This window comes from Helicobacter sp. 23-1044, from assembly GCF_053654695.1.
Genome location: NZ_JBSIUQ010000006.1, coordinates 1 through 56,569, shown reverse-complemented (window position 1 = coordinate 56,569; position 56,569 = coordinate 1). Strand labels below are relative to the sequence as shown.

The window sequence follows — 56,569 nt, the reverse complement described above, 5'->3', positions numbered from 1 at the left end:
AAATTTTTCAAAAAATATCCATCGATGCCATCTGCGATGCCTTTGGCAAGGGCGTTTTGATACTCTTTGCTTTGCAATCTCTTTAAATCATTTGCATTTGTCATATAGCCCACTTCAATTAAAATCGAAGGCATTAGCGCACCTGCAAGCACCCAAAATGGTCCCTCTCGCACACCGCCATCAAGCGTGGTTTTGTAGAGTTTTCGCGCATTTATTAGCATACCGCTTTGCACATCGATTGCAAGTTTGTTTGACGCAAGCAAGCGTTGCGAATTTATGGAGTTTAGAAAGGACATTTTGGAGAATTTATTCATAATCTCAATATCATCCTTGTTCTCTAACTCGGCGACTTTTCTAGCGCGCTCACTTCGCGCGGTGGAGAGAAAATAAGTCTCAATGCCGTTTGCGGATTTGTAGTTTTTCGCCTTTTTATCAAGCGCGTTTGCGTGAATGCTGATGAAAACATCGGCGTTTTTGTCGTTTGCCATTTTTGTGCGGTCTGTCAAACTTAAATATTTATCCCCGCTTCGCGTTACAAAGACTTTGTAGCCCCTTGCTTTTAAAATCTCGGCGGTTTTTTTGCTGATATTTAGGACGATTGCCTTTTCGCATACTTTGCCGACTTTTGCCCCGCAGTCCTTGCCTCCGTGCCCTGCGTCCAAAACTACGATTTTATTTTTGGCGATTTCTTTGGGGAGCGTTTTTGGCTTTGAATCTTTTTGGTTTTTTGAATCTTTTTGCTTTGGCGCAGAATCCTTTGAATCGGCGGATTTTGGCGCAGAATCTTTTTTAGATTCTGTGTTTTTGGGCGGATTTTTCGCAGAATCTAAATCTTTTTTCGCAGAATTTTTTGAGTTTGTTTTCGCAGAATCTCCGCCTTTTTTTGCGTCCAAACTCGCAAATAAATCGCTAATTGCGCTAGATTCTGCGTTTTTGCCAAAACTTAAAATTAGCATTTTTTTATCAATCTTAAAATCCAAATCATCGATATTGTCGGTAGAAATCACGATTCGCGCGAAAACTTTTGAATTTTGGGCGATTGTGATTTGCGCTTTTTCTAATTCGATATTTTTGCGCGGGATTGTAAGCTCGGCGCGGACGCTGTAAAAAATGCCATCTTTGTGCGTGTGGCGCGTGAAATTTTGCTTTGTGATATTGCTATCAAATTTGATTTGCACTTCATTTTCGCTCCAATTTATCGACAAAATTTTTAACGGCGCGGAAAATAACGCGCCACACGCAAAAATAAAAATTAGCAAAAATCGCAAAATAAATCCTAATTTGCGCTAGATTCTGCGTTTTTATGTGAAATCGCAGAATCACATAAAATCGGCGTAGATTCTGCGAAATTATGCAAATTCACAGATTCTGCGTTTTTCTCATTAGATTCAGCGACTAATTCGCCAATTAGTTCTTTTGTGCTTACAATCTTATCGATACGCCATCCGTTTGCACCTGTGAAATAAAGCCCCGTCTCTTTGTTGCCGTTACTTGCATCGCCTAATCTATCGGCAATGCAATAGCCCACTTTTCGCGCTTCCTCGCCGCGATTGCAAGGGCTTACGCAGTTGCTAACACAGGCGATTTTGGGCGCAGTGCCGTTTTTTATCGCTTTTAAAATGCCTACATTGATAGCCCGTGCGGGATAGCCCACAGGCGATTTGATTAGCTCAATGTCGCCTTCTTTTACATTTGGCATAATCTCGCTATACGCCTTTGCATCGCATTCTTTGACGCCTAAAAAGCGCGTTGCCATTTGCACTCCACTTGCGCCAAGCGCGATAAATCTATCAATATCATCGCGATTCCAAATGCCACCTGCGGCAATTACAGGGATTTCGCCCTGTGCCTTTGCCTCTGCGATGACTTTGGGGACGATATTTTCTAATTTAAATTCATCTTTAAAGCAATCTTCGTATTTGAATCCTTGATGTCCCCCGCTTAATGGTCCCTCTACGATTACGGCATCGGGGATTTTGTTGTATCGCTCTCTCCATCGTTTGCAAATGATTTTTAATGCCTTTGCCGATGAAACGATAGGGATTAGCGCGACATCGGGGAAATTTTTGGTAAATTCGGGCATATTTGTAGGCAATCCCGCGCCTGTGATGATGATATTTGCCCCCGCCTCGCAAGCGTCCTTTACCACGCGTCCATATTCGTTTATCGCGTATAAAATATTTGCTGCCAAAGGCGAATCGCCACAGATTTTTCTAGCGTTTTTAAAGATTTCATTTAGCGCGTTTTTTGAGTAAAAATTGATTGCTTCAAAGGGTTTGCTACGAATGATTTTCTCTGCAAACTGCATTTTTTTGTAATATCCCGTGCCAACGCAACTAATCGTCCCTAACGCGCCGTTTTTGGAGACATTTCCAGCTAGTTCGTCCCAGCTTATGCCAACGCCCATTCCGCCCTGAATTATGGGGTATTTTATCTTGTATTTGCCGATTTTTAGTGGTTTTAATTTCATTGTTTGATTCGCCTTAATTTACCTTAAATTTTCAACTGACTTGGACTTTCAAAAATTTCCTTTTGCCAATTTGAATGACATATATACCAGAATTTAGCTTAAAATTCTCATCATTTATTTTTTCGCCATTGATTCGCACCGCACCAGCGCGGATTTCACGCCTTGCTTCGCTAGTGGATTTTACCATTTCATTTTCACACAAAATCTTGCAAATCCACGATTGTGATTCTACACAAACTTCTTTTATGTCGCTAGGGACGGCGTTTTGGGTAAAGATTTGGGCGAAATTTTGCTTTGCTTCTTGCGCTGCTTTTGCGCTGTGGTAGCGCGTGATGATTTCTATGGCTAAATTTTCTTTGGCGGTTTTTGGGTGAAATGCACCTTTATCGACACTTTGCTTCAAAGATTCAAGCTCTTTTAGCGAAATGGTGCTAATTAGCTCATAATACCGCCACATAAGCGAATCGCTAATACTCATAATCTTACCAAACATTTCATTTGGAGACTCCGTAATGCCAATGTAATTGCCAAGCGATTTGCTCATTTTATTCACGCCATCTAACCCCTCCAAAAGTGGCATTGTGATGATACTTTGCTCTTTATTTAGCCCATAAGCGCGTTGCATAGTGCGCCCCACAAGCAAATTAAACTTTTGGTCATTGCCACCAAATTCAATGTCGCTATTTAGCGCAACCGAATCATAGCCTTGCAGAAGCGGATACATAAACTCCATAATGGTGATTTGGTTATTTGTCGCATATCGCTTTGCAAAATCATCTCTCTCTAACATTCGCGCCACATTGAAATGCGAAGTAAGCTTCAAAATCCCCTCGCTACCTAGCTTTTCTAACCATTTGGAGTTGAAACAAACCTCCGTGTGCGCCGAATCTAAAATCTTAAAAACCTGCTCTTTGTAAGTTTGCGCATTTTTTAGCACTTCATCGCGGGAGAGTGGCGGACGCGTTTTGTTTTTGCCACTTGGGTCGCCTACCATTCCCGTAAAATCGCCGATTAGAAATTTTATGTCCGCGCCATATTTTTGAAACAACGCCATTTTTTGAAGCACCACAGAATGCCCCAAATGCAAGTCTGGCGCGGTTGGGTCAAATCCCGCTTTTACGATGAATCGCACACCTTTTTCAAAAAATCGCTTTACCAAAAATTTGATATAATCAATGCCGATGATTTCGCCTGTGCCACGAGTGATTTCGCTCATCGCTTCGGTGAGTTTTGATTGGAGATTCATAATGTGTCCTTTGTGGTAGATTTAGATAAATTTGCACTAGATTTGTCATTCTGAGATTTGCGTAGCGAATCGTGGCAATCTACGCCAAATTCGTCATTCTGAGCGAAGTTGCGTGAGCTACGAAGCGAAGAATCCAAATCACACGAATCTAAATTATACGAATCGCAATTTTGCAAAGTTGAATCCGCATTAGATTCGCCATTTTGCCCCTTTGATTCACTTGAATCTTTTCGCAAAAGGGCTGCACCCCCCGCCCCGCTCCCCCTACGCGCCAAAAGCTGCCGCTTTTCGCTTTTAGGGGGAGAGCCTCGCTTTTCCACTTCTAGCAAAAAATCGGCGGTTGCACTACTGCAACCTTGCTCCCGATTTTTTGCACCACGAAGCGGGCGAGATTTGGGTGCTTCGCACGGATTATTTTTATCATTTTTGCTATCGCAAAAATTTGTGGATTGCCACGATTCTGCGTAAAACGCAGAATCTCGCAATGACGAATTTTTTAGATTCGCGATAAATTTGCAGTTGATTCGCGTTAGCGCAATCACAATCGAAGTAATGGCGGTAGTGCTTTCGCAGTTTTTGGTGAATCGACACAAGGATAGCGGACTTTGCGTCCGTGCCTTGTGGCGATTCACCAAATCTGCGAAATGATTACCCCAGAACAAATTGCCCTGCGAATCGCATTTATTTCTGTATATACGCATCTTTCAACCCCACAAATTCTATAATTTTATATTTTTTGTTTAGCATTTCGCGTAGTGGTTTTATGTCATTTAGTGGCGTCTCAAAGAGAATTTCGCAAGTTGTCATAAATTGACTTTTATATCCATTGTATGAGATTCCTATGACATTGCAGTCAAATTTCACAATCCCTGCCAAAAACTCCGCCAAAACGCCCTTTTTGTCCTCTAATGCGACAATGACTTTATAACCCGTGCTGTTATTTTCCTTCCAATCGACAAAAACCATTCGCGCACCATTGCTTACCTCCAAAAATGCGCGTTCGCAAAGTTTGTGGTGGATAAAGACTTTAGAGCCATTTTTAATCGCCAAAATCCCATCGCCGTGCTTTGGATGGCAGCAGTAATCAAAAAGCGTTTCGCTAATGGTGTGATTTGAGTAAATGATGAGATTGTCAAACTCTTGCCCTTTGAGTTTGAGCCTATCAAGGCGGATTTTGGAGAGAAAATTGACATTGTTTTTTAGGCTATTTTTTAGGCGGTTTTTAATGTCAATCAAAAAGTCCAAATCCCTTATGGCTTTTGCGATTGTCGGCATTAGATTATGCTCACGGACGAACGATTCGACTACATTCATATTGTGGTCAAAAAATATCGTTGAGATGATATTGATTGCGGATTTTTGCTCGATTTCTTTTAGCTTTTGTGCGCATTGCGCTTTGAGCGCGGACTTTGCGCGAGAAGTTTTCACTGCATCAATCCAAGTGCATTTTGGCTCTAAATGCGCATTTGTAATGATTCGCACGATGTCGCCACTTTTTAGTGTGGTAAGAAGTGATGATTTTTGATTGTTGATATATGCCTCTTTTGCGTAGCTCCCTAACTCCGTATGCACCGCGTAGGCAAAATCTAACGCCACAGCACCCACAGGGAGCGTGTAAGTGTCCCCAGCGGGAGAAAAAACGACTATATCCTCTCTATACAAGTCATTTTTTGCCATTTCGTAAAATTCTTCAATATTATTGTCTTGATATTGCAGGTTGCTTAGCCAATCAGTTGAAGGCGTAATGCCAGAATTTTTGTATTTCCAATGAGCAGCCACGCCAAACTCCGCGCTATTGTGCATTTTTATGGTGCGAATCTGTATTTCAAAAATCGAGCTTTCATCAAAGACGCTTGTGTGAATCGTTTGATAGCCGTTTTCTTTTGGGAGTGCGATATAGTCTTTGAATCGCGATACGATGGGCTTTAAGCGCAAATGAATTATGCCTAAAGCCTTGTAGCAGTCCAAATCATCTTGCACGATTATGCGAATCGCAAGTAAATCCAATATTTCATCGATGCTCACGCCTTTTTTTTGCATTTTTAGGAAAATAGAGTAGGGGCGTTTGATTCGGCTCTCAATTCTAAATTGTGATTCTAAGAATCCGCCCTGCATAAGCAGATTTGACACTTTTGCGATGAAATTATTTAGCTTTAAGATTAAACTTTGTCGCTTTTGGCTTAAATAGTCATTGATTTTATTATAATCATCGGGGAAAATGTAATAAAAACTTTTGTCTTCTAACTCATTTTTAATCGATGAAATGCCAAGTCTATGGGCGATGGGCGCATAAACGACAAGCGTTTCTTCTGCGATTCGCCGCTGTTTGTGCGGTGGGAGGACATCTAGCGTTAGCATATTGTGCATTCTATCGCTGATTTTTATTACAAGAGCGCGAATGTCTTTGATTGAAGCAAGTAGCATTTTACGAAAGGATAGCGCGGCTTGGATTAGCTTTTCGTTTGATTGGCTTGATGGGAACTCTTCTTTTCTAATGTCGATAATTTTGGTAAGCGAATCTACCAGCCCCGCAACATCTTCGCCAAATTCGCTCTCAATCCAATCAATATCATAATCCGTATCCTCCACGACATCGTGGAGCAAAGCAGCGCAAATCATCGACTCTTCGCCACCATAATACGCCACAATGCACGCCACCAAAATGGGGTGAATCGCATAAGGAATCCCGCTTTTTCGCAACTGCCCAGCGTGTGCGGCAATGCAAGAATTTAGCGCGTTTCGCACCTTTGGCGTCATCGAATAAAAAAGGATATTTTCTAATCGCTCAGTCGCCTTGTCAATGGTGGTAATGTCGCCAAATGATGAAAAGATATTCAAAACGCTGTCCTTTTAAAAATTATATTAGATTCTGCGATTCACACGAAAAACGCAGAATCTACCCCAAAAATCGCAGAATCTACTTCGATTCGTCATTGCGAGGCACTAAGTGCCGAAGCAATCTATTAGATTCTGCGAATCGCAGAATCTAACCCACCCCCTTAATCCCCCTCCGCAAGGGATGGGGAAAATGCAAATCCCCACTTGCAAGGGAGGGGGAAAATTTTGTCATACTGAGCGATAGCGAAGTATCTCTTTTGTTTTTTTTGAGATTCTTCGCTACGCTAACGCTTCGCTCAGAATGACAATTTAAAATAGATTCTGCGATTCGCAGAATCTCAATCGAAGTAATGGCGGTGTGGCTTCTTGCGTTAGTCGCGCTTGTCAAGCGAAATAGGACTTGGGCGTCCATTGAGTGCAGATAAGTGCGACTAACGCAAGAATTGCATACCCCAGAACAAATTGCCACCCAAAAACCTAGTTGCGGTCGTCAATTCTGTCAATGCTAATCTTCCCCTCCGCAATCTCTCTTAACGCAATATCTGAAAGTTTATGCTTCGTAACTTCCATTTCCACAAGCGGTTCTGCGCCATCGCTTAGCTCTTTCACGCGACTAAATACAAAGCACGATAGCTTGTATCTGTCATTATCCAATCTCTGCAACGCTTTTTCTAAAATATCCTCAATTCTATCCATTTTTAATCCTTTCGATTTAATTTTTTACAATGCTATAAATGCCCTTTTGATGCTCAATGATATTCAAAAGATTGCCCGGCTTAAACATATTGCAAACGATTATGGGCAGATTATTGTCCTTTGCTAACGCGATTGCCGTATCGTCCATCACCTTAATATCATCGCGCAACGCCCTATCATAGGATAGCGTCTCCAAAAGATTCGCGTCATCGAATTTATTTGGGTCTTTGTCGTAGATTCCATCGACTTTTGTCGCCTTTACAATCGCATCTGCGCTGATTTCAACCGCACGCAAAGTCGCTGCTGTATCGGTGGTAAAAAATGGATTTCCCGTCCCAGCCGCAAAAATCACCACGCGCCCCTTTTGGATATGCCGAATCGCACGGCGATATATGTAAGTCTCGCAAATCTCTTGAATCTCAATGGCACTTTGCACTCTCACATCGACACCAAAATGCTCCAATGCTTCCTGCATAGCCACCGCATTTATCACGGTGGCAAGCATTCCCATATAATCGCCACTTGTGCGCCGAATGATACCGCCCTCACTCGCGCTCACGCCACGAATGATATTTCCACCGCCGATAACTATGCAAACCTCGACATTATTATCCACCAAAAGTTTGATTTCTTTGGCAATGTAGCGCAAAATCTCAATGTCGATTCCAAAGCCATTTTTACCAGCCAAAGCCTCGCCTGAAAATTTCACCAAAATGCGATTTTTCCTAATGTTGCGGGTTTCGTTGTCTTGAATCTCTTGCATTTGTAGCCTTTCTTTAAATAAAATTTGCGATTCTAATGCAAAAATGCTTAAAAAAATATTATATTTTTAAACGAATCGCGAATCGATTTTTAAAATCATTGCAAAATCATTGCAAAACTTTTAAAATAAAACGGCATTTTTCAAACTCTTATATTGAATCACTAATGAAAAGTTATTGCGCTTGAATCATAAATATTTAGTCTATCACTATAAACTTTTGAAAAATTTGCGTTTTTATATTGACTTTGCTAAAAAAAACTACTACAATTTTGGCACTTAAATTTTAAGAGTGCTAAATTTTAAAATTTAAGTGTAAGAATCTAATCATATAAGATTCTTGCGAAACTCTTAATTTTTTAAAACATTTCGTAATAAGGAGCGAACAATGAAATTCAAACCACTTGATAAGAGAGTTGTTTTAGAGCGAGTAGAGGAAGAAAACAAAACCTCTTCGGGCATTATTATCCCTGATAATGCAAAGGAAAAGCCACTTGTAGGCGTAGTCAAAGCGATTAGTAAAAAAATCGAAAAAGACTGCGAATTTAAAGTGGGCGATAGCGTTGTATTTGACAAATACAAAGGCACTGAGATTAAGATTGAAGGCAAAGAATATATCGTGCTTGATGCCGAAGATTTGCTTGGAATCTTGGGTTAAAATATTTTAAGGAGTAAAAAATGGCAAGTAAAGAAATCACATTCTCAGATAACGCGAGAAATAAACTATTTGACGGAATCAAACAGCTAAATAACGCAGTAAAAGTAACGATGGGACCGCGCGGACGCAATGTGCTTATCCAAAAAAGCTACGGCGCACCTGCGATTACAAAAGATGGCGTTAGCGTAGCAAAGGAAGTCGAGCTAAAATGCCCTATCGAAAATATGGGCGCACAGCTTGTAAAAGAAGTAGCCAGCAAAACCGCAGACGCCGCAGGGGACGGGACTACAACAGCAACCGTTCTTGCGTATAGCATTTTCAAAGAGGGCTTACGCAATATCACAGCAGGCGCGAATCCCATAGAAGTCAAACGCGGTATGGATAAAGCCGTAAGCGCGGTTATCGATGAGCTTAAAAAATTAAGCAAACCTGTCAAAGGCAAAAAAGAAATCGCGCAGGTTGCCACAATTTCGGCAAATTCTGATGAAAATATCGGCAACCTAATCGCAGAGGCGATGGATAAAGTCGGCAAAGATGGCGTAATCACCGTTGAGGAAGCAAAAGGCATCGATGATGAGTTAAATGTAGTTGAGGGAATGCAGTTTGATAGAGGGTATCTAAGCCCGTATTTTGTTACAAATGGCGACAAAATGACGATTGAGTTGGAGAGCCCATACATTCTTTTGACAGACAAAAAAATCACCACAATGAAGGATATTTTGCCCCTTTTGGAATCCACTATGAAAAGCGGCAAACCTTTGCTAATCATCGCAGAGGACATTGAAGGCGAGGCACTCACAACGCTTGTAGTAAATAAACTGCGAGGCGTTTTAAATGTCGCAGCGGTAAAAGCACCGGGCTTTGGCGATAGACGCAAGGAAATGCTAAAAGACATCGCAATCCTTACAGGCGGACAAGTTATTAGCGAAGAGCTAGGCAGGGCGCTGGAAAGCACACAAATCGCGGATTTGGGACAATGCGGACGAATCTCAATCGACAAAGACAACACAACCATTGTCGATGGCAAAGGCAAAAAAGATGAGGTAAAATCGCGAATCGCCCAAATCAAAGCCCAAATCGAAACCACAACAAGCGACTATGACAAAGAAAAACTCCAAGAGCGACTAGCAAAATTAAGCGGTGGCGTGGCAGTTATCAAAGTCGGCGCAGCAAGTGAAGTGGAGATGAAAGAGAAAAAAGATAGAGTTGATGACGCGCTCTCAGCGACAAAAGCAGCCGTTGAGGAAGGCGTAGTAGCAGGTGGTGGTGTAGCTTTGATTCGTGCAGCGCAAAGCGTTAAATTAAAACTTGTAGGCGACGAAGCAATCGGCTATGACATTATTAAACGCTCAATTAAAGCACCTTTGGCACAAATCGCTGAAAATGCTGGATTTGATGCGGGAGTAGTTATAAATAAGATTGAGGAAAAATCGGACAATAATTATGGTTTTGACGCAAGCACAGGCGAATATGTTTATATGAATCAAGCTGGTATTATTGACCCATTAAAAGTTACTCGAATCGCGTTGCAAAATGCAGTTAGCGTTTCAAGTCTGCTTTTAACCACTGAGGCTACGATAAACGAAGTCAAAGAAGACAAACCAGCCCCAGCAATGCCTGATATGGGCGGTATGGGAGGAATGGGCGGAATGATGTAACGCCCTACCCTTTTGCGCTGTGTGTGATTTTCGCAAATCGCACACAGAGTATTTATTGCCACAAAACGCAGAATCTTAGATTCTGCGAATTTATATTCATTTCACGCAAATCACAGAATCTAACACCAAAAAATACCAAATTCGCAGAATCTGGTGCGGTTTTTTATAGTTATGAGATTCTGCGATTCGCAGAATCTTTGCAATCCATACCAAATCTGTCATTACTAGATTCTGTGTTTTTATGCGATTCGCAGAATCTAGCGGATTGCCACAAAAATGCTACGCGTTTGCAGTGTTTGCAAGCAAGTCTCGCAATGATGAATTTTTTTGGGTTTTTACCCACCCCCTAAATCCCCCGCGCGCATTTGGGAGGGGGAGATAAAAGATTCAATATCCGCAAGGGAGGGAGAGAATTTTTGCGATTCTTCGCGAACGAAATTCGCACGAGAATGACAAGATTTTCGCCGAATCTAGCGCATTTTGCAAATCCACTCTACCGCTTCTTTCGTGCTTTCAAAAACAAACTCGCTGTATTGCTCTAACTCCGCTTTTTTGCCATATCCACACAGCACGCCAACGCCCACAATCCCGGCGCATTTGGCGGATTGCAAATCCAAAATCGTATCGCCAATCATAAAAGTTTCACTAGATTCTGCGCTAATGCCTAGCGACTTTAAGCGCGATAATGCCCTCTCTATCGGCTCTTTATGCGGTTTTGGGTGCGTCACATCATCACGCCCGACAATCGCGCTAAAATGCCCCGCCACGCCAAAATGCGTCAAAAGTTTTTTTGTCGAATCGCTACTTTTTGTAGTCACAATGCCAAGATTTGCAACCGCACTTGCCATTTCTATCGCACTCACCGCACCATCAATCATCTTTGTCTTTTCGTTGTGAATCCTCGCATAATGCGCCTTGTAATCCTCGCAACAGCGCAGAATCTGCCTAGATTCTGCGCCAAAAAATGCAAACATTTCGCTTAATTGATAGCCGATTTTTGATTCAACCTCTGTGCGCGATAAAAGTGGCATTTTATGCTTCTCAAACACCGCACAAAAACTCTCATAAATCGCCTCCGTGCTGTCAATCAGCGTCCCATCCATATCAAATAAAATTATCACTTCAACCTCCGAAATTCACTTTTTAGCACCACTATGCTAACCAAAAATGCGCAAAATAGCGCGATTGGATAGCTCGCCCAAATGCCCCGCACACCGAAAAAATGCGCCATTATCGGTAGCAAAATCGCCATAAAGATGAGATTGTGGCAAAGAGAGATGATGAGCGAGCCTTTTATGCGCTGTGTCGCCTGTAAAAACGCCGATGAGATGATATTAAATCCCAAAAATAAATATCCCAAAAAATATATTCGCACAGCGATGATTAGCTCATCTAAAAGCCCCATTTCGCTTTGTTTAAGAAAGATTTGCGCAATTTGTGGTGTGAAGCAAAACATTATAATATAAACCACCAAACCAAAGATTAGCGCGGTAATAGCGGCGATTTTAAAGGCGGAGATTGCGCGAAAACGCTCCCTTGCGCCAAAGTTATAACTTACGATTGGCTGCATTCCGTGCGATAGAGCCAAAACGCACCCAAAAAATACAAATCCAATATAAAGCATTATACTTAAAATCGCAATGCCCTGCGTAGAATCTAGGGCTGATAGCAAAATATTCATAAATAAAATAATCGCCCCAAAGGCAAATTCAGACATCGAAGGTGCAATCCCGCTGATGATGGACTTTTTAAAAGCAGATGGACTTAAAATCAGCATAAAATGCAACTTGCCTTCTTTGCGTAAAAAGTGCTTTAAAATGATGATTAGCCCCACAAAATGCCCCAAAATTGTCGCAAACGCCGAGCCAAACATCCCCCAGCGCAAGATAAAAATAAAAATGTAATTTAAGATGATATTGCAAATCGCCCCAGCGGTGAATGAAATCATCGTAAGATTCGGCGCACCATCATTTCTAGCAAACGCGCAAAGCACGGACTGCGCCATAATAATCGCCCCGCCAAGCACGATGACATTTAGATATTCAAGCAAATATGGGCGCAAAATCTCATTTGCCCCAAGAATGGTGGCAAGATTTTCGCGAAAAATATAGAGCAAAATCCCCACACTTGCGCCAAAAAGTAGCGTTATGTAAATCACGGAGTTAAAGATAATATTTGCCTTGCGCTCTTTTTTCGCCCCTAGTGCGATGCTAACTAACGCCGCCCCGCCGATGCCAAAGAGCAACTCAATGCCTGTGAAAAATGTAAAAATCGGCACGGATAGCCCGATTGCCGCGAGTCCAAGCTCGCCAATGCCCCGCCCCACGAAAATCCCATCAACCACGACATAGGTTGAGAGCACGAGCATTGAGATTAGCGCGGGGAGCGAGTATGCAATGAATAGCTTTGGCATTGGCGCGGTGCGTAAGTCTAATTTGCGTGACATAAATTTCCTTTGAAAAAAAATTGTAATTTTACATAAAAGATTCTGCGTTTTTGCATTTATTTCGCAGAATCTCGTGCGAAAATCGCAGAATCTGTCTTTATTTTGTCATTCTCGTGCGAAAATCGCAGAATCTGTCTTTATTTTGTCATTCTCGTGCGAAAATCGCAGAATCTTGGATTGCTTCGTTGCACTCGCTTCGCTTCGCAAATCTCGCAATGACGGATTTTTTTGAGATTCTTATCTCGTTGCACTTCGCGTGAGAATGACAATTTAAGATTAGATTCTGCGATTCGCAGAATCTTGGATTGCTTCGTTGTGTTCGCTACGCTCACACTGCCTCGCAATGACGAATCATTTGCCACTACAAACAATTCTAGTATTTTGCGGTGGAAGTTTTGTATTTTTAAAATTTTTTGGGTGTGAGACTAGACTAGCGGTCTGCGAACGCCCAAAAAATTTTAAAAGTGCGAAAGATGCACCCAAAGACGAATTGCTCCCATAGATTCTGCGTTATTGTTTAATGGTTATATGATTATCATCTTCCTTATTTTCGGCAAAATTTATATTTTGCAATTTCAATCGCAAGTCAGATGGCGATGTCGCCTTTTCTAACGCCGCCTCTTCATCTACAACGCCGTTAATGATTAACTCAAATAAATGCTGGTCAAAAGTCTGCGTTTGGTAAATCCCCTTGCCCTCAGCTAACGCCTCCATAATCTCGCCATCGCGCCCCTCAGCGATGATTAGCTCAATGCGTGGCGTTTTGAAAAGCAACTCCGCTGCCGCTACTCGCCCGCCTTTTTTATTTTTCAAAAGTCGCTGTGAGATGATTGCATTTAGCGTGCTAGCAAGCATCGCGCGAATCCTCTGCTGGTCTGTGGCGGGGAAAACGGAGATGATACGATTTATCGTCTCTTTTGCATCAAGCGTGTGAAGCGTGGAGAATACCAAATGCCCCGTTTCTGCCGCGTGGAGTGCCATCTCAATCGTCTCAATATCCCTCATCTCGCCTACCAAAATGATATCGGGGTCCTCGCGCAAAGCGGCTTTTAGCGCGGCGGCAAATGAGTTTGTATCCATACCGACACTGCGCTGATTTAAAATGCTTTTTACATCCTTATGCACGAACTCGATGGGGTCTTCGATGGTTATGATATGCTTTGAATGCTTGTGATTTATCTCATTTATTATCGCTGCCAAAGTTGTGGATTTACCCGAGCCTGTGATACCTGTAACAAGCACTAACCCGCGCTCCATATCGGTGATTTTATGAATCGCCTCAGGCAATCCAAGTCCATCGATAGTATTTTGAATCGTAGGGATTGTCCTAAATGCGAAGCTCACGCCATCCATTTGAAAGAAAATATTTAGACGAAAGCGCGATGACGCGTCATAAATGTAAGTCATATCCATCTCTTTATTTTGCACGAACTCCGGATAGCGCGTCCGTGTGAGCTCTTTTGCCAAAGTGATGGCATCATCTTTGCTAAAAATTTCATTTGCAAACACAATAATATCGCCGTTAATCCGTGCGCGAATCTTCGAGCCTGCCTTCAAATGCAAGTCACTTCCGCCAAGTTCAAGCAGTTTTTTAAGATAAACGCGCACTTTTCGTGTCACGCGGAAGTCAAGCTGCTCGACATCCACCTTCAAACTATCGATATTTGGATTTATGAATTCATTTAACTTTTTCTCATTTTCGCTTGGGATATACTCGCTATTTACGCCCTGAACGCTACCTGCGAAGTCTTGCATAATGTCATTATTTTTCGCCATCAAATTTCTATTTGCCGCTTTTATGTGCTGTGCGATTTGCTCGGGGGTGAGATTTTGCAAGGCGGGATTTTGCCTTTGTGGCGTGCTTTGTGCGCTTTGGCGCAGAATCTGTGGATTTTGCGCGGGATTCTGCGGATTTGGCGAGATTGCTTGCGCTGGGTGCGGACTTTGCGGTGCTTGTCGTGTTAGATTTACATTCATTTGTTGCTCCATTTTGGACTCCCTTTTATTTAAAATGAAAAAATAATATCGTAATTTTACATTATTTTCGATATAGATTCTACGATTTTTTGCTATAATTGAATGAATTTTAAATAAATGGAGTGGATTATGAGACGAGCAGGATTTACGATGATTGAGATAATGTTTATCGTGGTGATAATTGGCGTTTTGGCGGCGGTGGCAATCCCAAGACTGATGGTTAGCAGGGAGGATGCGTGCTATGTGAAATTGCGCTCAAATCTATCGGAGGCGCAAAGCGAAATCACGCGCCAATACACGAAAAACTTTATGCAGGGCAAGGCGATGAGCGATGCGGACTTGAAAAAAATACTTGATGATACGCTAGTGGCAAATACAAGCGCGGGATGCGACTTTGCGGTGAAAAGCAAAAATGATGTGACGATGAATATCGGCAGCGGAAATAAGAAAAAGTCCCTAAAACTCACGCTAGGCACGGACACAGCGACAAAGTCACCCACAATCACTTGCGATACGGATGACAAAAGAACAGGCGAAATGTGTAAAAGACTGCTAGGGAAAAAGGGCAATACGAAATAGCAGTTTGGCGTGGAATCTGCGGATTTTGCGAGATTCTGCTATTTTGGCGCAGAATCTAGCGTGGGATTCTGCGAATTTGACATAAATAAATTTATAAGGAAGTAAAAATGAGCACTTTAATAATCGAAAATGTAAAAGATGAGTTTCTCCCCGCATTTAGGGCGATAAGCAAGGCGATGGACGCCAAATGCAAGGTGCAAAAACCAAAATTGACAAAATTTGAAAAAGAGATTTTAAAAGCAAGGGCGGAGGTGGAAAAAGAGCGTAAAGATGGGACTTTGCGGACTTTTGAGAGTGCTAGGGAGTTTAGAATGGCGGTTGAAAATGGCGAAATATAATATCAACTACGCAAAAAGTTTCATAAAAGATTATAAAAAATTGCAAACCAAAGAAAAAGACTTGACGGATGAAATAATTGACAAAATAGCAAATGGGGAATTTCTCGCACCAAAGCATAACGACCACGCGTTAAGTGGGAATTTGCAGAATCAAATGCGAAAATTTCGTCATTGCGAGAATTGCTTGCAAGCCCTGCATTGCGAAGCAATTCGTGGCAATCCACTTTTTAATCAAAAATTATAGATTGCCACGAAAATGCAACTTTTAACAAAGTCGCATTTTCTCGCAATGACGGAATTTGCGCATTGGATTCTGCAACAATCGCAGAATCTAGCGTGGATTCTGCGAATTTAATGTGAATTTTTGGGCGAGATTCTGCGAAATTATTAGATTCTGCAAAGCTTTCAAAAATCCCGCTATTTAAAAATCTCACTGCCGATTCGCACCATATTTGCGCCATTTGCGATTGCGATTTTGTAATCGCTACTCATTCCCATCGATAAAATCTCTGCGCCGTTTTTGCGAAGCGAATCAAAAATATTTTTTGCGTTTTTAAAGCAAAAATCTTGTATTTTTATGTCATTTGTATTTGTGGCGATTGTCATAATGCCTTTTAGGCGAATATTTTTGCAAATTTCTTGTATTTTTTGATATGAATCTACTGCGGATTGTATTGTGAATCCAGATTTGGTAGATTCGCGTGCAGTATTTATTTCCATTAGGCAATTTAGCGTTTGATTGTTTGATTCAAGCCGTTTTTGCAAACTTTGCGCTAATTTTAGCGAATCTAATGCCTGAAAAAGCGTGGGTTTTAAGCCTAAAAGTGTGTTTATTTTATTTTCTTGCAAAGTGCCAATAAAGTGCCACTCGATAGGGAGATTCGCGCTATTTTGCGCCTTTTGCTTTAAATCTTGGACTTTGTTTTCGCCAAATGCCCTTTGCCCCGCGTTATAAAGTGCGATTATTTGCTCCAAACTCGCATATTTGGATACGGCAATTAGCTTTATAATGTGATGTGCGGAGTATTTTAGTCGCTCCGCTTCGATATTTTCGATGATTTGCGCCAAATTTTCTTGTAAAATTTCTTGCATTTTTTACCTCCATATTTTAAAAAGGCGAAGTTTTTGTGGCGATTCGCGCTATGTCGTTGTAGATTCCAAGTGCCATTAGGCTTAAAAGTAACGCCCACCCAAAGATGATGAGCCGATATAGGACTTTTTCGCTTATGGGTTTGCGCGTAATCCACTCATATAGCGTGAAAATGATATGTCCACCATCTAACGCTGGGATAGGGAAAAGATTGAGTAGTCCCAAATTTATCGAAATTAGCGCAGTTATGCTAAAAAGCGCGACAAGTCCGCTGTCTGTGGCATTTGAGATAATCTGCACGATTGCAATGGGACCGCCCAGCTCACTTGTAGGGACAATGCCACTGATTAGCTTTTGGACGCTTAAAAGTATCATTTTTCCCGCATACAGCGTCTCTCCAAAGGCAAATGGGATAATTTCGCCTAATCCATAGCGGACGACTCCAACCTCACCTTTTGCGCGAATGCCGATAAAACTCTGCTTTACATTCTCACCAAAGATATTTTTAGAATCTTTTACTTGCGGGATTAGCGAAACTTCATATATTTCGCCATCGCGCAAAAAACTTATATTTATCGCCTCTTTTTTATCGCCCACATAATCCGCAATATCGCGCCAAATTTTTATCTCTTTGTTATCGATTCGCACGATTCTATCGCCCTCTTGCAATCCTGCGATTTTAGCAGGTGAATCCTCCATACTATCGCCCACAATAGGCAACAGCGCGTTAATCCCAGCAAGTCCAATGTAAATATATAGCAAAAACGCTAATAGCAGATTCGCCCCGCTACCCGCAAATAGAATGCAAATCTTTTGCCAATGTGGCTTTACGGTGTAACTATCGCTATCGGTGCTTCGTTTGAGCGGGTCTAAATCGTCCTGCCCCTTCATCTGCACATAGCCACCAAGCGGAATGGCAGAAATCGCATATTGCGTGCCATTTATACGCTTTGTAAGAATCTTTTTGCCAAAGCCAATGCTAAAAACTTCAACCTTTACGCCAAAGATTCGCGCCACCAAAAAATGTCCCAACTCGTGGAAAAATATAAGAAATGACAGCACCAAAATTGAGATAATTAGCCACATTTATTTGCCTTTAAAAATTATTTTTTGTGCGATTCGCGTGAATCTTGCGTGATTCGTGTTAGATTCATTGCGGTTCATACGCAAGATTCGCTCATTTCACGCACTTTTATAATACGCCTTTGTGTAATCATAGCCCGAATACAGCGTTACAACTACCGCAATCCATAGCAACGCTTCGCCCCCGGGGAACAAATCCGCTAATAAAAACGCCACAGCCGTGATTTGAAAGCCCGTTTTGTATTTGCCTAAATTATTTGCAGCGACATTTTTGCCCTCACTTGCGGCGATTACGCGCAGTCCCGTGATGAAAAATTCTCTGCTTAAAATAAGAAATACCGCCCACGGATTTGCGCGTTCTAATAGCAAAAGCCCGATAAACGCGCCTAAAATCAGCATTTTATCCGCCAATGGGTCAAAAACCTCGCCAAATTTGGATTTGACATTGTAGATTCGCGCTATGTAGCCGTCAAAAAAGTCCGTGATTGAAGCGATACAAAAAATCAAACACGCCGTGTAATTTACCCACGAAAAGTCCACGAAATCAGGCAACGGGCGGTAAATAATCACGCATAATAGCAAAAATGCTAGTAAGATTCGCAAGGTTGTTAGGATATTTGGCAAAATATGTAAAATAGAATTATTGCGCATTTTGGGCTACGAATCCTTACATAATCCTACTTAAATGTAGTCCCGCCATCAACTACAAAAGTCTGCCCTGTAACCCACGCGCTTTGAGATTCATCACAAAGAAAATACACCGCACCAGCCAAATCTTCGGGCGTCCCCATACGATTTAGAGGGGATTGCTCTTCGACTTTTGCTTTGACTTGCGCATAATCAGGGAATGCACGAAGCGCATCTGTGTCAATGGGTCCGCCACTTACGGCATTTACGCGAATCTTAAATTCGCCTAATTCTTGCGCGGCGTATTTTACCATTGTCTCAACGGCGTTTTTGGAGTTGCCGTGCCCTGCGTAGTTTGGCATATAGACTAAATTGCCTGTGGAGCTTAAAGATACGATTGCGCCACCGACTACTTCGCCTCTTTCTAAATTTTTTTGCATTCGTTTTGTAGCCTCTTGTGCGCCCACCACAAAGGCTAAAACGGTCGCCGTGTAGATATTATTTAATCCACGCGGACGCAATCGCATAAAGGGCGCAAATCCCCCAGCCACGCTTTTACCATAAATAATCGCATTTGATACGAAAAAATCCACGCGCGAAAAATCAGCATCAATCTTTGTAAAAAGCTCCGTGTATTGCTCAGGTTCTAACACATTTAGCGGATAAAATCGCGCTTTTATGCCAAAGCGGCTCTCAACATCGTTTGCGATTTTTTGCGCTTCCTCTTCGTTGCGATTGTAAGTAAAGGCGACATTTACGCCCTCTTGTGCGAATCGATACAAAATCGCCTTGCCGATTCCTCTCGTAGCTCCGCTAATTACAAGCACTTTGCCTTTCATATTGTTGCTCATTTTTTCACCTCGTATTGTTTGATTATAGTTTCTAAATATGCCAAATTTTTCGCACTCACCTTGCTTAATGGCAATCTAAACTCCAAAGATTCGATAAGCCCACAAAGCCACATTGCCGTTTTGATTGGGATAGGATTCGTCTCGCAAAATAGGGCTTTGTTGATTGCAAAAAGCTCGGCGTTGATTTTGCGCGACTTTTCAAAATCCCCATTTCGCGCACTATCCACAAGCTCCACGATTTTATCGGGCAGTAAATTGCCCGTTACGCTGATTGCACCAACGCCTCCACTTGCCAAAATTGGATAGTTTATCGCATCCTCGCCACTTAAAATCGCAAAGTCGGGCATTTTTGCATTTAGCGCGACAACGCGCTCAATATCGCCACTAGCTTCTTTTACGCCATAAATGTTTGGATTTGCGCTAAAAAGTCGCTGCATCGTAGCAATATCTATGCTTCCCCCTGTGCGACTTGGGATATTGTAAAGCAAAATGGGGATTTCCACAGCATTTGCGATTCCTAAAAAATGCTGATAAAGTCCCTCTTGCGTGGGTTTGTTGTAGTATGGCGACACGCACAAAATTGCGTCCGCTCCCGCGCGCTGTGCGAATTTCGCTAACTCAATCGCTTCTTTTGTAGAGTTGCTCCCCGCACCTGCTAGGATTTTCACGCCACTGCCTTTGCAAATGCTAACTGCTGCTTCAATGCACTCTTTATGCTCATCGTGGCTTAAAGTCGCAGATTCGCCTGTCGTCCCCATAGGCACGCAAGCGTCCATTTTGTAAGCGATTTGCCTTTTTATGATTTTTTCATAGCTTACAAAATCAACTTTGTCATTTTTAAATGGCGTGATTAGCGCACTCATCGCGCCCGTTACTTTTGTCATCATTTTTTCCTTAAAAATAATGTCGTTGAATTTTCTATCTTAAAGTAGCGATTCGCCACTGCTACCAAATCTTTTGCTGTGATTTTATCGAAATTTTCTTCATATTCTAAAAGTGGCTTGATATTGCCCCGCGCAAAGTAGCTACCATACAAAGACGCCACTGATGAGCTATTCTCTAACCCATAGATAAAATCTGCTTTGACATTGATTTTTGCTTTGTCAATGTCTTGCGCTGTAATTGCGCCTTTTTTGATGGATTCAAGCTGTTTTAGTAGCGAATCTTGCAAGGATTCAGCTTTCACACCCTCATTTCCTGCTGCCATAAAGATAAAAAGCCCATCATCTTTTAGCTCCATATTGTAGCAATACACGCTTTGGGCGATTTGCTCTTTGGTAATCATATTTTGCGCCAAAATCGCGCTTTTACCATTGCTTAAAATATAGCTCAATAAGGACAGCGCGATTTGGTCTTTATGCTCGAAATTTGGGATTTTAAAGGCAAGTGTGTAAAGTTCGACTTCTTGATTTTCACGCCTAATCTCTACAAATCGCTTGTCATCTTGCGGGGCTTCTTTTGCCCTAGTTTGCGGTAGAATTTCGCGTGTGTTTTTGATATTGCCAAAATGTTTTTTTGCGATTTTAAAAAGCGTATTTGATTCGATGTCCCCAGCTACCAATATTATCGCGTTTTTGGGCTGATAAAAATTCTTGTAAAATTCGCGTATATCTTTAATATCCCACGATTTTATGTCCTCCATAAAGCCAATGGGCGTCCAATGGTAGCTATGCGTGATAAATGCGGTATTAAAAAGCCGAAAATACAAATATCCCGTAGGGCTGTTGTCCGTGCGCCATAAACGCTCTTCTGCTACGACATTGCGCTCGGTTTGAAATTCGCTATTTTTGAGTGAGAGATTTTGCATTAGCTCGGCAAAAAGTGAGAGTGATTTGTCTAAATTGTCCTTGTGTGCCTTAATAAAATAGCGCGTGTAATCAAAACTCGTAGAAGCGTTGTTATTTCCGCCAAATCCTTTGACAATCTCATCAAACTCCCCAGCTTTGAGCTTTTTTGTGCTTTTGAAACTCAAATGCTCCAAAATATGCGCAATGCCACTTTTGCCCAGCACTTCGTTGCGTGAGCCGACTTTGTAAAAGATATTTATATCCACAACTTTGCTATTATTTTTCATAGGAATCGTCACAACTTGCAGTCCATTTGGCAAAGTCATCTCATCGTATTTGTAAAGCGAACTTTTCGCAGAATCTAATGTATTTTTGGCATTTTTCGCAGAATCTGTGGCATTTTTCACGCCATTCGCCGAATCTATTGCGTGATTCGCAGAATCTGCCCCCGCAGCATTTAAATAGCACATAACAAGCACTCCATAAAGTATTTTTTTCATCAAATATCCTTTTTGAAATCAAACCTGCGATTATAGCATAAAAATTTTATGAAAAATGCAGTTTTCACAAATCAATCCCTGTAACACATAATTTTTATTTTCTCATCATCGCCTTTTGCCAACGAAATGCGTTTTAGTTGATTGTTTTGCGAGGCGTTTATGAAATATCGCCGCATTGTGCCTTCAAAATCAACAAACCGCACGAAAAATCCCACACTCGCCTTTTCCTCGAACTGCACTTCAATCTCAAACATTTCCTCTTGCTTTGCGCGGATTTGGGCGAGTGCATTCGCCTCTTTTGCCTCTATGTCGCTAATTAGCGCAAAATAGTTGTTGTAAATCTCGTGGATTCTGCGATTTTTGAGTTTTAGGGCGTTTATTTGCTCCGCCCAAGCGGGGATTTGATGATTTTTGCCAAGCATTTGCTCTAATAATAAATCGCTATTATTTTTTAGCGAAATAATGCCATTTTTGTCCTGCATAATGAGATTTTTAAACTTTTTTATGGCGAATAATTTTTCATTTAAATTATCAAACTCCGCCTTTTTCGCGCCATAAGAGCAAGGATACAAAATAAATTCATTATTTTCCCCGCGAATATTTTTTGCAGTGAGCGACTTTTGGATAAAAAGCATATTATTTGATTGAATATGCGATATTTGCGCGAAATCAAAGTAGAGTTTTGAACCATTTAGATAATTTATTTGCAAATTATCGCATTTTATTTCGGCATTTTCACAATGGCGGATTTGCGCCTCTTTGGCACTTAATCGCCCCTTTAAGTGCAGAATCTGCGCCTTTTTTGCAAATAAATTGCTTTTTAAATGCACTTGCCCGTTTAGAAAAAGATTCTGCGATTTAATCTCCACTGCGCCGACATTGCCGATAATTTTCAAATCATCCACTTCTAAATTCACCCCGCTAGGAATGGCGTCTTTTAAAAGTGTGTCATTTTTTACGATGAGTGATTTTACGCACTGCTCTTTGATATTTTGGATATTTTTTGCGTTGATATTATCCACGATAATGCTTTTTGAAATCATCATAACGCCATTTACAATGGAAACATAACCGCTAGATTCTGCGGTGTAGATGATAAAGTCATCTTTTTGCGCAACTGCGATATTTTCTCCCGCGCTAATGCCGATTGGATAACTCATCGCAACGCCGTAGAGTTTCCCATAAATATTGCGCCACGGAAAGGCGTAATGCGGTTTTTGATATTTTAGCAGAATCTCGCCACTCTCAACTTTAAAAAATCCCCCGCTAAGAAGCGGACTTTCTAGCGATAAAATGGCGTCATTTTGACTTTTGGATAAAAGCAGACGCGTGGCGGGAGTGTTGATATTTGGCTCTTTTAACTTGCAAATATCAATCGTGTAAAACTCCGGATGAGTGTCGCTGCTGCGAAGTTTTAGCGCGATATTTGCGATTTTATCACTCAAATCGCCCCAACCCATATTGATGATAATCCCGCGATACGCGCAAATATTTAAAATCGTTTGATAAATAATCTCGCTTAAATTGCCATTTTGCGGAATTCTTTGCGTTGCGATATTTGCGGTGAGTGCGGTTGCGCTTTCATTACTCTGCACTTGGATTAAAATCGGGTAAAATGAAGTATTACGGCGGAAAATCTCAATCTCATAGTCCTGCGTGATGAAATTATTGCTATCGATATAATTTTTGATGGCGTCATTTGCGATATTTTCCCTCGCGCCATCCTTTAAAATGAAGGTTTTATATGAAATGAGATTGTAATCAAGGGTGAGCGGATTTACCTTATTTTCAAACGCAAATCGTTGCAGAATCTGCTTTATATCCTCACCACTGCGAATAATTTTGCCTTGCGTATTTTGCTCCACTCCAAAACCCTATTTTGAAAATAAAACTGCGATTATATTAAAACTTCGATTTAAAATAAATATTTGCGATGGAAAAAATGAAAATAATGTAGATTCTGCGAAATTTGGGAGATTTGGCGAAATTTATGATAAATTCTGCGAATCGCAGAATCTAGCGCAAAAAAAGTCAAAAAACGCAGAATCTAATGTGTTAAATTCCGTCATCGCGAGGCAAATCTTGATTCGCCGAAGCAATCCACGCATTTCGTCATTGCGAGATTTGACGAAGTCCATTCGTGGCAATCCATATTTTTTAATTTAGATTCTGCGATTTTATAAAATTTTCGTGCGAGTCGCAGAATCTAATGCGCGTTCAAACAATTGAAGTAATGGCGGTGGTGCTTTGGATTATTTTTGCGTGAAACAAGCGAGATAGGACTTGTGCGTCCATCGAGCGAAATTTTGTGCCAAAACAAAGCAAATGATTACCCAAGACACAAATTGCGAATCTACCACCCCACTCTCCACTCAAACCCTCCCCCATTACTCATAATTCTATCTCCAAAGTTTCCATAATAAGCAATACTAAACTCCATATCAAAATTTTTTGTATTTAGCACATAGCTACCACTTATATTTGCATAGCCTAACACTTTGTCATTATCTACTATCATATCTACGCTTCTATTATTACTCAAAAAGACTTTTGATTTAGACAAAGCATTATTTGTAATATTACCCTTTATGCCAAATTTTGTATTTAATCCCCAAAGTCCTATGTTTGTATTAAAGTATTTATTATAATCCAATGCTAAATCCAAATATAGCAGATTATAAAGTTGCTTATTATACTTCTCAAATACACTTAAATCTGCCATATTACTCATAATAAATTCATTTGCATACAATCCCTTATAATCCACTCCACCACTTAACCCCAAAATCCCATATTGATTGAAATCCCAATCCTTGCCGTAACTCACACTTGCGCCAAATCCAATAGTATTTGGTTTGATTTTATCTCTAATAGATATTGACTTAACTTCATTCATAAAATAATATCCATCGATTCGTGCTTTAATATACATTGCATAAATCAAATCTAATTTATAATTTAATCCTAAATTGAGATTCATAGAAGTTATGTTGAATATCGAATCATCTTTGTCATTCAAACTTGCATAGCTAAATACAAAGTGTGTGCCTAACGAATTGCTATTATTTAGCTTACCACTAAATGCTGTTACGAATCCATATTCTAACCCTGATAGATTATAACGCCCTGATTCAAAGAAATAATTGTGATTCACAAATGGGGTTAAAATGAAGTAATAATTTTGCGTTGCGCTTGGATTCACGCTTGGCTTAATCGTGCGTGTGCTTTTGGCACTTTGTGTGCTTTGTGAGTCGGCTATGAGTAGTGAATTGCTTTTGTAGAAGAATGATTCGTTTGATTTGAGAGTGGATGGTTGCTTCGTTTCACTCGCAAATCCTGTGGATTGCCACGATTCGGCTAAAGCCGAATCTCGCAATGACGGAGAAAATGACGAAACTTTTTTGATTCGCCGAATCACGCGTTTTCTTGTTGTGCGATTTGTGCCTTTATATTTATGTGGATAAATCAACGATTCGCTTATCGTAGAAAAATTATTCATCGTGCGAATGTTGCTTTTATACAAAGTGCCTATTGTGCTGTAACCTGCCTCTTTTGCGCTGGCAAGATTGACTATGAAATTATTTCCGCTTTGCGTTAGCGTGTAGAGCTCGCTTCTAGTGGTAAGGCGGGAGAAATCCAAACCAAGCGCGGTTATGCTACCGCCCGTCCTATCGGTAACAATTTTATCGATATTATATGTCGCTCCAAACTCAAAATCCGCATCAAAATCAAGCAAAATCTTTGATTTGCCATCTTTAAATCGGACATTTTGCGCTGTGGGCGTGTAGGCATTGTATTGTATTATCAAATGCGAATTTTTATTGTTTGTCTTGTCAGTATAGCCCCTAAAGTCATTAAATTCAGTTGCGTTTTCGTTGATTAAAATAGTGTAATTTTGAATGGTAAGATTCGCGTTTCGGCTTTCAAGGGCAAAATGCGCCGCATTGTTTCCAAGCGTATTTATATAGCTACCCTGATTTGTTTTGATAATGCCTAAATTATTTAGCGTGATATTTTGCGCGGAATAATAACTCCACACGCCACGCATTTCGCCATAATTTGTAATCGTGCCAAGCGCGTTAGCTGGACTTAAAATGATACCGCCTGAAATAGTGCCGTAGTTTGTGAGATTTGAAATGCCACCGCTATTTAAATTAAAAGTTTGGTTGTCGGCTGTGGTAATGGTGCTATGATTTATAAAATTTGTGATTTGCGATGAAATGACTATTGAACTTAAGCTAAATGGAGTGGAGTTTGTGATTTCACTTTGGGGCGTTTTGATATCGCAAGAGTTGTTAGGGCATAGCGTTTTTAGCTCAATCGCATTTAGATTCGCGCATAAAAGCACAAATCCTAAAATCCCCCCCCCCGTTAAGCATTTTTTATAAGCACTCATTTTTAAATCCTCCCATTTTTAATCCCTTTCGCAAAAATTACGCAAATTATAACTTATAAAAGCAAAACTTGCGATTTTTATGCTAAAATACGCCGAATTTTTTTCAAAACTTCGCACATTTTGCAAAATCGCAAACGGCAAAATCGGGGTGTTAGCTCAGTTGGGAGAGCGCAACGCTGGCAGCGTTGAGGTCAGGGGTTCAAACCCCCTACACTCCACCAAATCAAATCCCGCCGAGATTCTGCGCTAAAATCTCTACATTTTTACGCACATCGCCCCGCCAAATGGCACTTATCATCGCTATGTAATCTGCATTTTTGACTTGCGAGATATTGTCGCTAGTTATGCCACCGATGGCGCAGATTTGGGCGGTTTTTAGGTGCGTTTTTGTGCTTTGTAAAATCTCCGTCCCTACAATCGCAGAATCTGTCTTTATCTTGCTTTGAAAAATGCTCCCAAATGCCACATAATCCGCGCCCTTTGCTTCATAAGATAATGCGCGCTCCAAATTACCATAGCACGAAATGCCAATTTGCCCCTTAAACTTTTGGCGCAGAATCTTAAATGGCATTTTCTCATCATCACGCCCCAAATGAAGTCCGCAAGGCACTTCGCGCTTTTGCAATTCTAATGCAAGATTCACCCTGTCATTTATGATAAATGCGACTTTGTTTTGAATGCAAATTTCTGCTAAATTTAGGCACACTTCCAAAATGTCATCATCGCTTGAAATTTTATCACGCAACTGAAAGATTTGAATCCCGCCATAAATCGCCTCTTTTAGCATTGCTTCGATTTTGTCGTAGGGTGTGAGATTATAATCACTAATCGCATAAAGTTTCAATATCGTATTCCATTTTCTAGTAATTTTTCGCGGATAAAATTCATCTGTATATTTTTATCAAAGCACCACTTAGGCGCGATTAAACTATCATCGTGCACACCTGCGGAGACGCGCTGGATTACGACATTTTCGGGGATTAGTTTGAGTGATTGCACTATGAGATTTGTATATGATTCAAGTGAAATGGGCGTGTATTTTCCCGCTTTAAACATTTGCTCCAAAGGCGTCTCTTTCACAATATAAAGCGGATGAATCTTAATGCCATCAATCCCCCACGACAACACTTCTTTAAGCGATTGCATCATCATTTCTTCGCTCTCTTTTGGCAATCCAAAAATCAAATGAACGCAGACTTTTATCCCCAAAGCGCGTGTTTTTTGGATTAGCTCTTTTGCGCCGTGAGTGTCGTGAGCGCGATTTATAAGGCGCAAAGTTTGATTAAAAGTCGATTGAATCCCATATTCCACCCAAATATCCTTGCCGTTTTGCGCGTGGTGCGATAGAAATTCTAGCACAGAATCCTCTATGCAATCAACGCGTGTGCCGATTGATAGCCCAACGACATTTGGGAGATTCAAAGCCTCACTATAAAGTCGCTCCAAAGTTGCAAAAGGCGCGTAAGTGTTGCTAAAAGATTGAAAATAAATGATATATTTTGTGATTTTATATTTGTCTTTGTGATAATTTGCGTGTTTAAAAAATTGCGCTTTTAGCGTCTCAATCTGCGAATCTAAAAGCGGATTTTCCACCAAACTAAAATTCATAAAAATAGTATTTTTTGGCGAATCTTGTGTGATTTCTTTTAGTGTTTGTAAAGATGGCGAGAAACTTTCATTTTTGCAATAAATGCACCCGCCCTTTGCCTTTGTGCCGTCAATATTTGGGCAAGTGAAGCCCTGCAATGAAATGGGGATTTTCCGCACACGAGTGCCAAAACGCGCCCGAAAATACCGCCCAATGGTTAAAATCTGCTTCAAATAATGTATTCCTTATCAAAACAAGCCTTGCAATAGCCACTCCCATCGCTAACGCCTATGCTTTTATAAAGCCCATTTAGCGATAAAAAATGCAATGAATCCGCACCGATAAACGCGCAAACTTCATCTGCGCTTTTGTTTGCGGAGATGAGCTGTGAGCTATCTGGCGTATCCACGCCATAGTAGCAAGGTGCAATGGTTTCAGGCGAAGCGATGATTAGGTGAATCTTTTTTGCCCCTGCCTTGCGGAGAATGCTAATGATTTGTTTGCTTGTCGTCCCGCGCACAATGCTATCATCGATGATGATTATGTCCTTGCCCTCGATTAGCTTTTCGATGGGGTTTAGTTTTAGTTTGACTTTTAGTTCGCGCATTGATTGCGTAGGCTCGATGAATGTGCGCCCTATGTAGTGATTGCGGACGATGCCAAATTCAAATGGGATTTTGCTCTCTTGCGAATAGCCGATTGCCGAAATCACGCCCGAATCTGGCACAGGTATGACAAAATCCGCGCTTATTTTATGCTCTCTTGCAAGCTCTACGCCCATATTTTTGCGAATCTCATAGACGCTTTTGCCAAAGACAAAGCTATCAGGACGCGCAAAATAGACAAATTCAAAAATGCAGTGCTTTGGAGTGGGTGGGAAAACTTGGATTGATTCGATTGTAGTGGCAAATTCGTCTTGTGGATTGTTTTTTTTGGATTGCTTCGGCGAATCGGCGCATTTTGCATTCAAAACAACGGAAGGATTTTCGGTATGGCTTTCGTTGTTTTTGCTAAATTTTGGGCGTGAGACTAGACTAGCGGTCTGCGAACGCCCGAAATTTAGCAAATCGGCGGAATGCTTATCTAAAGACGAATTGCCACAAGACGAATCACTACTGCTAAAAATCACCATTTCACCGGGGTTAATGTCGCGGACAAATCTTGCCCCTATCAAATCAAAAGCACAAGTTTCACTTGCCACAATATACCCCTTTGTGCCGTCCTCATTTGTGATTTCTCCCAAACTCAAAGGGCGAAATCCATAAGGGTCGCGAATCGCAAAGAGTTTGCCCCTACTCAAAATAACAAACGAATACGCGCCTTTTATGTGTTGCAATGATTCGATGATTCTATCGCGCAGTCGCTCTTTTTTGCTGTGTGCGATTAGGTGGATTAGATTTTCGGTATCCAAATGGCTTTGAAAAATCGCGCCTTTTGCGGTTAAATCATCGCGGACTTCTTTTGCATTGACTAAATTGCCGTTGTGTGCTAGGGCGATTTCGCCAAGTGCGTATTTGGCAAAAATGGGCTGCACATCGCATTTGCTGTCCTCCCCTGCGGTTGAGTAGCGATTATGCCCGATACTCGCACTGCCTTTGAGTGCGTCTAATCCGCCTTTGAAAATGGAGGTAACTAATCCTTCGCCTTTAATGGTGGTGATTTTGTGCCCATCGGTGGTTGAGATTCCGCTACTCTCTTGTCCTCTGTGTTGCATTGCAAAAAGCGCGTAGTAGCACAAAACAGCACTTCGATTCGCATTAAAAACGCCAACTACTGCGCATTTTTCGTTAGGCGATTCGCGAAATTCAAAAGATTCGTGTGAATCCACAAAAGATTCGTGCGAATTTGCATTAGATTCGTTAGATTCGCAAGATTTGCGCGAATCGTGTGCCAAAAGCGATTCAAAGTTAGTTTTTTTCATTTTTGCCCTTTAATTCAATGCCAAAGCGTCCTTTATATCGTATAATCCGCGCTCTTGCTTTATTAGCCATTTGCCGACATTGATTGCGCCTTTGGCAAAAGTCATTCGGCTAGTTGCGTTGTGCGTTAGCTCCAAATATTCGCCATCCATATAAAAGCCGATTGTGTGCCGTCCTACAATATCGCCACCACGGAGGCTCATCACACCGATTTCATCGCTTTTGCGTTCACCGATTGCGCCGTCCCTACCACTTACACGGACTTTGTCAATGTTTAATCCCCGTGCTTTTGCGACATTTTGCGCCAACGATAGAGCCGTGCCAGATGGCGAATCTTTTTTGTGATGATGATGAATCTCAACGATTTCAATATCGCTCTCACGCAACGCCGTAGCCACGATTTGCGCGATATTATTTAGCACCACAATGCCACGCGACATATTTGAAGCGTATAAAATAGGCATTTTTTGCGAAGCGGCGTTTAGCAAATCCATTTGCATTGCATTTAGCCCTGTCGTGCCGATGACAATGGGCTTTGCGCAATTATCAATCGCGCAATCAAGCAGATTTTGCGTGGCTTCGGGGCTTGAAAAGTCGATAATCAAATCGCTTGATTCTAAAAAAACCTTTATATCATTTGTAACCAAAACGCCTTGCGGGATAGAGTATTGCAACTCATTTCGCACAAAAACGCACGATAATTTTGCCACCTCATCATCGCCCAAAGATTCGATTAAAAGTCTGCCGATTCGCCCACTTGCGCCAAAGATTCCTACTTTTATCATTTGTTGCTCCAATTTTAGTTAGATTCTGCGAAAAATGCGCTAGATTCTGCGAAAATTCTAATTTTTTGTCATTGCAAACGAGTGAAGCGAAGCAACCATCTATTTTTGATTTTTTGGATTGCCACGATTTGCTTCGCAAATCTCGCAATGACAAACATAATGAAACGATTCGCAAAATCTACTTATGCGACTCCAAATACTCAATCGCACTCAACGCCGCCACCGCGCCATCCCCTGCGGCAATTACGACTTGTTTTAGCGCATCTTGGCGAATATCACCAGCGGCAAAAAGTCCCGCCACCGAAGTTTTCATATTTAAATCCACTTTGATTTTGCCACTAGCATCTAACTCGCAAAGTGGCGCACCATCGCCACTAATAATGCCCGTATTCACATCATACCCGACAAATTCAAACACGCAACTCACTTCAATCTCTCGCACTTCGTTTGTGTCCGTATTTGTGATTTTAATGCCTGTGGCGTGCTTGCCATTGCCGATGATTTCATCAATCACAGCGGGGGTTATGATTTCGATTTTTGGATTGCTTTTTGCGTGCTCTTGCGTGCTTGGCGCGGCGCGAAACTCATTTCTTCGGTGAATCAAATGCACCTTTTCGCAGATTCGCGCCAAATACACCGCCTCTTCTAGCGCGGTATCGCCCCCGCCAAGCACGGCTACGGGCTTATTTTTGTGAAAAAATCCATCGCAAGTCGCACAAGTGCTTACCCCCCTGCCCCAATATTCGCCTTCGCCCTTTATCCCTGAACGGCGTGGGTTGCCCCCCGTGCATAAAATCACCGCTTTTGCTTCTTGCGTTGTGCCATCTGCCAACGCTATTTCAAAAATCTCGCCTTTTTTGGCGACTTTGCTAACTTCATTCATCTCGTGGCGTAGCCCAAAGCGAAAGCATTGCTCTAACCACGGCTCCATAAACTCAATCCCGCTTACGATATCTTTCACGCCCGGATAATTTTCAATCTCACTAGAATTTGTGATTTGCCCGCCGGGCATTCCGCGCTCAAAAAGCACGACATCTTTCAAACCGCCACGAGTCGCGTATAATCCCGCGCTTAACCCCGCAGGTCCGCCCCCGATAATCGCTAAATTTATCATTTCATAATCCTTTGTATTTTGCTATCTTGCGCGTATTTTGACGCACTACTTTTACTACCTTTACTACTTTTCTTAATCCTAAATGCCACAGGCACTTCATCAATGCCAAAAATCCTGCTAAATTTCAAAAGTGTATTCATCCCGCTACTGATTGGAGTAATGCCATCTGCGCTATTTTGCGAAGTATTTTGATGATAATCGATTGCCAAAATCGCTAAATTTTCGCCTAGATTCTGCGTTTTGGGTGCTAAATTTGTAAATTTATCGACTTTTGAGTTATACAAAAGCACGATATATTCATCATCGCTAGGGTGAAAAATGCCCTGCTTCTCGTAAAAAATCAACTCTCCAAAATCAACTACCTTAAACTTCGTAAAAGTGTATTGAAAATAAAAAAACGCCGCCGCCGCAAAGAGCGTGGCGACAAATGGCATCAGTGGCGAAAATCGCACTTTTACAAAATCGAGTTTAGTTTATCTTTTATCGCTTGCTCGCTTGTGGCACCCGTGATTTGATGCACAATCTCGCCATCTTTGATAAAAAACATCGTAGGTATGCTAACCACGCCAAACTTCGCCACCAAGTCCTTTTCATCATCGGCATTGACTTTGCAGATATTTGCGCGTCCTTCAAACTCATCGACTAGCTTTTCGATAATCGGATTTAGCATTCGACACGGACCGCACCAAGGCGCCCAAAAATCCACCAGCGACACACCGCTCTTTGTCACGCTATCGAAATTCGCGTTGTTTAACTCAATATACTTACCCATTTTTTCTCCTTAAATTTTAAAAATAAAAGCAAAATTCTAACATAAAGCAAAATTTTTACACTTAAATTTCACGCACTTATGTTTTCAAAAAATTCAATTTCGCCATTTTTAATGCTAATCACATCTACGCAAAATGCCACATCTAGCGCGTGATTCGCCAAATAAATGTGGATTGAATCGATGATTCGATTCAACTTTTTTGGCGTTACATTTTGTAAAGGATTGAAGTTTTTGCCAGATTTTACTTCGATGAAATGATAGACTGAATCTTTTGTAGCGACAATGTCAATCTCCCCGTAGCGCGTGAAATAATTACACGCAACAATCTCAAATCCGCTATTTTGCAAGAATTCTTTTGCGCTAGATTCTGCGAATGCCCCTTTTTTGCGACTCATCTGTGAAACCTTAAAAATTTTTTTGGCGCAATTATAAAGAATTTGATATAAAATCTCATATTTTTTTCAAACTTGTAAAATCTACACAAGCCATAAATTTTTTTTCATTTTTAATTGATTTTTAAGCTGGGGGGGGGGCAAAATGCGATTTGCTTTTTTTTGCAAAAAAGCAAATTTTATGAAAGGAGAAAATATGAAAAAGTTAGGTTTAATTGCTATCTTTGCGGTTTTATTTAGTGCGTGCTCGACAATTTCTGTCGTGGATACCACAAATATCCCCGTAAATGCGAACGAAGCAAAAATCGGCACTTCTGAATGCGTGTATATTTGCGGTTTTGAAACGCAAAAATGCTCCATCGATGACGCCGCAAAAGCCGCTGGTATCACTACGATTCAAGCAGTCGAAGTAAAAGATTTCAAAACTTTCTTTTATGATACAAAAACAATCATCGTGCGCGGTAAATAATCTCGCAAATGCGCTAGATTCGCTGAATCTAGCGCACGATTCACGCCAAAATCACACGCCTTTATTTATGCCACGAAATGCAGTGAAATCGTGCTTTTTCACGCACCAAATTCGCTATTTTCACAAGATTCACGCGATTTTTTTGCGCGATTAGTCGCAGTTTTCGCTCATCGCTCTTGCGAATCGAAAATAAAAATTCATATTCCTCGCCACTTACGGCATTTGCGCGATTCATACGTTCAAAAAATCTAAAACCCACGCGATTTAGCGCAGAAATGCGATTTAGTTCATTGAAAAGCCCATCTGAAATATCCATTCCCCCGCGCACAAAATCCAAAATGTCGCTTATAAATTTCGCGTGAAGCGTAGGCGCGTAAAACTTCGAGCCACGCGCGATTTTCCCGCCCCTATACAAATATCGCATATCTTTTATAGCGCGTCCAAGCGGATTTCCACGCGTTTGAGTGTGAAAAAGCAAATCGCCTACCCTAAATCCACTCCGCAAAATAGGCTTTTTTCGCACTTCGCCAATCATCGTAACGGCGATATTTAGCTTGTGGCTTTTAATCGTATCGCCCCCGATGATTTTTATGTCAAATGCCCTACACACCGCGCTAAAACCTTTATTTAGCTCATCAATGTCCGCGCCACTCATAGATTTGCCAAGCGAAATGCCTAAAAGTGCGTATTTTGGCTTTGCACCCATCGCCAAAATGTCGCTGATATTCACAAGCAACGCCTTTTGCGCGATTTGGTAATAGCTAAAATGCGGGATTTTAAAATGCACTCCCTCGCAAAACAAATCCATCGCATAGACGAATCTACCCACCACCGCGCCATCATCGCCGATAAAGCGCGTGATTTTTTGCGCTTGCAATTTAGCGATAAATTTTGCTTCCCTATCCACGCATAATCCCAAGTGCCTTTTTTAGGCGGTTTTTCGCTCGAAGTGCCACGAGATTTGGCGCGAAATATAATAAAAAAATTGCGTAGCGAATGCGAGTGTGCGGGATTTTGGCGATGAAATTTAGCAAAATGGAGTATTTTTTATGTGCGCTCAAAATCCCCACTACGCGCGATTTTAAGGCATAAGGGTCGCTTTTAAATGCCAAAATATCACAGCTTCTAGCAAAAAGCGTGGGTAAAAATGCGCTTTTAAGCGCGCTTGCAAAGCTCATTTTGCCCCCCCCCCAGCACGACTTTTTGCGTTTGCGCGATTGTTTGCGTTTGTGCGACTTTTTGTGTTTGCAAATCAGCGAATTTTATAAATTCTATCAAAATTTTTGCAAAGCTACTAGCGCGAAAATAAGCCAACGCGCGAGATTCTGCGCTAAAATACTCACGCAAATGCCCCGCAAAAGGCGGTAATTTCGCATTGTGTGAAGCGATACTATTTTCTCTAATGCGGTAATTATAAAGCTTCTTTGGCAATGCGACAATCGCCCCACTCTGCGAGAAAATCTGCACTCCAAAGAGTTCATCCTCATAAATTGCGCCCTCCAAAAATCGCAGATTTTTTTCACATAAAAACCGAAAGTCAATCATCCCCTGCCAGCTAAACCAAAACTGCCCTAGCCCCGCGCTCTGTGCTTTATCTAACCACTCTTGCGCTGTGAGTTTTGTCGCGTGCGAAAGCGCAAAGCAAGTAAGCGGGTCTATTTTATCCCCACCAAAAGGTTTAAACCCAAACCAAATGATATCGGGGGATTTTGCGAAATTTACATTGTCATTTTGAGTTGTAGGCGAAACATTTCTTTTATTTGAGATATTTTGAGATATTTCGCTTTGCTCGATATGATAATTTGGCGTGGATTGCTTTTGCAAATCTCCCCCCTCCCTTGCGGAGAGTTTTGCCTTTTGTCCCCCCTCACTTGCGGAGGGGGCTAGGGGGTGGGTATTTTGCGAATTAGATTCTGCGAAATTTGTGTAAATCGCAGAATCTACGCATTTTTCAAGCAAATCACTATCCCAAAAGTCATCGGAGTCTAAAAAGATAATGTAGTCGATTTTTGGTGGGGTTAGATTCGCGCGATTTGGGTGGGTGTAAAAAGTCATTTGTGGAGAAATTACCCATCCCCTGCACCACCCTAGCGCAAGGGAGGGGGAAACTTTGGATACTTGCTTCACTTCGTTCGCAAATCCTGTGGATTGCTTCGGCAAATCCTGCGATTCGCCTCGAAACGACGAAGTGGGTGCGTTTAGATTTGCATTTAAAACAACGGAAGGATTTTCGGGATGGCTTTCGTGGTTTTTTGAGATTTTTGGGGCAGAGACTAGACTAGCGGTCTGCGATGCCCCGAAAATCTCAAAATCTGCGGAATGCTTCTCTAAAGACAAATTGCCCCCAAGCGAATTAGCAAAATAAGAAATCCCTGCATTTCTTGCGCTACTTAATCCTCCATTTTCCTTGTCAATCAGCACGAATCGCTCATCCTTTGCGACATAATCTAGCGCAATTTTTAAACTTTCGCTTATTTGCGCGTTGTCTTTTGGCGAAAAATCGGGGAGTTTGCCACTCGCTTCGTCAATAGACAAATCAGTCTTATTTCCTTGCTCGTGGCTACACAACCACGATTTCTCATCCAAAATACTTCCGCGCGAGTCGCTTTTGGTGCTAGATTCCGCAAAATCCGTGCTGCCGTCATTTACCAAGCACACTTCAAAATTACCATAAGTTTGTGCGAGGACCGAATCCAAGCACTCACGCAAATACGGCGCGACATTATAGATAGGTATCACGACTCCAATTTTGGGTGCGTTAGATTCGCCACTCACATTGCCACATTTTGCATTTGCAAGATTCACGCCTTACCTCGCGCCTCGCCGTCTTTTATTTTCTTTTTTGAGTTCATCAATTAAGATTTGAAATGGCGAAAAGACGCGTTTTAGGATATTTATCGGTGCTTTTGCGGTGTCTTCTAATAGCGAAATTTCTGTTTTTGGATTTTCCAAAGTGCCTTTAATCGTCAAATCCGTGCTGATTTTCCCATCTTCGCCAAGTAGCAAAAACCCGATGATTGGGATTTTATTTAGAATCGAACTTAATGATTTTATGGTGGAGAGTTCAAGGCGGATATTTAAATCTTGCGTTTTCAAATCCACCACGCCATTGCCGCTAATATCTACCGAACTGCCCTGAATTGCGATATTTTCTAGCGCAAGATACTCGCTATCCACGCCCACACGGACATTTGCTTCATCTATCTCATATCCACTCGCGCTAAATCCGGGCAGTTTGAAAACAAGCAAGGATGGGATGGTATCAATAAAAGTTAGGATATTTTGCAAAGTCGCCATCTCTTTTATTGTCGTATCATACGCACTTATATCGCCTACAAAGCGATTTTTTTGATAAATCCCAAACACGCCAAATGTCCCGCCACTCACCATATCCTTGCCAAAGACGCCGTTTATGAAATTCGCGCTAAAATTATTCGCCTCCACTTGCAATCTATCATCGCTCAAAATGATATTTGCAATGCCGTTTTTATTGCGTCCATTGGCGATAAATCCGCTTTTTGTGGTTTTTAGCATCGCTTCATCAAATGGGATTTGAAAATCAAAAAGTGCAATGTTTAGATTTTGCCCTTCAAGTAGAATATTTAGGGGGTTTTTTTGATTTTTGTTCGCTGAATCGTGCCGTTGATTCGCCAAATCTTTCGCATTTTTCGCCGAATCTACGCTAGATTCAGCGAATATCTCGGCAAAGAGCGGGATTTTTGACTCCAAAATCTCATTTACATTTATGATTTTATCACTGATATTTAAATCGATATCCTTGCCTTCAAGGGCGAATTTTAGGGCGATTTTATTTGCGCTATCGCTCAAAAATATCTCATCGCTAGAAATTTTGCCTTCGATTTTTAGCGAAGTTAGGCGGGTTTTGTTTGCGTGATAGATGGGATAGTTTAGATTATTTAGCGTGGCATTTAGCGAGATTGGCGCAGAATCTTGCGGGATTTTTAGCGATAAATCGCCATTTTTAAAGTCTAATTTTGTAAGCAAAGGCGCATAAGGCAATAAATTTGAAAGATTTGCGCTAATGGCAATTTCATCAATGAAGTCGATTGTCACGCCAAGCGGGGCGATTTGGATAAATGTGCCTTCATTAAAGTCCATATTTGCGGTAAGTGCGACTTTGTTAAGATTTAAAATATCATCCTCCCCGCTTTTAAGTTGCAATTTGCGTGGGGTAGCACTAAAAATCGCCGTTTTTTTATCCGCGTCCATTCGCATTTTTAAGTCGCTCTGCAATATCTCGCCAAATTTCACATTCGCAGAATCTAACTCGATTTTATCCCCATCTAGCGAGATTTTCGCAGAATCTATGCTGATTTTTGCCTTTGCGATTTCAAAGGTAGAATTTGCGATTTTTATCTCGCCTTTTGCCCTTGCCTTAACCTCCAAATCCCCGCTAGGCAGTAAAATATCAAGGATTAGTTCGCCACTATTTTTGCCACTTATTTGTCGCAAAGGCAGTGGCACTTCATAATTCTCCAAAATCTCCAAAATATTTTTATCTAATAGCGTTTTGTTTAGGTTTAGATTGATTTGCAAAAGTGTCTGCGGGGCGAAAAAATCGCTTATTTCAACAATGGCATTTGAGATTTTGGTGGGAGAAGTCGGCGCATTTTTCGCTGAATCTCGCCTTTGATTCGCTGAATCTTTGAGATTTTTCGCTGAATTTGTGAGATTTTTCGCTTCGCTCAAAATGACAAGATTCGCCGAATCTGTCGCATTTTTCGCTGAATCTACGCTAGATTCTGCGAATTTAGATTCTGCGCCATAAATGCCATCTTTTAGCGCGAAACTAAGTTTGCCATTTTTAAAGCGGACAGCGACTTTTTGCGCGGTAATATGCGCTAAATTATCATCGAAATTTAACTTAACATTTTCTAAAATCCCATCGGCATAAAGATTATCATTTATCACTCTATCGATATTTTTCAAATCCAAATTTTTGGCATAAAGATATGCGCGATTTATCGTAACTGCGCTATATTTCGAGCGTTCATACATCCACTCATAAACATCCAAATCCGCCATTTTAATATAAGGTGCTAAAATCTCAATGCTACTTAACTTCGCAGAATCTAGGGCAATATTTAGGTATTTTAGATTCGTCTCGCCTTGAAAACTTATCACATTATCCACGCGATTATTGATATAACTATCCAAATCAAAGGCAAAGATTCCGCCCCGCTGTAAATACAAAATGCGCCCTTTGATGATTAAATCTTGCTGTTTGACTTTCAGCACCTTGATATTTAGCAAAATGTCGCCACCATCGTTATTTAGTGCAAAATCCGCCAAAATATACGGCACATTCACACGAAATGAATCACCATCAAAGCGGACGAAATACCGCTCGCCATCGTAATTTATCCGCGCTAAATCTAACTTTTGAAAGAATGATGAAAGGGCGATTGCGTAATGTATGGTTTGCGTAATATCGCTAATCTTTGGCGCAGAATCGGGCGATTTATTCGCATTTTTCGCTGAATCTGCCTTTTTTGCGATGTCAATTTGCCTTATTTCTAAAATTAACTTTTTGTCTAATTTTAGGTATAATCCGCTAATTTTTATGTTTGCGATTGATAGATTATCGATTTTGAATCCATCGCTCAAAACTTTATAAACAAGGGAGCAACACAGCACGACAATGAGTAAAATTGCGACTTTACTATATATTTTTTTTAATGCTTTGGCGTTTTTTTTCATATCACTTTTTTATTATCTAAGTTTGGAATCATCATATCCTAGCGTCATAAATGTGCCAAGAGGCGATGTTAGTGCAATTATAGCACATTTTAAAAGAAATAATTTAGATATAAATCGATTTGATAAATTTTTGTTGCGATTTTTTGGGCATCCGCAAAGCGGGTGGATTGAGATTGCGCCTAGCGATGCGCTAAATCGCACGACTACAAAGGGTAGTTTTTTATATCAGCTAACCACAAACAAAGCTGCCTTAAAGACAATCACGCTAGTCCCCGGGGAGACTATGCACTTTTTTATCGAGCATATCAATGAAGTTTTGGGACTTGACAAACAAGCACTTTGGGACGCATATAATGAATTTGCAAAATATCCTGATGGCGTGATTTATCCAAATACTTACAAAGTCCCGCTTGAAATTGGTCCGCGCTATTTGATGAATCATCTCATTTCGCAGTCAATGCGGGAGCATAAGAAAAATGCGATAAAAATTTTGGGGCGATATGATGAAAAGCAATGGTTTAACTTCGTAACGATTGCCTCAATCGTGCAAAAAGAAGCCGCAAGTATCGATGAAATGCCCCTAGTCTCTGCCGTGATTTTCAATCGCATAAAGGCAAAAATGCCACTTCAAATGGATGGCTCGCTAAATTATGGCAAATTTTCGCACTCAAAAGTTACGCCCGAGCGGATTCGCGGGGATAAAAGCGTGTATAATACTTACCTAAATCGCGGGATTCCGCCTTATCCTGTGGGGAGCGCGAGTTTAGATGCGATTTTGGCTACGATTCGCCCTGCGAATGTGGATTATCTTTACTTTGTCCGCGATAGAAGCACGGGGAGGCATACATTTAGTAAAACTTATAAAGAGCACAAGAGCAATTTCTAATGAAAAGCAATTCGTCTTTGGGTGCATTTTTCGCATTTGTAAAAATTTTAGGGCGTTCGCAGACCGCTAGTCTAGTCTCACACCCTAAAATTTTTACAAATACAAAACCTCCACCGCAAATACTAGAATTGTTTTATAGGCAAAAAACGCCGTCATTGCGAGTGAGCGAAGCGAGCGTGGCAATCCAAGATTCTGCGAACGCAGAATCTAATGAAATCAAATCTGTGCGAAGCACCGAAACTCGCCCGCTTCGTGGTGCAAAAAATCGGAAGCAAACGAGCAGTAGTGCGAGTGCCGATTTTTTGCTAGAAGCGGATAAGCGAGGCACTCCCCCTAAAAGCGAAAAGCGTGAGCTTTTGGCGCGTAGGGGGAGCGGGGCGGGGGGTGCAGCCCTTTTGCGAAAAGATTCAAGCGAATCTAAAAAACAAAATGACGAAAATTTGGCAGATTCTGCGAATCACACGAAAATCGCAGAATCTAGCGAAAAAAATACAAAAAACGCAGAATCTACCCCAAAATCGCAGAATCTAAATGTGGATTGCTTCGGCGATAAATCGCCTCGCAATGACGAATCTAATGTGATTTCTTTGCTTCACTGCGTTTCGATTAGAACGACAATACTGCTACTTTGTTTTCTAATTTTTACCCACGCCGACGAATTTACCCCAAACAAAAACCACGCCATAAATATCGTTAGCGAAAATGACGCATATTTCGAGCCATTCATAAAAAGCGATAGATATTACACGGGCGGGCATTTTGTGAGTTATTTAAGTCCGGAATTTGCAGATTCTGCGCTAAATTATATCGCGGGATTTTCGCACCTCTACGACAAGCATTTCACGCGCTTTTTTCTCTCGCTAAATCAAGAGTTACACACGCCAAGCAAGGCAAACTACGATAGCGTTGTGGCAAATGATGATTTGCTCTTTGGCGCGGGACTTTACGCAAATCTCTCATTTGTGAGCCGAACGCGGGATTTTATGGAGCAATTTAGCATAGATTTGGGCGTGGCAGGACCACTTGCGCTTGGCAAAGAGACGCAAAGTGCCATCCACGCGCTGACAAATAATCGCATTTACAAAGGATGGGATTATCGCGCGCTAAAAAATGAATTTTTGTTTAACTTTCATTATGGATTTATTTGGCGGTGGGTGTTTATTGAGGATTTTTTTGATGTGTTGCCACATTTTCAAATTTCGCTTGGAAATGCGCGCACTGCGATAAATGCGGGGGCAAAATTTCGCTTGGGATATGGGATAAAAAATGACTTTGGATTGCAAAAACTACACTCAAAAATCGCCCAAAATATCGCAGGTGACGGACTAAAAGTCTATGTATTTTTTGGCGCAAGTGGGAGCATCGTGGGGCGCGATATGTTTATAGAGGGCAACTCGTTTGGTGGCGCAAAAAGTGGCGTGAAATTAGAGCGATTTTTGTATGAAGCTGAGCTAGGCGCGATGATTGGGTGGAAATATGTCTCTTTGGGGTATGTTTGGAGTAATCAATCAAAGCGATTTAGGGGGCAAATAAGGCAGCACAAATACGGCTCGATTCGCTTGGAGATAATGTTTTAGATTCTGCGAATGGGCGAGATTCTGCGATTTCGTGCGAAAAATGTGCGAGATTCTGCGAATTCGTGCAAAAAACGGGCGAGATTCTGCGAATTATTACCTTTCGCAGAATCTAAAATAAATCGCTATGCGAACCAATCGCAAGGCAAGTTAAGATTAAAACGCGCTTTTCTTTTTTGTAAATTAGCAATAAATCTGGCTTTATGTGGCACTCTCTAAATCCCTCATACTGCCCTGTTAGCTTGTGGTCTTTGTGCTTTGCGTCTAATATTTCATCGTTTAAGAGTTTGTCAATCACTGCTTTTGCGCGCACTTTATCATCATCGCTCAATTTTTTATACTGCCTTTTAAAGCGTGAAGTGGGTTTAAAGATATACATCAAGCATTCTTTTCAAACAAATCTTTTTCAAATTCATCAAAATTTTTATAGGTTTTAAGCGTATCTTTTTCTCGCTCATATTCTTTAATCGCCCTATCTATGCCTTTTTCGCGCATCGGCTTTACCTTCGCCTTGCCTAGCTTTGCGATGTGTTTGATGATTTTTACCAAATCTTTGTCGGCATTTTCCACTACGATAGTCATTTTGCGTCCTTTTTTTAAAAATTTAGGCGAAATTATAGCGTGATTTTTTGCAAAAAAATGCTTTGAATTTTGGGGAGATTCTGCGATTTAGCTAAAATCGTGCCGTTTTTTAAGCTCCCGCATTTCATATCATAGACTTCAAATCCCACGCTTTGGCAGGTTTGGCGGATTTTTTTGTTGCTTGAATAAGTGCTAATTGCGCCGTGATTTTTTAGAAGCGTGTGTAGATTTTGAAAGTGTGATTTATCCCACAGCTCGGCGTTTTTGGTGGGGCTAAAAGCGTCTTGATAGATGATATCAAAGGCATTTGGCGTAGAATCGGCTAGATTTTGCAAATAAATTTTCGCATCGCCTTTGTGTAGATAAAGCGATAGATTTTCGCTCTCCCACGCTCCACGCAAAAATAGCGAATCTAAAATTTCGCGCAAAGGCAAATAATAAAGCAAGATTTTTGGATAGGCAAAATCTCGAAGCGTTTCAAGCAAGTGCAACTCAACGGAGTAGATTTTAACGGCAATCCCGCACTTTTTGGCAAAGGCAAGTGAAAAAAGTGCGTTGTATCCAAGCCCAAAGCAAATATCTAGGATTTTTATGGGATTTTGTGGCGCAGAATCACGCAAATTCGCAGAATCTAGCGTAGATTCTGCGTTTTTAGCGCGATTCGCAGAATCTAATATTGCAGAATCTTTCGCAGAATCCAAATTCTGCGTTAGCGCAAATGTGGGGATTATGTGCTTATAAAGCGTCTCTAATATCGCGCCGTCCTTTGTGCTATGATAAAAATCGCCGTATTTCTCGCTATATAGGCTAAAAGAGCCATCTTTGGTTTTTAAAAATTGCGTTTGCAAAGATTGAGTTTGCAAGGATTAGCCCTTATACGCCTTGCTTCTATGCGCTATGCAAATGGCATAAATCACTAGCTCACTATCGATAATCTCGCATATTATGCGATAATCACCCACGCGATACCGCCAAAATCCGCTCAAATCCCCAGCTAACGACTTTCCCCTAGCGCGTGGATTATCTAGCGTTTGCAACTCTTGCGTGTAGTTTTTTATACGCTTTTGTGTGGCAATATCTAATTTTTTAAACTGCTTTTGCGCATTTTTGGAGTAGATAAAGCGCATTAAATGCCTATTTTAGCGTAAAATTCATTAGCTTCTATCCCGCTATCGCCTTGCAATCTATCTTTTCGCCCTTGCAGTGCCAACACCAAATCCTCTAAATCCTCCAAATACGCCTCTAACGCCTTTTGCATAAGTTTTTCTTTGGAGATATCTTGCTCTTTGGCAAAAAAAGTATATGCGTCCTGCAAATCTTGTGGCAAGTCTAAAACTACGCTCATTTCGCACCCCTTGTGATTTTTGCGTGAAATTATAGCACATTAGATTCTACGAATCCAAAAAAATATAACCGACTTGCGCGGAAGTATTTTGGATGAGAAATCGGGGTTGCGCGGTTGTGAGCGAGGCGATAGAACTAATGGTTCATCAACGAAGCGAACAACAAGTCTCCCCGATTTATCGCCAAAGAGACAACGCGCCCCCTACTTAAATTTTAGATTTTTCGCATAGAAACTTCGCACAAAGTCATCGATTGGCACCATAATCTTATAAAACGCAGGGACGGCTAGCAAACTTAAAAACATCGATACGATTAGCCCCCCAATCATCGAAATGCCGATGGGATACTTCATCGCACTCCCCGCACCTGTCGAAATCGCCAAAGGTAGCATACCAAACACCATCGCAAGCACAGTCATCAAAATCGGGCGTAGGCGCGATTCACCCGCTAGGATAATCGCTTCATCCACGCCCTTGCCTTTATTGCGAAACTCATTTGCCATATCGATAATCAAAGTCGCATTTTTACCCACCACGCCCATCAAAACCATCAGCCCAATTAGCCCAAACATCGTAAGTCCATTGCCTGTAATCCAAAGTCCAATAAACGCCCCTGAAAAGGACAGCGGGAGCGTTATCATTATAATTATTGGCTGCACTAGCGATTCATACAACGCCGCCAAAATTAAATAAATCAAAATAAACGCCGTAGCAATGGCGATGACAATCTGCTCGATTGTTTGCTTGGCGTATTTTGCCTCGCCATCAAGCGTGTAGTTTGTGCCATCCACTAGCCACTCGCTTTTGCGCTCACTCATCTCTTGCAAAATCGCATTTAGGTTGTTATCATTTTGATTGATATTGCCATAGATTGTGATACTTCGCTCTCTATCATATCGCTTAATCGAGCTAGGGAGCGAAGTTTCTTTGATTTCAATCAGTCCATCGATAAATACCATTTCGCCCCTTGCATTTGGGATTTGCAAAAAGCGCAAATCCTCTAATTTCTTTCGCTCATCATCTGGCACACGAAGCAAAATGTCGTATTCTTTTGCATTCTCGCGATAATATGAAATCGTGCTCTCCCCTGAAAACGCCGCATTTATCGCGCGTCCAATGCTTTGTGCGGAGACATTTGCGCGGTTTGCGTTTTGTCGCAAAATATTTATGCGATATTCAGGCGCGTAATCGGGCGTATCGGTTCGCACATCGGTAATGCCTTTCACGCCACGAAGCATTGCGACTAATTTATCGGCAGATTCTGTGACTTTGTCTTGATTATCGCCTTTGATAATGACTTGCAAAGGCGAGTTTGGACCGCCACCCATCGTAGAAATCTCAGCGATTGAGATTTGCAAATGCGAGAATTTCTCACGCAGCTTTTTTCGTAAATCGCTCATCACTTCAAACTGCGTCCTATCTCTCTTATCTTTATCTACGAGCTTCACATAGATTTTCGCGCGGAAGGGATTTTTAAGACTATTATAGCCGATTTGCTCACTCGCTGAATCTACCGCAGAATCTTGCGCCACTTCGCTATAAATCTTCTCCACTTCGCCTTGCATCGCTTCAAGCGTAATGCCCGGCTTTGTCTCAATAAATATATTAAACTCGCCCATATCCTCGCTACTCATAAAGTTAAATCCAAGTCGCGAGATTAGAAGCAAGGATAGCGCGAAAAATATCGCCGTAGCAAGAATCGTCCAAAATTTATATTTGATTGCCACGCTAACGCTTTGAATGTAGAGCTTGTCGATTCGCCTGAAAAATGGCTCTGTTGCGATATAAAATCTACTTTGCTTCGTGCTAACCACAAGCGAACTAATCGTAGGGATTATCGTAACGACAACAAAATACGAAATCACAATCGCCGCAACAACGGATAGCGCGAAGCTTTGCATAATGCGCCCGATAATCTCGCCCATCGTAGCAATCGGCACAAACACCGCCAAAAGCATTGCTGAAATCGCAATTATCGCAAAGCCAATCTCTTTAACCCCCTCATACGCCGCCTCTAACCTTGGCATTCCTTTTTCTAGCTTTTTATGAATATTTTCGATGACAACGATGGCATCATCAATAATTATCCCAATCGCCAAAGTTAGCGCAATCATCACAAGCATATTTAAACTCTGCCCCATACCTTGCACCACCGCAAAAGTGCCGATGATTGAGATAGGTAAAGAAACCGCCGCAACGATAGTCATTGTAAAACTTCGCAAAAATAAAAACACAATCGAAGTCGCCAAAATCGCCCCCAAAAGCAAGTCAAATTTCACCTCATCGATTGAGTGCTGAATATAAGTCGTAGAATCTCGCAAAACCTCAATCTCATAGTCCTTTAACTGCTCTTGCAATTCGGGCAAAATCTTATGCACGCTTTGTGCGATGGCGATGTCATTTTGCCCTGCGAGTTTTTGCACCTCAAAAATCACGCCCCTTTTGCCATTTACCTTTGCAAAAGTCGTATCTTCGTTTATAAAGTCGCTAACCTCCGCAATATCACCAAGTTTGAGATTATTTGTGATGCGAATCTGCTCTAAATCCGCCACACTTTTGGCGTTTGCATCGATTGTCACAACCCATTCTTTTGAATCTGTCTTAACCTTGCCACCGCTTATTTCGATATTTTCTTGTGCGATGATTTGCGAGAGTTGCGCGTAGGTTATGCCATATTTATTCATAAGTGCGACATTTGGCTGGATTCGCACTGCCCTGTTGCGATAGCCAATCGCATTTGTCCCTGCTACACCTGCTATGCGCTCTAATTTTGGCTTTACAACTTCATCTGCGGTTCGCATAAGCGCTGGGAGCGAGACTTTATCACTACTTACAAAAATGCTTAAAATCGGCGTAGATGAGCTATCAAACTTCAACACCATAGGATTTTTGATATTGCTATCATCAAATTGAATCGCACCCACCTTGTCGCGCAAGTCATTCATCGCCTCCGCCTTGTCCTTTTCTAACACGAAGTTTGCAATCACAAGGGAGACATTTTGCGAAGTAATCGAAGTGATTTTATCCATCCCATCAATCCCGCTTAACGCCTCTTCGACTTTGTCTGTCACCTTTGTCTCAATCGTCTCGGCATTTGCGCCCGGATAAGTCGTAACAACCGCTGCCACAGGGAAGTCAATATCAGGCCAAAGCGACACAGGGAAGCGAAAAAGTGCCAAAATCCCAAAAAATAGTAGCATTAGTCCAAATACAAGCGTCAAAATGGGCTTTGAGATTGCTATTTTATACATTTTTTAATCCTTTTTAAAATTTAATTTGTTTTTACAGATTCTGCGATTCGCGCGAAAATTGCGCTAGATTCTGCGAAAATTGCGAAAAATGCGCTAGATTCTGCGAAAATCTCCCGCCACATTGTCATTCTGAGCCGTAGGCGAAGAATCTCTATTGTTTTTTTGAGATTCTTCAATCGCTTCGCTCTTTCAGAATGACAAAACACTGCCAGATTCTGCACTTGCTTCACTCTTTCAGAATGACAAAATGTCATAAGATTCACCCCTATTTTGTAGTGATAAATCCATCGCCAAATACGCCAGAGACCATATTTTGCACTTTTGCTTCTGCCTTTATTTTGCGCGTTTGCGAATCTATGCTTGGATAAACCTTTGTGATTGTCGCACTTTGCTTATTTTTGGCATTATCCACCGAAAAATTATAAACATCGCCGACTTTGACTTTCCCCGCGTATTTGGAGTCAAACTCTAACACAATCTTTACTTCATTGCTAATTAGCGTAAAAAGCTCGGTAGAATTTTGCGCTACGCCCTCGCCTAACTCGATATTTTTTGTAGCAATCACGCCATCAAATGGAGCTTTCAAATAAGTATCATTTAGCATTTCTTTTTGCAGTTGCAAGGACGCTAATGAAGTCTTATAGTTATTTTCCGTGCTTTTAAAATTCGCATACATTTGCTCATAAGTGTTTTTGTCAATAACGCTTTTGCTTTGCTCGTATCGCTCAAACTGACTTTTTTGAAATAAATAAGTCTGCTCGTTTGCGTCCGCTTGGGCTTGTTGCATTTTGACATTTTCGATTTGTGTGCTATTTTTGATTTTTAACAGCACATCGCCTTTTTTGACTTTAACGCCGACATCGACATTGATTGTATCTACGATGCCAGAAGCGTTGAGTTTCAAACTCGCCTCTTTTACGCCATAGCTTACAAAAGTCGCATAAACTTCCTCTGCCCATAGATTCGCACAAAATAGCGCGAATCCCGCTAAAAATACTAATTTTTTCATCTGTTACTCCTTATTTTAAAATTTACCTTTAATCAATATAATCTAATAGCGTTTGTCCGCTATAAAAAATGTAATTTGCCTTTTGCAATTCAAAGTTATTTAGGCTTTGAATATACACAGATTCGGCGTTGTATTTGGCGATAAGCGAATCCAAATAGTCATTATAGCTAACTAATTGCGCTTGATATTTTTGCAAAATCGTCTCAAATGAAGTTGTCGCACTTTTTAGCGCGGCTTTTGCGGAGTTGATTTGCGATTGCGCCGCGATAATGGACTTTTTGTAAAATTTGATATTGTTTTTTTGCTCATCGCGCATATAAGCGATATTTTTGGACACCATAAGGCTAGATAATTTCAACGCTTCTTTTTGGCGATTCGTGGTAAATCCGCTAAAAATATTCCACGAAACGCTTATGCCAAAGACATTTTGTTGCTTTGGATATTGCGAAAAATATCCCGCGCCCAAGATAGATTCGGCATTGTTTTTAAAATTCCACGAATAAGTATCAAATAGCGAAATCGTAGGAAAATATGTAATCGTCCCTGCTTGATAATCCAAACTCAAAGCCTGTTCTTCTTGCATTGTGATATTTAGGCTTTGAATCTCTTTGTCCGCAGGGGTTTTAATCGCCACAAGTTTTAGCTTTTGCACATCATCATTTGCCAAAAGTGAGAGTTGCATTTTGGTTTGCTCCAAATTTAGGCGAATCGTCTCTAATTGATATTCGGTATTGCTAAACTCTGCTTTTAGGCTCTCCAATGCGTCAATAGGTTGCAATCCCGCGTTGTAAAGAATCTCGATTCGCGCGACATTTGCGGCGATATTGATTTTTTTCTGCTCCATTGCAATCATCTGCCCTTTTAGCGAAAAATACTGATAATAAAGCGAAATCGTTTGCAAAAACATTGATTCTTCGCTATAACCCTTATCGGCAATCGCAGCGCGAAGCAAAGCGTTATTTGAAAGCAAACTATATTCACGCGCCGCCCCATCAAAAATCACCCACGAAGCACTTGCTTGAAGCTGATGGGTTTGCAATCCCTTGCCCCATTTGTTTTGCGGATATGAGTGCGCTAAACCAAAATTATACCCCACATCAATGCTAGGCAAATATCGCCCAATAACCGCGTCCCGCGTGGCTTTTGCTTGCTCAATCGCCAAATCTTTTGCTTGCATTTGGTAGTTTTGCTTTGCCTTTAAAAGCAAATTTTTTAAATCCAAAGTGCCTTCGCCTTCGTCATTTAGCCTATCTTTAATCTCATTTTGCGGATTTATCGCAAACATTTCTTCAAATGCAATCACAGATGAAATCGCAGAATCTGCGCTAGATTCTGCGCTTTTTGTAATCTCAATATCACTTGCGGCATTTAGCGCATTTAGCGCAAAAATCGCTAATATAATTTTTAGCTTCATCAAATTATCCTTAAATATTTTAGAAATTTTTGCAAAAATTAGTGCGAAATCATAATCAAAAAAGATTAAAATAAACTTAAAATTATCTTAAAATAAACTTATAAAAATTACCCAAAATCGCTGAATCTACGCCAAACAACGCAAAAATACCAAATCAAATTTTTTATACTAGCGGTTTAAAAAATCTGCTATTTTTTTGATTAGATTCTGCGCTAGATTCTGCGAAGTTTGTGCGAATCGCGCCAAAATCGCAGAATCTGCCCCTATTTCGTCATTGCGAGATTCTGCGTTTTTGCGTGTGAGTTTCTGCGATTTTGCCGTTTATATAAAATTTTTGCAAGAGTTTTCACATAAATCGCTATTCTTTTAATGCCTCTTTTAGCGCGGTGCAAACTACGCTTTTGTTGTCGGCGTTTGTGATAAGTTTAGCATTATTTACCATCACGCACATTTGCCCATCGTTAAAAAGTGCTTGAAAACCCATATATGATTTTAGCTCTGCTGCGATTTGTGTCATTTCTTGTTTTATGGCATTCTTGCAGGCTTTGGTGGATTTGCTATCCAAATACGCGCTTATGTCGCATACCGCATAATCATCAATGTCTTTTATATCATCTTGCACTGCGAGTGCTATGGCATTTTTAGCATAATACAATCTAGTCAAATAAGCTTCTACCCAAAATTCCATAAACGCGCCAAGTGCCTTTGGTGCGCCATCGATTTCAAATGCACCTACAAAATCATCTATTTGCTTTTGAGTTGGTTTTGTCGCCAATAAATTTTTGCCTTTTAAATCGCTCCACGCTTCATTTTCTGCTGCGGATTTTATCATTTGATAGTTGTTGTATCCTCTGCGCCCGTATTGAAAAATTTTCATCAATTTGCTTTTGTTGCTTATTGTTTGTAGATTTAAAACCATATATTTCAAATTTACGGCTTCTGTCTCGTGTCCGCAAGGCAGTCCAATGCAAACAGATGAACTTTGTTGATTTTCAATAAATGTGAAAAAATATTCACCCAAATCCTCAATCATTCGCCCTTGCTCTGCAAAAAAACTATCTATATTTTTGACAAAATCCGCATAATCCATTCGCCCATCAGATTCGCCTGTATAGTATCCCACAAGCGCAAATAGCAAAATGCTTCGTTGAGCGTTTTGATAATATTTCACAAAATCCTTTTGCTCTGCGCTTTGCGCTAATCTTTCTAATGTCGCATTAAAGGCAAAATGCTCTTTTTGGTAGTCTAAAAGCAAATTTAGGATTTTTACCTGCGGTGTATCATAAAACGCCACCGAATCATTGTCGCTAGGCGTAAAGCGCAATTCTTGTGGCACATCTTGCGAAATTGCTTCTTTGATTAAAGGTTCAAAGTCTTTTAGCTCTACGCTTTTGGAGTTTGTGATATTTGGCACTCCACAGCCACAAAGAAATAGTGCGAAAATCAAAATATATTTCATAGCAAGCCTCTTAAAATTTAGGATTAAAAAGTGCAAAATTATAGCGAAAATACGCTTGATTTTAGCGTAAATTTACTACGCATTTTTTGGATTCGTGTTTTGAATTTCACACCCGAAAATCACCACTTTTGCCACCGCTTTTGCTAATCAGGCGGATATTTGAAATCACCATTTTTTTATCCACCGCTTTTAGCATATCATAAATCGTTAGAAGCCCGATACTTACGGCACTTAATGCCTCCATCTCCACGCCCGTTTTGCCCTCGCATTTGACTTTCGCACTAAAAATCACCGTGCGATTTGTGGCGTCCATAGTCGCTTCGCAATCCACTTTGCTTAAAAAAAGCGGGTGGCACATAGGGATAAAACTACTAGTTTTTTTCGCTCCCATAATTGCTGCCACAATCGCCGTATCAATCACAGAGCCTTTGGAGTTTGTGTTGTTTTTAAGCGCATCAAACGCCTCCGCATTCATAGAGATTCGCCCCTGCGCCACTGCTTCACGCGCTGTAATATTTTTCGCCGAAACATCTACCATTGTAGGATTTTTGTGTTTGTTGATATGAGTTAGCATAGTTTGTCCTTTCACTTAGAATCTATAAGTTATTTGAATTGCATAATTGTGCGATTTGGTGCGCGAATCCAAATGCGAATCCATAAAATCGCGCTTTGATTCGCCCACTATTAGATTCACGCTCAAATCCCTTTGCGTGATAAAATATCCCAAAGTGTAGCCCAAAATCGCCCCGCCAAGCACTTGCAAAATCGTGTGCTTTTCGGCAACCACGCGCGAAGCCCCTGTAAGCGAAGCAAGGATTAGGCAAGGAATCCCAAGCGCATTGCCATATCGCTTTTGCGCAAATCCCGCCGCGACAAACGCACTTGCCGTGTGTCCGCTAGGGAAGCCCTCAAATGCTCCGTTATTTGGGCGTTGCGAGATTCGCGCGGCGTTTGGGTTTTTCTTTGCGATACCATAAAAGCTATATTTGATGATAAATGTCGCCCCAAGCGCGCTCCCCGTGCTAAGCGCAAGCCACCCAAGCCCCTCAAAGTCCTGCGTAGCAAGTGGATAAATCGCCACAAATGCGGGGAGAAACTGCATAATATCGCCATAAATCTCAAAATTTTTGGCGTGATTTATGGCGTTTGCGGAGTTTATCGCGCCACACAAAAGCGCGACACAAAGGATTTTTTTATAAATTTTCTTCATATCGCACCAAAGTGCCTTTTTTTAGCAAATTGATTTTGCCATTTATCGCAAATACGCGCTCTATTTTATCGCCCAAATCGCCACTTGTTTTGACTTTTTCTAACATTTTTGCGTAGGCGTTTATTAAAAAAAGTCGCATTTGTTCTTTAAAATCTGCATAATTTAGTGCCTTGATATGCTCATCAATGGCGATTCCTAGTAAATCTTTATGCTCTAATTCCCCGCGTTTTAGGGCTAAAAACGCCTCTTTATGCGTGAAAATGCCCTCGCTTAAATATTCTAGCGCAATTTCAAGCAACGCATTATCCTCCAAAATAGACTTCAACAAAATTTCCTCCGCATTTGATGGATTTGCAAATCTATGATTTGGCGCATTTGAATTTGAATCGCTAGTTTTGCTATTTTTGCGCAAATTTAGCAATCGTGGCGCGATTTGAAGCGTATTTGCCACAAAATCCTTGTATTCATCGCGCAAAAGCGGGGATAGATTTTTCATAAAGTCCAAAATCTCATTTAACGCCCTCTCTTTTTGCAGTGGATTGCCTAAATCAAAGCGATTCGCAATGGTTTGAATGACAAATTTGATAAATGGTATAGGCGCGGAAAATAGCTTTTCTAAATCCGCGATTTTGCCCTCCACCACCATATCTGCGGGGTCTTTGCCATTTTCAAAAATCACCACGCCACCATTTTTATTTGCGAGTAGCAAAGACGCCTTAAACGCCGCGTTAATCCCTGCATTGTCGCCATCATAGCAGAGCAAAATATCCACTTCGCCCCGACTGATAAGCGGTAAGTGCGATTGCGTGAGCGCAGTGCCTAGCGTGGCAACGGCGTTTGTAAATCCTGCTTGATGAAGCATAATCACATCAATATAGCCCTCTGTGATGATGATTTGGTGTTTTTTGAAAATGCCTTCCCGTGCGAGATTGTAGCCATAGAGAAGGCGTGATTTGTTAAAGATTTTGCTTTGCTGTGAGTTGATATATTTTGCGCCATCGCCGCTCAATATTCGCCCACCAAAGCCCACAGGTTTGCCATTTGTAGAAAATATAGGAAACATAATGCGCCCACTAAATCTTGCAAAAAAGCGATTTATATCATTTGAATCGCGCCCGATTACGCCCACTTCTAGCAATTTGTCAAATGGCATTTGATTGCGCCTTAAAAATGCGATAAAATCCCCTCCCACGCCACTAAAACCAAGTTTGAATTTTGCAATAGATTCATCGCTAATGCCTCTATCGCGCAAATATTGCAAGATATTTGAATTTTGGCGCAAGAGATTTTGATAGTAGCTTACAATCTTTGAAAGGCTCTCATTCACGCCAAAATCAAGCGGTTTTTTGTCGGTATAAGTTAGCGTGAAATTACACAAATATGCAAGTTTTTCAACCGCTTCGGTATAAGTCAAATTTTCGATTTTCATTATAAAGCTAATGCAATCCCCGCCCTCGCCACAGCCAAAGCATTTGAAAATATTGCGTTGCGGATTTACCACGAAACTCGGCGTATTTTCATCGTGAAATGGACAGCACGCTGTGTAATTTGCACCTATTCGGCGAAGCTCTACATAGTGGCTTACAATCTCATAAATGTCCGCTCTTTGCTTTAATTGCTCAATCGATTCGCGCTCAATCATCGCCAAAATTCGCCCTTTTTTTGATAGCAGATTCTGCGTTTTCGCAGAATCTAGCGCATTCTACAACTCGCCTTTTTCGATTTTTGCTAGCAAATACTCGGCGAATTCCTTTGCGTTTGGATAAAGGCGAGCGATACTTTGAGAATTTTTCGCCTTCTCAACCGCCTCTTTATATCGCCCGGCGCGAATGATTCTGCGTGTGTGCTTTATGCGATATTCAAGGGTGGAGAGTTCCTTGCCGTAGTTGTCGATTATCGTTTTTACGAGTTTTGCCCGTGCTTTTTTGTCGATGATTTCTATTTTGTCATATTTGATTAACGCCTCCAAACTGCATAAAATAAACCATCCGCCCGCTTTCATAAAAGAACGCTTGAATTTTTCATCTGTCATTTTTGTCGTCATTTTACTTCCTTTTTTGCTGAAATAGATTTGATATTTTACCCCATATTTTTAAAAAATGCTAATTTTGAAAAGATTTTGCAAGATTCTGCGTTTTTTGGCGTTTTTTCGCAGAATCGCAGAATCTCACGCGAAATTCGCAGAATCTATGATATTTTCGCAAAATCTAAAACGCAGAATCTAGCACGAAAATCGCAGAATCCACACTAAATTCCGTCATTGCGAGATTCTGCGAATTATTATTTTCCCGTCATTGCGAACGAGCGAAGCGAGTGTGGCAATCCAAAATTTTATCAAAAATCACGCATCCTTTATCGTTTTGATAAAGGATTCGTAGAATTTATCTAACTTTTCTTGCTCTGCCTCTAACTTCTCTAAATCCTTGCACTCAAGCTTCACACGGCATTCTAAAAGCTCGATTTTTTTTAGCAGATAATTAAACATTTGCGCTTCAATGTCGGGCAGTTTGTTTTGTGCGCTAGATTCGCGCTCACGCCCTTTTTGGATAATTTTGGCAGGGATTCCTATGGCAGTCGAATCGGGCGGAATGTCCTTTATTACGACAGAATTTGCGCCGATTTTGGCGTTTGCGCCGATTGTGATATTGCCCAAAATTTTCGCACCTGCGCCGATAACCACGCCATTTTCGATTGTGGGGTGGCGTTTGACTTTTTCCAAGCTCACGCCTCCCAAAGTCGCACCTTGATAAATGGTAATGTCATCTTTTAAAATCGCCGTCTCACCGATGACAACGCCCACTCCGTGGTCGATAAACACGCGCCTACCGATGATTGCCGCAGGGTGAATGTCGATATTTGCCACAAACTGCACAAATCCCATAATGATTCGCGCAAAAACCTTAAATCCACGATTATAAAGCCTGTGCGCCACGCGATGATTCACAAGCGCAAAAAGCCCCGGATAGTTGAAAAATAGCTCGATAGTCGAATTAAACGCAGGGTCGCGGTGGCGCACCGTGCGAAAATCCTCTTTGATAAGGCTAAAAAGATTCATAGTTTCTCGCTTTTATTAAGTCTATCGTCATTTTGAGCGAAGCGAAAAATCCACAAAATCTCAGTGATTCTTTTTGGATTCTTCGGTCGCTTCGCTCCCTCAGAATGACGAATTTGGAACATTGTTCTACTTCGCACTAATCGTCCTTAAATAGCCATTTTCGCTAAGCATTATATAAAGCTGTCCCAAAATCTCTTTGCGCTCATCATCGTTTAAAAACTCGCTCTCATCAATCCTTTGGCGCAAGATTCGCTCAATGTCCTTTGTATCATAGTCCAAATCATCAAGCACATCTAATATATTTTGCGCAGGGAGCAGGTTTTCGATGATATATCCGCTATCCTCTTCATCGTCCAAAATCACACTAAATTCTGTGGGGTGCGTGAAAAGATTGTGCTTCATTCCAAGCACTTCTTGATACGCGCCCACCAAAAAAAATCCCAAAAAATATTCATCATTTTTTATATCCACATCGTGCAAAAATAATGGCATATTTTTATCAAAGCTGATTTCGCCATCGCTATCGCAGGTTATATCCCAAAGACTTGCGCTTCGTGTTGGGCGCGTGTTTAGCTTATCAAGTGGCATTACGGGAAAATTCTGCCCTAGCCCCCAGCTATCTGGTATGCTTTGAAAAAAGCTACAATTTAGCAAATATCGCTCTTGAATCTCATCTTGGATTCGCAAAATCTCATTGTGATTTTTGTGCTTTAAAATGCCTATGACTTTTTTGATAATCAAATGCACCAAAATCTCCGCATTGCTTCTATCCTGCAAATCAATATATCCTAACTCAAAAAGCGTTAAAAGCGACTCCAAATGGTCTAAACTATCGTGCAAATACTCCATAGCGTGGCGTTCATCAATGCTATTATACAAATCCATCAGCTCATCGATTAACTTTGGATTTTTGTCTTTTTTAAGTTTTAGTGCCTGCTCATCGTATTCTTGCGAAAATAGCTCCAACACAGGCGCAACTAGCACAGCGTGACTTGCGGCGATATAACGCCCTGATTCGATGAAAATGTCTGGTTCGCGCTCTTTTTTGTTTTTGGCAATTTCTTTTAGCGAAAACACCACATCGCCACTAAATTCATCAAGTGTGTAATTGCGATTGTTTAGCCCCTCGTGTTGCGTGTATTCTACCGCCAAACCTCCGCCGATATTTACGATATTTAGGTTTTCACAGCCCATTTTGCGAAGCTCAGCATAAATGTTCCCCGCCTCGCGCAGTGCCTTTTTAAGTGGCGAAATATCGCGAATCTGAGAGCCGATATGAAAGTGAATCATCGAAAATTGTGAAATAAGTTTGGATTTTTTAAGTAGATTCACAGCCTCCAAAAGCTCTGTTGAAGTTAGCCCAAATTTGGCATTTATCCCGCCAGACTTCGCCCAAATCCCGCTCCCCATCGAATGCAGTCGAATCCTAATGCCGATATTTGGATATGGTGCGCCCATTTCTTTTGCCACTTCGATAATTGTCTGCAATTCATTTAGCCCTTCAATAGTCAGCGTGATATTATGCCCCATATTTGAAGCGATAAAGCCCAAATTTATCATTTCTTTGTCTTTGAATCCGTTGACTGTGATAGGTGAGCCTAAATTCGTATAAGCCATAGCGACAATTAACTCCGCCTTACTCCCTGCTTCTAGCCCGTAGTCCTTGTCGATTGACGCCTCCACAAGTGGTAGGACAAAGTTTGGAAATTGATTGACTTTGAGCGGGAAAACCGCCTTGAACGCGCCTTTGTATTTATACTGCTTAATGGAGCTTTTAAACGAGCTAAAAAGTTTGTTTAGTTGCTTTTTGATTAAATGCGGGAAGCGAATAAGAAGCGGACCTTTATAGCCGTCATCGCGGATTTTTCGCACAATATCAATAATGGCAATGTCTCTATTTTCTTCAATCTTTACCTTGCCATCTTCGATGACAAAATCATCTCTAGACCAAAACTTTATCCCGTAGTCAAACATCTCCGCCGTCCTTGTGTTTAAACTTAAAAAAGCGGAATTATAGCAGATTTAA

General features: G+C 41.2%; 62 protein-coding genes, 1 tRNA gene and 3 pseudogenes (1 of these 66 cut by a window edge). 14 read left to right on the top strand and 52 right to left on the bottom strand.

Going from position 1 to position 56,569, the window contains the following annotated elements:
* The 5 genes and pseudogenes from ACWIUD_RS06495 to ACWIUD_RS06475 all read right to left on the bottom strand — a co-directional run.
* On the bottom strand, positions 1-1,268 hold the 5' portion of the coding sequence (locus tag ACWIUD_RS06495) for an N-acetylmuramoyl-L-alanine amidase family protein (RefSeq protein WP_454147823.1). Its footprint begins 4 nt before the window's first position; the window shows 1,268 of its 1,272 coding nt (coding positions 1-1,268); it begins with the start codon at positions 1,266-1,268; its stop codon lies beyond the left edge, outside the window.
* Positions 1,269-1,396: 128 nt separating this feature from the next.
* A pseudogene (locus ACWIUD_RS06490) lies at positions 1,397-2,470 on the bottom strand (nitronate monooxygenase); the annotation flags it as partial.
* Positions 2,471-2,501: 31 nt separating this feature from the next.
* Entirely contained in the window at positions 2,502-3,716 is a 1,215-nt protein-coding gene (gene tyrS / locus ACWIUD_RS06485) for a tyrosine--tRNA ligase (RefSeq protein WP_454147821.1), read from the bottom strand.
* Positions 3,713-4,417 (bottom strand): hypothetical protein, encoded by a 705-nt coding sequence (locus ACWIUD_RS06480; protein WP_454147819.1) that lies wholly within the window; start codon positions 4,415-4,417, stop codon positions 3,713-3,715. The genes tyrS and ACWIUD_RS06480 overlap by 4 nt, the downstream gene beginning before the upstream one ends.
* A complete protein-coding gene (locus ACWIUD_RS06475) occupies positions 4,398-6,554 on the bottom strand; it encodes a RelA/SpoT family protein (protein ID WP_454147817.1) in 2,157 nt (718 codons plus the stop codon). Before ACWIUD_RS06475 ends, ACWIUD_RS06480 begins: the two co-directional genes overlap by 20 nt.
* Here ACWIUD_RS06475 and ACWIUD_RS06470 point away from each other — a divergent pair.
* The gene (locus tag ACWIUD_RS06470) at positions 6,539-6,706 is read left to right on the top strand and encodes a hypothetical protein (protein WP_454147815.1); all 168 of its coding nucleotides are present in this window, start codon (positions 6,539-6,541) and stop codon (positions 6,704-6,706) included. The genes ACWIUD_RS06475 and ACWIUD_RS06470 overlap by 16 nt on opposite strands.
* Here the strand turns inward: ACWIUD_RS06470 and ACWIUD_RS06465 are convergent.
* From ACWIUD_RS06465 to pyrH, 3 genes are read right to left on the bottom strand one after another with little or no spacing between them, the layout of a single operon-like run.
* Positions 6,703-7,023, bottom strand: coding sequence for a hypothetical protein (locus ACWIUD_RS06465; protein WP_454147813.1), 321 nt, complete (start codon positions 7,021-7,023; stop codon positions 6,703-6,705). The two genes, ACWIUD_RS06470 and ACWIUD_RS06465, sit on opposite strands and share 4 nt — an antisense overlap.
* 8 nt (positions 7,024-7,031) lie before the next feature.
* Positions 7,032-7,250: a DNA-directed RNA polymerase subunit omega gene (locus tag ACWIUD_RS06460; protein ID WP_454135434.1), complete on the bottom strand. Its 219-nt coding sequence runs from the start codon at positions 7,248-7,250 to the stop codon at positions 7,032-7,034.
* A gap of 16 nt (positions 7,251-7,266) precedes the next feature.
* Positions 7,267-8,013, bottom strand: a complete 747-nt coding sequence (gene pyrH / locus ACWIUD_RS06455; RefSeq protein WP_454147811.1) for a UMP kinase — start codon at positions 8,011-8,013, stop codon at positions 7,267-7,269.
* A 385-nt stretch (positions 8,014-8,398) separates the two neighbouring features.
* On the opposite strand from pyrH, the pseudogene groES reads away from it, so the two are divergent.
* From groES to ACWIUD_RS06440, 3 genes and pseudogenes are all read left to right on the top strand, one after another.
* Positions 8,399-8,662, top strand: a pseudogene (gene groES / locus ACWIUD_RS06450) (co-chaperone GroES); the annotation flags it as partial.
* Between the two features lie 26 nt (positions 8,663-8,688).
* A complete protein-coding gene (gene groL, locus ACWIUD_RS06445; protein ID WP_454147809.1) occupies positions 8,689-10,326 on the top strand; it encodes a chaperonin GroEL in 1,638 nt (545 codons plus the stop codon).
* 23 nt (positions 10,327-10,349) lie between these two features.
* Entirely contained in the window at positions 10,350-10,676 is a 327-nt protein-coding gene (locus ACWIUD_RS06440) for a hypothetical protein (RefSeq protein ID WP_454147807.1), read from the top strand.
* Between the two features lie 120 nt (positions 10,677-10,796).
* On the opposite strand, the gene ACWIUD_RS06435 is transcribed toward ACWIUD_RS06440, so the two are convergent.
* From ACWIUD_RS06435 to ACWIUD_RS06420, 4 genes are all read right to left on the bottom strand, one after another.
* Positions 10,797-11,447: an HAD family hydrolase gene (locus tag ACWIUD_RS06435; RefSeq protein ID WP_454147805.1), complete on the bottom strand. Its 651-nt coding sequence runs from the start codon at positions 11,445-11,447 to the stop codon at positions 10,797-10,799.
* Positions 11,444-12,772, bottom strand: a complete 1,329-nt coding sequence (locus ACWIUD_RS06430; protein ID WP_454147803.1) for an MATE family efflux transporter — start codon at positions 12,770-12,772, stop codon at positions 11,444-11,446. Before ACWIUD_RS06430 ends, ACWIUD_RS06435 begins: the two co-directional genes overlap by 4 nt.
* A gap of 137 nt (positions 12,773-12,909) precedes the next feature.
* Positions 12,910-13,143, bottom strand: coding sequence for a hypothetical protein (locus ACWIUD_RS06425; RefSeq protein ID WP_454147801.1), 234 nt, complete (start codon positions 13,141-13,143; stop codon positions 12,910-12,912).
* Between the two features lie 139 nt (positions 13,144-13,282).
* Positions 13,283-14,761 carry a type IV pilus twitching motility protein PilT gene (locus tag ACWIUD_RS06420; RefSeq protein ID WP_454147799.1) on the bottom strand — a complete coding sequence of 493 codons (1,479 nt, stop codon included), beginning with the start codon at positions 14,759-14,761 and terminating at the stop codon, positions 13,283-13,285.
* Between the two features lie 117 nt (positions 14,762-14,878).
* Here ACWIUD_RS06420 and ACWIUD_RS06415 point away from each other — a divergent pair, with 117 nt between their 5' ends.
* From ACWIUD_RS06415 to ACWIUD_RS06405, 3 genes are all read left to right on the top strand, one after another.
* A complete protein-coding gene (locus ACWIUD_RS06415) occupies positions 14,879-15,328 on the top strand; it encodes a type II secretion system protein (RefSeq protein ID WP_454147797.1) in 450 nt (149 codons plus the stop codon).
* Between the two features lie 107 nt (positions 15,329-15,435).
* The gene (locus ACWIUD_RS06410) at positions 15,436-15,666 is read left to right on the top strand and encodes a hypothetical protein (RefSeq protein ID WP_454147795.1); all 231 of its coding nucleotides are present in this window, start codon (positions 15,436-15,438) and stop codon (positions 15,664-15,666) included.
* Positions 15,653-15,910 carry a type II toxin-antitoxin system RelE/ParE family toxin gene (locus ACWIUD_RS06405; protein WP_454147793.1) on the top strand — a complete coding sequence of 86 codons (258 nt, stop codon included), beginning with the start codon at positions 15,653-15,655 and terminating at the stop codon, positions 15,908-15,910. The genes ACWIUD_RS06410 and ACWIUD_RS06405 overlap by 14 nt, the downstream gene beginning before the upstream one ends.
* On the opposite strand, the gene ACWIUD_RS06400 is transcribed toward ACWIUD_RS06405, so the two are convergent.
* The 8 genes from ACWIUD_RS06400 to ACWIUD_RS06365 form a co-directional block, all read right to left on the bottom strand.
* Complete coding sequence (locus tag ACWIUD_RS06400; RefSeq protein WP_454147791.1) at positions 15,894-16,100, bottom strand: hypothetical protein; 207 nt, start codon at positions 16,098-16,100, stop codon at positions 15,894-15,896. The two genes, ACWIUD_RS06405 and ACWIUD_RS06400, sit on opposite strands and share 17 nt — an antisense overlap.
* The gene (locus ACWIUD_RS06395; RefSeq protein ID WP_454147789.1) at positions 16,084-16,758 is read right to left on the bottom strand and encodes a YggS family pyridoxal phosphate-dependent enzyme; all 675 of its coding nucleotides are present in this window, start codon (positions 16,756-16,758) and stop codon (positions 16,084-16,086) included. The genes ACWIUD_RS06400 and ACWIUD_RS06395 overlap by 17 nt, the downstream gene beginning before the upstream one ends.
* Before the next feature lie 16 nt (positions 16,759-16,774).
* On the bottom strand, positions 16,775-17,842 hold the full coding sequence (gene rseP, locus ACWIUD_RS06390) for an RIP metalloprotease RseP (protein ID WP_454147787.1): 1,068 nt from the start codon (positions 17,840-17,842) through the stop codon (positions 16,775-16,777).
* Between the two features lie 96 nt (positions 17,843-17,938).
* A complete protein-coding gene (gene pgsA, locus ACWIUD_RS06385) occupies positions 17,939-18,490 on the bottom strand; it encodes a CDP-diacylglycerol--glycerol-3-phosphate 3-phosphatidyltransferase (protein WP_454147785.1) in 552 nt (183 codons plus the stop codon).
* Between the two features lie 26 nt (positions 18,491-18,516).
* Positions 18,517-19,317 (bottom strand): enoyl-ACP reductase, encoded by an 801-nt coding sequence (locus ACWIUD_RS06380; protein ID WP_454147783.1) that lies wholly within the window; start codon positions 19,315-19,317, stop codon positions 18,517-18,519.
* The gene (gene dapA, locus ACWIUD_RS06375; RefSeq protein ID WP_454147781.1) at positions 19,314-20,204 is read right to left on the bottom strand and encodes a 4-hydroxy-tetrahydrodipicolinate synthase; all 891 of its coding nucleotides are present in this window, start codon (positions 20,202-20,204) and stop codon (positions 19,314-19,316) included. The genes ACWIUD_RS06380 and dapA overlap by 4 nt, the downstream gene beginning before the upstream one ends.
* The gene (locus tag ACWIUD_RS06370) at positions 20,201-21,604 is read right to left on the bottom strand and encodes a M16 family metallopeptidase (protein WP_454147779.1); all 1,404 of its coding nucleotides are present in this window, start codon (positions 21,602-21,604) and stop codon (positions 20,201-20,203) included. Before ACWIUD_RS06370 ends, dapA begins: the two co-directional genes overlap by 4 nt.
* Positions 21,605-21,675: 71 nt before the next feature.
* Entirely contained in the window at positions 21,676-23,469 is a 1,794-nt protein-coding gene (locus ACWIUD_RS06365) for a hypothetical protein (RefSeq protein WP_454147777.1), read from the bottom strand.
* Here ACWIUD_RS06365 and ACWIUD_RS06360 point away from each other — a divergent pair.
* Positions 23,447-23,770 carry a hypothetical protein gene (locus ACWIUD_RS06360; RefSeq protein ID WP_454147775.1) on the top strand — a complete coding sequence of 108 codons (324 nt, stop codon included), beginning with the start codon at positions 23,447-23,449 and terminating at the stop codon, positions 23,768-23,770. The genes ACWIUD_RS06365 and ACWIUD_RS06360 overlap by 23 nt on opposite strands.
* 51 nt (positions 23,771-23,821) lie before the next feature.
* Here the strand turns inward: ACWIUD_RS06360 and ACWIUD_RS06355 are convergent, their stop codons facing one another.
* Complete coding sequence (locus ACWIUD_RS06355) at positions 23,822-23,980, bottom strand: hypothetical protein (RefSeq protein WP_454147773.1); 159 nt, start codon at positions 23,978-23,980, stop codon at positions 23,822-23,824.
* Positions 23,958-26,000, bottom strand: coding sequence for a hypothetical protein (locus ACWIUD_RS06350; protein WP_454147771.1), 2,043 nt, complete (start codon positions 25,998-26,000; stop codon positions 23,958-23,960). The genes ACWIUD_RS06355 and ACWIUD_RS06350 overlap by 23 nt, the downstream gene beginning before the upstream one ends.
* Before the next feature lie 145 nt (positions 26,001-26,145).
* Between ACWIUD_RS06350 and ACWIUD_RS06345 the strand changes: the two genes are divergently transcribed.
* Positions 26,146-26,221 (top strand) — tRNA-Ala (locus ACWIUD_RS06345).
* 2 nt (positions 26,222-26,223) lie between these two features.
* Here ACWIUD_RS06345 and ACWIUD_RS06340 read toward each other — a convergent pair.
* The 9 genes from ACWIUD_RS06340 to ACWIUD_RS06300 all read right to left on the bottom strand — a co-directional run bounded on the left by ACWIUD_RS06340 (position 26,224) and on the right by ACWIUD_RS06300 (position 32,573).
* On the bottom strand, positions 26,224-26,844 hold the full coding sequence (locus tag ACWIUD_RS06340) for a thiamine phosphate synthase (RefSeq protein WP_454147769.1): 621 nt from the start codon (positions 26,842-26,844) through the stop codon (positions 26,224-26,226).
* Positions 26,841-27,821: a TIGR01212 family radical SAM protein gene (locus ACWIUD_RS06335; protein ID WP_454147767.1), complete on the bottom strand. Its 981-nt coding sequence runs from the start codon at positions 27,819-27,821 to the stop codon at positions 26,841-26,843. Before ACWIUD_RS06335 ends, ACWIUD_RS06340 begins: the two co-directional genes overlap by 4 nt.
* Positions 27,818-29,509 carry an amidophosphoribosyltransferase gene (locus ACWIUD_RS06330; protein ID WP_454147765.1) on the bottom strand — a complete coding sequence of 564 codons (1,692 nt, stop codon included), beginning with the start codon at positions 29,507-29,509 and terminating at the stop codon, positions 27,818-27,820. The genes ACWIUD_RS06335 and ACWIUD_RS06330 overlap by 4 nt, the downstream gene beginning before the upstream one ends.
* Positions 29,510-29,518: 9 nt before the next feature.
* Positions 29,519-30,292 (bottom strand): 4-hydroxy-tetrahydrodipicolinate reductase, encoded by a 774-nt coding sequence (gene dapB / locus ACWIUD_RS06325; RefSeq protein WP_454147763.1) that lies wholly within the window; start codon positions 30,290-30,292, stop codon positions 29,519-29,521.
* Positions 30,222-30,467, bottom strand: coding sequence for a hypothetical protein (locus ACWIUD_RS06320; RefSeq protein ID WP_454147761.1), 246 nt, complete (start codon positions 30,465-30,467; stop codon positions 30,222-30,224). Before ACWIUD_RS06320 ends, dapB begins: the two co-directional genes overlap by 71 nt.
* A 3-nt stretch (positions 30,468-30,470) precedes the next feature.
* Positions 30,471-31,406 (bottom strand): thioredoxin-disulfide reductase, encoded by a 936-nt coding sequence (trxB, locus tag ACWIUD_RS06315; RefSeq protein ID WP_454147759.1) that lies wholly within the window; start codon positions 31,404-31,406, stop codon positions 30,471-30,473.
* The gene (locus ACWIUD_RS06310; RefSeq protein WP_454147757.1) at positions 31,403-31,858 is read right to left on the bottom strand and encodes a hypothetical protein; all 456 of its coding nucleotides are present in this window, start codon (positions 31,856-31,858) and stop codon (positions 31,403-31,405) included. The genes trxB and ACWIUD_RS06310 overlap by 4 nt, the downstream gene beginning before the upstream one ends.
* A gap of 2 nt (positions 31,859-31,860) precedes the next feature.
* Entirely contained in the window at positions 31,861-32,178 is a 318-nt protein-coding gene (gene trxA / locus ACWIUD_RS06305; protein ID WP_454136381.1) for a thioredoxin, read from the bottom strand.
* 68 nt (positions 32,179-32,246) lie between these two features.
* Entirely contained in the window at positions 32,247-32,573 is a 327-nt protein-coding gene (locus tag ACWIUD_RS06300) for a YraN family protein (protein WP_454147755.1), read from the bottom strand.
* 193 nt (positions 32,574-32,766) lie between these two features.
* On the opposite strand from ACWIUD_RS06300, the gene ACWIUD_RS06295 reads away from it, so the two are divergent.
* Positions 32,767-33,039 carry a TRL domain-containing protein gene (locus ACWIUD_RS06295; protein WP_454147753.1) on the top strand — a complete coding sequence of 91 codons (273 nt, stop codon included), beginning with the start codon at positions 32,767-32,769 and terminating at the stop codon, positions 33,037-33,039.
* A 61-nt stretch (positions 33,040-33,100) separates the two neighbouring features.
* Here the strand turns inward: ACWIUD_RS06295 and ACWIUD_RS06290 are convergent, their stop codons facing one another.
* From ACWIUD_RS06290 to ACWIUD_RS06275, 4 genes and pseudogenes are all read right to left on the bottom strand, one after another.
* Positions 33,101-33,946: a thiamine-phosphate kinase gene (locus ACWIUD_RS06290; protein ID WP_454147751.1), complete on the bottom strand. Its 846-nt coding sequence runs from the start codon at positions 33,944-33,946 to the stop codon at positions 33,101-33,103.
* On the bottom strand, positions 33,939-34,217 hold the full coding sequence (locus ACWIUD_RS06285; protein ID WP_454147749.1) for a hypothetical protein: 279 nt from the start codon (positions 34,215-34,217) through the stop codon (positions 33,939-33,941). The genes ACWIUD_RS06290 and ACWIUD_RS06285 overlap by 8 nt, the downstream gene beginning before the upstream one ends.
* A 1,450-nt stretch (positions 34,218-35,667) precedes the next feature.
* Positions 35,668-35,787, bottom strand: a pseudogene (locus tag ACWIUD_RS06280) (glycosyltransferase family A protein); the annotation flags it as partial.
* A gap of 60 nt (positions 35,788-35,847) precedes the next feature.
* On the bottom strand, positions 35,848-38,760 hold the full coding sequence (locus ACWIUD_RS06275; RefSeq protein ID WP_454147747.1) for a YhdP family protein: 2,913 nt from the start codon (positions 38,758-38,760) through the stop codon (positions 35,848-35,850).
* Here ACWIUD_RS06275 and mltG point away from each other — a divergent pair.
* Both mltG and ACWIUD_RS06265 read left to right on the top strand, forming a co-directional pair.
* A complete protein-coding gene (mltG, locus tag ACWIUD_RS06270; RefSeq protein WP_454147745.1) occupies positions 38,702-39,646 on the top strand; it encodes an endolytic transglycosylase MltG in 945 nt (314 codons plus the stop codon). The two genes, ACWIUD_RS06275 and mltG, sit on opposite strands and share 59 nt — an antisense overlap.
* The gene (locus tag ACWIUD_RS06265) at positions 39,646-41,223 is read left to right on the top strand and encodes a lipid A deacylase LpxR family protein (protein WP_454147743.1); all 1,578 of its coding nucleotides are present in this window, start codon (positions 39,646-39,648) and stop codon (positions 41,221-41,223) included. Before mltG ends, ACWIUD_RS06265 begins: the two co-directional genes overlap by 1 nt.
* A gap of 109 nt (positions 41,224-41,332) precedes the next feature.
* On the opposite strand, the gene ACWIUD_RS06260 is transcribed toward ACWIUD_RS06265, so the two are convergent.
* From ACWIUD_RS06260 to ACWIUD_RS06220, 9 genes are all read right to left on the bottom strand, one after another.
* Complete coding sequence (locus ACWIUD_RS06260; RefSeq protein WP_454147741.1) at positions 41,333-41,599, bottom strand: type II toxin-antitoxin system YafQ family toxin; 267 nt, start codon at positions 41,597-41,599, stop codon at positions 41,333-41,335.
* Positions 41,599-41,802, bottom strand: coding sequence for a hypothetical protein (locus ACWIUD_RS06255; RefSeq protein WP_454147739.1), 204 nt, complete (start codon positions 41,800-41,802; stop codon positions 41,599-41,601). Before ACWIUD_RS06255 ends, ACWIUD_RS06260 begins: the two co-directional genes overlap by 1 nt.
* 32 nt (positions 41,803-41,834) lie before the next feature.
* Complete coding sequence (locus ACWIUD_RS06250) at positions 41,835-42,665, bottom strand: tRNA (5-methylaminomethyl-2-thiouridine)(34)-methyltransferase MnmD (RefSeq protein ID WP_454147737.1); 831 nt, start codon at positions 42,663-42,665, stop codon at positions 41,835-41,837.
* A gap of 3 nt (positions 42,666-42,668) precedes the next feature.
* The gene (locus ACWIUD_RS06245; RefSeq protein WP_454147735.1) at positions 42,669-42,929 is read right to left on the bottom strand and encodes a type II toxin-antitoxin system RelE family toxin; all 261 of its coding nucleotides are present in this window, start codon (positions 42,927-42,929) and stop codon (positions 42,669-42,671) included.
* On the bottom strand, positions 42,929-43,147 hold the full coding sequence (locus tag ACWIUD_RS06240; protein WP_454147733.1) for a hypothetical protein: 219 nt from the start codon (positions 43,145-43,147) through the stop codon (positions 42,929-42,931). The genes ACWIUD_RS06245 and ACWIUD_RS06240 overlap by 1 nt, the downstream gene beginning before the upstream one ends.
* A gap of 201 nt (positions 43,148-43,348) precedes the next feature.
* Complete coding sequence (locus tag ACWIUD_RS06235) at positions 43,349-46,396, bottom strand: efflux RND transporter permease subunit (protein WP_454147731.1); 3,048 nt, start codon at positions 46,394-46,396, stop codon at positions 43,349-43,351.
* A 20-nt stretch (positions 46,397-46,416) separates the two neighbouring features.
* Entirely contained in the window at positions 46,417-46,650 is a 234-nt protein-coding gene (locus tag ACWIUD_RS06230; protein WP_454147729.1) for a hypothetical protein, read from the bottom strand.
* Between the two features lie 11 nt (positions 46,651-46,661).
* Entirely contained in the window at positions 46,662-47,405 is a 744-nt protein-coding gene (locus ACWIUD_RS06225; RefSeq protein ID WP_454147727.1) for an efflux RND transporter periplasmic adaptor subunit, read from the bottom strand.
* Between the two features lie 28 nt (positions 47,406-47,433).
* Positions 47,434-48,819 carry a TolC family protein gene (locus tag ACWIUD_RS06220; RefSeq protein ID WP_454147725.1) on the bottom strand — a complete coding sequence of 462 codons (1,386 nt, stop codon included), beginning with the start codon at positions 48,817-48,819 and terminating at the stop codon, positions 47,434-47,436.
* A gap of 196 nt (positions 48,820-49,015) precedes the next feature.
* Here ACWIUD_RS06220 and ACWIUD_RS06215 point away from each other — a divergent pair, with 196 nt between their 5' ends.
* Positions 49,016-49,189: a hypothetical protein gene (locus tag ACWIUD_RS06215; RefSeq protein WP_454147723.1), complete on the top strand. Its 174-nt coding sequence runs from the start codon at positions 49,016-49,018 to the stop codon at positions 49,187-49,189.
* Here ACWIUD_RS06215 and ACWIUD_RS06210 read toward each other — a convergent pair.
* The 5 genes from ACWIUD_RS06210 to ACWIUD_RS06190 form a co-directional block, all read right to left on the bottom strand.
* Positions 49,178-50,278 (bottom strand): hypothetical protein, encoded by a 1,101-nt coding sequence (locus ACWIUD_RS06210; protein ID WP_454147721.1) that lies wholly within the window; start codon positions 50,276-50,278, stop codon positions 49,178-49,180. The two genes, ACWIUD_RS06215 and ACWIUD_RS06210, sit on opposite strands and share 12 nt — an antisense overlap.
* Before the next feature lie 106 nt (positions 50,279-50,384).
* A complete protein-coding gene (gene moaC / locus ACWIUD_RS06205; protein ID WP_454147719.1) occupies positions 50,385-50,852 on the bottom strand; it encodes a cyclic pyranopterin monophosphate synthase MoaC in 468 nt (155 codons plus the stop codon).
* 15 nt (positions 50,853-50,867) lie between these two features.
* Positions 50,868-51,488: a phosphatase PAP2 family protein gene (locus ACWIUD_RS06200; RefSeq protein WP_454147717.1), complete on the bottom strand. Its 621-nt coding sequence runs from the start codon at positions 51,486-51,488 to the stop codon at positions 50,868-50,870.
* On the bottom strand, positions 51,472-53,130 hold the full coding sequence (dnaG, locus tag ACWIUD_RS06195) for a DNA primase (protein WP_454147965.1): 1,659 nt from the start codon (positions 53,128-53,130) through the stop codon (positions 51,472-51,474). Before dnaG ends, ACWIUD_RS06200 begins: the two co-directional genes overlap by 17 nt.
* Positions 53,131-53,190: 60 nt before the next feature.
* Positions 53,191-53,532, bottom strand: a complete 342-nt coding sequence (locus ACWIUD_RS06190) for a hypothetical protein (RefSeq protein WP_454147715.1) — start codon at positions 53,530-53,532, stop codon at positions 53,191-53,193.
* Between the two features lie 27 nt (positions 53,533-53,559).
* Here ACWIUD_RS06190 and ACWIUD_RS06185 point away from each other — a divergent pair, with 27 nt between their 5' ends.
* A complete protein-coding gene (locus ACWIUD_RS06185) occupies positions 53,560-53,739 on the top strand; it encodes a hypothetical protein (RefSeq protein ID WP_454147713.1) in 180 nt (59 codons plus the stop codon).
* Positions 53,740-53,829: 90 nt separating this feature from the next.
* On the opposite strand, the gene cysE is transcribed toward ACWIUD_RS06185, so the two are convergent.
* The 3 genes from cysE to speA are packed head-to-tail and all read right to left on the bottom strand — an operon-like array spanning position 53,830 to position 56,517.
* Positions 53,830-54,543, bottom strand: a complete 714-nt coding sequence (gene cysE / locus ACWIUD_RS06180; RefSeq protein WP_454147711.1) for a serine O-acetyltransferase — start codon at positions 54,541-54,543, stop codon at positions 53,830-53,832.
* Positions 54,540-54,680 carry a hypothetical protein gene (locus ACWIUD_RS06175; RefSeq protein WP_454147709.1) on the bottom strand — a complete coding sequence of 47 codons (141 nt, stop codon included), beginning with the start codon at positions 54,678-54,680 and terminating at the stop codon, positions 54,540-54,542. Before ACWIUD_RS06175 ends, cysE begins: the two co-directional genes overlap by 4 nt.
* On the bottom strand, positions 54,670-56,517 hold the full coding sequence (speA, locus tag ACWIUD_RS06170) for an arginine decarboxylase (protein ID WP_454147707.1): 1,848 nt from the start codon (positions 56,515-56,517) through the stop codon (positions 54,670-54,672). The genes ACWIUD_RS06175 and speA overlap by 11 nt, the downstream gene beginning before the upstream one ends.
* Between the last annotated feature and the right edge of the window lie 52 nt (positions 56,518-56,569).

Excerpts from the sequence above, each read along its gene's own strand:
- tyrS (WP_454147821.1), bottom strand. The coding sequence starts at position 3,716 with ATGAATCTCCAATCAAAACTCACCGAAGCGATGAGCGAAATCACTCGT.
- ACWIUD_RS06480 (WP_454147819.1), bottom strand. The coding sequence starts at position 4,417 with ATGCGTATATACAGAAATAAATGCGATTCGCAGGGCAATTTGTTCTGG.
- ACWIUD_RS06470 (WP_454147815.1), top strand. The coding sequence starts at position 6,539 with ATGAAAAGATATTCAAAACGCTGTCCTTTTAAAAATTATATTAGATTC.
- ACWIUD_RS06460 (WP_454135434.1), bottom strand. The coding sequence starts at position 7,250 with ATGGATAGAATTGAGGATATTTTAGAAAAAGCGTTGCAGAGATTGGAT.
- pyrH (WP_454147811.1), bottom strand. The coding sequence starts at position 8,013 with ATGCAAGAGATTCAAGACAACGAAACCCGCAACATTAGGAAAAATCGC.
- groL (WP_454147809.1), top strand. The coding sequence starts at position 8,689 with ATGGCAAGTAAAGAAATCACATTCTCAGATAACGCGAGAAATAAACTA.
- ACWIUD_RS06430 (WP_454147803.1), bottom strand. The coding sequence starts at position 12,772 with ATGTCACGCAAATTAGACTTACGCACCGCGCCAATGCCAAAGCTATTC.
- ACWIUD_RS06420 (WP_454147799.1), bottom strand. The coding sequence starts at position 14,761 with ATGGAGCAACAAATGAATGTAAATCTAACACGACAAGCACCGCAAAGT.
- ACWIUD_RS06415 (WP_454147797.1), top strand. The coding sequence starts at position 14,879 with ATGAGACGAGCAGGATTTACGATGATTGAGATAATGTTTATCGTGGTG.
- ACWIUD_RS06410 (WP_454147795.1), top strand. The coding sequence starts at position 15,436 with ATGAGCACTTTAATAATCGAAAATGTAAAAGATGAGTTTCTCCCCGCA.
- ACWIUD_RS06405 (WP_454147793.1), top strand. The coding sequence starts at position 15,653 with ATGGCGAAATATAATATCAACTACGCAAAAAGTTTCATAAAAGATTAT.
- ACWIUD_RS06395 (WP_454147789.1), bottom strand. The coding sequence starts at position 16,758 with ATGCAAGAAATTTTACAAGAAAATTTGGCGCAAATCATCGAAAATATC.
- rseP (WP_454147787.1), bottom strand. The coding sequence starts at position 17,842 with ATGTGGCTAATTATCTCAATTTTGGTGCTGTCATTTCTTATATTTTTC.
- pgsA (WP_454147785.1), bottom strand. The coding sequence starts at position 18,490 with ATGCGCAATAATTCTATTTTACATATTTTGCCAAATATCCTAACAACC.
- ACWIUD_RS06380 (WP_454147783.1), bottom strand. The coding sequence starts at position 19,317 with ATGAGCAACAATATGAAAGGCAAAGTGCTTGTAATTAGCGGAGCTACG.
- dapA (WP_454147781.1), bottom strand. The coding sequence starts at position 20,204 with ATGATGACAAAAGTAACGGGCGCGATGAGTGCGCTAATCACGCCATTT.
- ACWIUD_RS06370 (WP_454147779.1), bottom strand. The coding sequence starts at position 21,604 with ATGAAAAAAATACTTTATGGAGTGCTTGTTATGTGCTATTTAAATGCT.
- ACWIUD_RS06350 (WP_454147771.1), bottom strand. The coding sequence starts at position 26,000 with ATGAGTGCTTATAAAAAATGCTTAACGGGGGGGGGGATTTTAGGATTT.
- ACWIUD_RS06330 (WP_454147765.1), bottom strand. The coding sequence starts at position 29,509 with ATGAAAAAAACTAACTTTGAATCGCTTTTGGCACACGATTCGCGCAAA.
- dapB (WP_454147763.1), bottom strand. The coding sequence starts at position 30,292 with ATGATAAAAGTAGGAATCTTTGGCGCAAGTGGGCGAATCGGCAGACTT.
- trxB (WP_454147759.1), bottom strand. The coding sequence starts at position 31,406 with ATGATAAATTTAGCGATTATCGGGGGCGGACCTGCGGGGTTAAGCGCG.
- trxA (WP_454136381.1), bottom strand. The coding sequence starts at position 32,178 with ATGGGTAAGTATATTGAGTTAAACAACGCGAATTTCGATAGCGTGACA.
- ACWIUD_RS06300 (WP_454147755.1), bottom strand. The coding sequence starts at position 32,573 with ATGAGTCGCAAAAAAGGGGCATTCGCAGAATCTAGCGCAAAAGAATTC.
- ACWIUD_RS06295 (WP_454147753.1), top strand. The coding sequence starts at position 32,767 with ATGAAAAAGTTAGGTTTAATTGCTATCTTTGCGGTTTTATTTAGTGCG.
- ACWIUD_RS06285 (WP_454147749.1), bottom strand. The coding sequence starts at position 34,217 with ATGAGCTTTGCAAGCGCGCTTAAAAGCGCATTTTTACCCACGCTTTTT.
- mltG (WP_454147745.1), top strand. The coding sequence starts at position 38,702 with ATGAGTAAAATTGCGACTTTACTATATATTTTTTTTAATGCTTTGGCG.
- ACWIUD_RS06275 (WP_454147747.1), bottom strand. The coding sequence starts at position 38,760 with ATGAAAAAAAACGCCAAAGCATTAAAAAAAATATATAGTAAAGTCGCA.
- ACWIUD_RS06265 (WP_454147743.1), top strand. The coding sequence starts at position 39,646 with ATGAAAAGCAATTCGTCTTTGGGTGCATTTTTCGCATTTGTAAAAATT.
- ACWIUD_RS06260 (WP_454147741.1), bottom strand. The coding sequence starts at position 41,599 with ATGTATATCTTTAAACCCACTTCACGCTTTAAAAGGCAGTATAAAAAA.
- ACWIUD_RS06255 (WP_454147739.1), bottom strand. The coding sequence starts at position 41,802 with ATGACTATCGTAGTGGAAAATGCCGACAAAGATTTGGTAAAAATCATC.
- ACWIUD_RS06245 (WP_454147735.1), bottom strand. The coding sequence starts at position 42,929 with ATGCGCTTTATCTACTCCAAAAATGCGCAAAAGCAGTTTAAAAAATTA.
- ACWIUD_RS06240 (WP_454147733.1), bottom strand. The coding sequence starts at position 43,147 with ATGAGCGTAGTTTTAGACTTGCCACAAGATTTGCAGGACGCATATACT.
- ACWIUD_RS06235 (WP_454147731.1), bottom strand. The coding sequence starts at position 46,396 with ATGTATAAAATAGCAATCTCAAAGCCCATTTTGACGCTTGTATTTGGA.
- ACWIUD_RS06230 (WP_454147729.1), bottom strand. The coding sequence starts at position 46,650 with ATGACATTTTGTCATTCTGAAAGAGTGAAGCAAGTGCAGAATCTGGCA.
- ACWIUD_RS06225 (WP_454147727.1), bottom strand. The coding sequence starts at position 47,405 with ATGAAAAAATTAGTATTTTTAGCGGGATTCGCGCTATTTTGTGCGAAT.
- ACWIUD_RS06220 (WP_454147725.1), bottom strand. The coding sequence starts at position 48,819 with ATGAAGCTAAAAATTATATTAGCGATTTTTGCGCTAAATGCGCTAAAT.
- ACWIUD_RS06210 (WP_454147721.1), bottom strand. The coding sequence starts at position 50,278 with ATGAAATATATTTTGATTTTCGCACTATTTCTTTGTGGCTGTGGAGTG.
- moaC (WP_454147719.1), bottom strand. The coding sequence starts at position 50,852 with ATGCTAACTCATATCAACAAACACAAAAATCCTACAATGGTAGATGTT.
- ACWIUD_RS06200 (WP_454147717.1), bottom strand. The coding sequence starts at position 51,488 with ATGAAGAAAATTTATAAAAAAATCCTTTGTGTCGCGCTTTTGTGTGGC.
- dnaG (WP_454147965.1), bottom strand. The coding sequence starts at position 53,130 with ATGATTGAGCGCGAATCGATTGAGCAATTAAAGCAAAGAGCGGACATT.
- ACWIUD_RS06190 (WP_454147715.1), bottom strand. The coding sequence starts at position 53,532 with ATGACGACAAAAATGACAGATGAAAAATTCAAGCGTTCTTTTATGAAA.
- cysE (WP_454147711.1), bottom strand. The coding sequence starts at position 54,543 with ATGAATCTTTTTAGCCTTATCAAAGAGGATTTTCGCACGGTGCGCCAC.
- speA (WP_454147707.1), bottom strand. The coding sequence starts at position 56,517 with ATGTTTGACTACGGGATAAAGTTTTGGTCTAGAGATGATTTTGTCATC.